The sequence below is a fragment of the Paraburkholderia fungorum genome, from assembly GCF_046026025.1.
Taxonomy (GTDB): Bacteria; Pseudomonadota; Gammaproteobacteria; order Burkholderiales; family Burkholderiaceae; genus Paraburkholderia; species Paraburkholderia fungorum_E.
In genome coordinates, this window is the sequence record NZ_JAQQFL010000002.1 from 57,672 (window position 1) to 115,342 (window position 57,671).

48 protein-coding genes (2 of these 48 cut by a window edge) are annotated in these 57,671 nt (G+C 62.6%); 23 read left to right on the forward strand and 25 right to left on the reverse strand.

Going from position 1 to position 57,671, the window contains the following annotated elements; translation table 11 throughout:
* The 7 genes from PQR67_RS02430 to PQR67_RS02460 all read right to left on the reverse strand — a co-directional run.
* A protein-coding gene (locus PQR67_RS02430) for a YhfC family intramembrane metalloprotease (RefSeq protein WP_408453953.1) crosses the window boundary here: on the reverse strand, positions 1–665 show its 5' portion. It extends 145 nt beyond the left edge of the window; only the first 665 of its 810 coding nucleotides appear in the window; it begins with the start codon at positions 663–665; its stop codon lies off the left edge, out of view.
* Between the two features lie 71 nt (positions 666–736).
* The gene (locus PQR67_RS02435) at positions 737–1,990 is read right to left on the reverse strand and encodes a LacI family DNA-binding transcriptional regulator (RefSeq protein ID WP_408453956.1); all 1,254 of its coding nucleotides are present in this window, start codon (positions 1,988–1,990) and stop codon (positions 737–739) included.
* The gene (locus PQR67_RS02440; protein ID WP_408453959.1) at positions 1,987–2,952 is read right to left on the reverse strand and encodes a 2-hydroxyacid dehydrogenase; all 966 of its coding nucleotides are present in this window, start codon (positions 2,950–2,952) and stop codon (positions 1,987–1,989) included. Before PQR67_RS02440 ends, PQR67_RS02435 begins: the two co-directional genes overlap by 4 nt.
* A 4-nt stretch (positions 2,953–2,956) precedes the next feature.
* On the reverse strand, positions 2,957–4,252 hold the full coding sequence (locus tag PQR67_RS02445; protein ID WP_408453962.1) for an MFS transporter: 1,296 nt from the start codon (positions 4,250–4,252) through the stop codon (positions 2,957–2,959).
* 293 nt (positions 4,253–4,545) lie between these two features.
* Positions 4,546–5,529, reverse strand: a complete 984-nt coding sequence (locus PQR67_RS02450; RefSeq protein ID WP_408453965.1) for a sugar kinase — start codon at positions 5,527–5,529, stop codon at positions 4,546–4,548.
* An 89-nt stretch (positions 5,530–5,618) separates the two neighbouring features.
* On the reverse strand, positions 5,619–6,392 hold the full coding sequence (locus PQR67_RS02455) for a sugar phosphate isomerase/epimerase family protein (protein WP_408453968.1): 774 nt from the start codon (positions 6,390–6,392) through the stop codon (positions 5,619–5,621).
* A gap of 159 nt (positions 6,393–6,551) precedes the next feature.
* Positions 6,552–7,472 carry a LysR family transcriptional regulator gene (locus PQR67_RS02460; RefSeq protein ID WP_408453970.1) on the reverse strand — a complete coding sequence of 307 codons (921 nt, stop codon included), beginning with the start codon at positions 7,470–7,472 and terminating at the stop codon, positions 6,552–6,554.
* Between the two features lie 120 nt (positions 7,473–7,592).
* Between PQR67_RS02460 and PQR67_RS02465 the strand changes: the two genes are divergently transcribed.
* From PQR67_RS02465 to PQR67_RS02500, 8 genes are all read left to right on the forward strand, one after another.
* On the forward strand, positions 7,593–8,687 hold the full coding sequence (locus PQR67_RS02465) for a YeiH family protein (protein ID WP_408453973.1): 1,095 nt from the start codon (positions 7,593–7,595) through the stop codon (positions 8,685–8,687).
* Positions 8,688–8,870: 183 nt separating this feature from the next.
* Positions 8,871–9,608: a glutathione S-transferase gene (locus PQR67_RS02470; protein WP_408453976.1), complete on the forward strand. Its 738-nt coding sequence runs from the start codon at positions 8,871–8,873 to the stop codon at positions 9,606–9,608.
* Between the two features lie 112 nt (positions 9,609–9,720).
* Positions 9,721–11,454: a ClcB-like voltage-gated chloride channel protein gene (locus PQR67_RS02475; RefSeq protein WP_408453978.1), complete on the forward strand. Its 1,734-nt coding sequence runs from the start codon at positions 9,721–9,723 to the stop codon at positions 11,452–11,454.
* 142 nt (positions 11,455–11,596) lie between these two features.
* Positions 11,597–12,934 (forward strand): C45 family autoproteolytic acyltransferase/hydrolase, encoded by a 1,338-nt coding sequence (locus tag PQR67_RS02480; RefSeq protein ID WP_408453980.1) that lies wholly within the window; start codon positions 11,597–11,599, stop codon positions 12,932–12,934.
* 306 nt (positions 12,935–13,240) lie between these two features.
* Positions 13,241–13,495 carry a hypothetical protein gene (locus tag PQR67_RS02485; protein WP_408453983.1) on the forward strand — a complete coding sequence of 85 codons (255 nt, stop codon included), beginning with the start codon at positions 13,241–13,243 and terminating at the stop codon, positions 13,493–13,495.
* A gap of 24 nt (positions 13,496–13,519) precedes the next feature.
* Complete coding sequence (locus PQR67_RS02490; protein ID WP_408453986.1) at positions 13,520–13,750, forward strand: DUF2795 domain-containing protein; 231 nt, start codon at positions 13,520–13,522, stop codon at positions 13,748–13,750.
* Positions 13,747–14,637 carry an AraC family transcriptional regulator gene (locus tag PQR67_RS02495; protein ID WP_408453989.1) on the forward strand — a complete coding sequence of 297 codons (891 nt, stop codon included), beginning with the start codon at positions 13,747–13,749 and terminating at the stop codon, positions 14,635–14,637. The genes PQR67_RS02490 and PQR67_RS02495 overlap by 4 nt, the downstream gene beginning before the upstream one ends.
* Positions 14,638–14,848: 211 nt before the next feature.
* Positions 14,849–15,238: a cupin domain-containing protein gene (locus PQR67_RS02500; RefSeq protein ID WP_408453992.1), complete on the forward strand. Its 390-nt coding sequence runs from the start codon at positions 14,849–14,851 to the stop codon at positions 15,236–15,238.
* Positions 15,239–15,305: 67 nt separating this feature from the next.
* Here PQR67_RS02500 and PQR67_RS02505 read toward each other — a convergent pair whose 3' ends face one another.
* Positions 15,306–16,355 (reverse strand): LysR family transcriptional regulator, encoded by a 1,050-nt coding sequence (locus tag PQR67_RS02505; RefSeq protein WP_408453995.1) that lies wholly within the window; start codon positions 16,353–16,355, stop codon positions 15,306–15,308.
* A gap of 255 nt (positions 16,356–16,610) precedes the next feature.
* On the opposite strand from PQR67_RS02505, the gene PQR67_RS02510 reads away from it, so the two are divergent.
* Positions 16,611–16,823, forward strand: a complete 213-nt coding sequence (locus PQR67_RS02510) for a hypothetical protein (RefSeq protein ID WP_120347811.1) — start codon at positions 16,611–16,613, stop codon at positions 16,821–16,823.
* A gap of 68 nt (positions 16,824–16,891) precedes the next feature.
* Here the strand turns inward: PQR67_RS02510 and PQR67_RS02515 are convergent, their stop codons facing one another.
* The gene (locus PQR67_RS02515) at positions 16,892–17,509 is read right to left on the reverse strand and encodes a TetR/AcrR family transcriptional regulator (RefSeq protein ID WP_408453998.1); all 618 of its coding nucleotides are present in this window, start codon (positions 17,507–17,509) and stop codon (positions 16,892–16,894) included.
* Positions 17,510–17,737: 228 nt separating this feature from the next.
* Between PQR67_RS02515 and PQR67_RS02520 the strand changes: the two genes are divergently transcribed.
* The 3 genes from PQR67_RS02520 to PQR67_RS02530 are packed head-to-tail and all read left to right on the forward strand — an operon-like array spanning position 17,738 to position 23,593.
* A complete protein-coding gene (locus tag PQR67_RS02520) occupies positions 17,738–18,955 on the forward strand; it encodes an efflux RND transporter periplasmic adaptor subunit (RefSeq protein ID WP_408454001.1) in 1,218 nt (405 codons plus the stop codon).
* Complete coding sequence (locus tag PQR67_RS02525; RefSeq protein ID WP_408454004.1) at positions 18,952–22,074, forward strand: efflux RND transporter permease subunit; 3,123 nt, start codon at positions 18,952–18,954, stop codon at positions 22,072–22,074. Before PQR67_RS02520 ends, PQR67_RS02525 begins: the two co-directional genes overlap by 4 nt.
* A 4-nt stretch (positions 22,075–22,078) precedes the next feature.
* Positions 22,079–23,593: an efflux transporter outer membrane subunit gene (locus PQR67_RS02530; RefSeq protein WP_408454007.1), complete on the forward strand. Its 1,515-nt coding sequence runs from the start codon at positions 22,079–22,081 to the stop codon at positions 23,591–23,593.
* Positions 23,594–24,365: 772 nt separating this feature from the next.
* Here the strand turns inward: PQR67_RS02530 and PQR67_RS02535 are convergent.
* Both PQR67_RS02535 and PQR67_RS02540 read right to left on the reverse strand, forming a co-directional pair.
* A complete protein-coding gene (locus PQR67_RS02535; RefSeq protein ID WP_459251976.1) occupies positions 24,366–25,244 on the reverse strand; it encodes a lipid A biosynthesis lauroyl acyltransferase in 879 nt (292 codons plus the stop codon).
* 426 nt (positions 25,245–25,670) lie between these two features.
* A complete protein-coding gene (locus PQR67_RS02540; RefSeq protein WP_408454010.1) occupies positions 25,671–28,166 on the reverse strand; it encodes a penicillin-binding protein 1A in 2,496 nt (831 codons plus the stop codon).
* Positions 28,167–28,629: 463 nt separating this feature from the next.
* Between PQR67_RS02540 and PQR67_RS02545 the strand changes: the two genes are divergently transcribed.
* The 3 genes from PQR67_RS02545 (at position 28,630) to PQR67_RS02555 (ending at position 31,694) form a co-directional block, all read left to right on the forward strand.
* Positions 28,630–29,244: a plasmid mobilization protein gene (locus PQR67_RS02545; RefSeq protein WP_408454013.1), complete on the forward strand. Its 615-nt coding sequence runs from the start codon at positions 28,630–28,632 to the stop codon at positions 29,242–29,244.
* A gap of 490 nt (positions 29,245–29,734) precedes the next feature.
* Positions 29,735–30,415, forward strand: coding sequence for a PspA/IM30 family protein (locus PQR67_RS02550; protein ID WP_408203755.1), 681 nt, complete (start codon positions 29,735–29,737; stop codon positions 30,413–30,415).
* Positions 30,416–30,515: 100 nt separating this feature from the next.
* Positions 30,516–31,694, forward strand: a complete 1,179-nt coding sequence (locus PQR67_RS02555) for a tetratricopeptide repeat protein (RefSeq protein WP_408454016.1) — start codon at positions 30,516–30,518, stop codon at positions 31,692–31,694.
* A 134-nt stretch (positions 31,695–31,828) separates the two neighbouring features.
* Here PQR67_RS02555 and PQR67_RS02560 read toward each other — a convergent pair whose 3' ends face one another.
* Positions 31,829–32,506 (reverse strand): TetR family transcriptional regulator, encoded by a 678-nt coding sequence (locus PQR67_RS02560; RefSeq protein WP_408454019.1) that lies wholly within the window; start codon positions 32,504–32,506, stop codon positions 31,829–31,831.
* 145 nt (positions 32,507–32,651) lie between these two features.
* Between PQR67_RS02560 and PQR67_RS02565 the strand changes: the two genes are divergently transcribed.
* The 3 genes from PQR67_RS02565 (at position 32,652) to PQR67_RS02575 (ending at position 37,012) form a co-directional block, all read left to right on the forward strand.
* Positions 32,652–34,142: a flavin-containing monooxygenase gene (locus PQR67_RS02565; protein WP_408454022.1), complete on the forward strand. Its 1,491-nt coding sequence runs from the start codon at positions 32,652–32,654 to the stop codon at positions 34,140–34,142.
* Between the two features lie 139 nt (positions 34,143–34,281).
* Positions 34,282–35,271 (forward strand): alpha/beta fold hydrolase, encoded by a 990-nt coding sequence (locus tag PQR67_RS02570; protein WP_408454025.1) that lies wholly within the window; start codon positions 34,282–34,284, stop codon positions 35,269–35,271.
* 337 nt (positions 35,272–35,608) lie between these two features.
* The gene (locus PQR67_RS02575; RefSeq protein WP_408454028.1) at positions 35,609–37,012 is read left to right on the forward strand and encodes a methyl-accepting chemotaxis protein; all 1,404 of its coding nucleotides are present in this window, start codon (positions 35,609–35,611) and stop codon (positions 37,010–37,012) included.
* A gap of 842 nt (positions 37,013–37,854) precedes the next feature.
* On the opposite strand, the gene PQR67_RS02580 is transcribed toward PQR67_RS02575, so the two are convergent.
* The 4 genes from PQR67_RS02580 to PQR67_RS02595 form a co-directional block, all read right to left on the reverse strand.
* The gene (locus PQR67_RS02580) at positions 37,855–38,673 is read right to left on the reverse strand and encodes an ABC transporter permease subunit (RefSeq protein ID WP_408454031.1); all 819 of its coding nucleotides are present in this window, start codon (positions 38,671–38,673) and stop codon (positions 37,855–37,857) included.
* Positions 38,673–39,602: an ABC transporter permease subunit gene (locus tag PQR67_RS02585; RefSeq protein WP_408454033.1), complete on the reverse strand. Its 930-nt coding sequence runs from the start codon at positions 39,600–39,602 to the stop codon at positions 38,673–38,675. The genes PQR67_RS02580 and PQR67_RS02585 overlap by 1 nt, the downstream gene beginning before the upstream one ends.
* Positions 39,599–40,765 (reverse strand): ABC transporter ATP-binding protein, encoded by a 1,167-nt coding sequence (locus PQR67_RS02590; RefSeq protein ID WP_408454036.1) that lies wholly within the window; start codon positions 40,763–40,765, stop codon positions 39,599–39,601. The genes PQR67_RS02585 and PQR67_RS02590 overlap by 4 nt, the downstream gene beginning before the upstream one ends.
* A 92-nt stretch (positions 40,766–40,857) precedes the next feature.
* Complete coding sequence (locus PQR67_RS02595; protein WP_408454038.1) at positions 40,858–41,958, reverse strand: polyamine ABC transporter substrate-binding protein; 1,101 nt, start codon at positions 41,956–41,958, stop codon at positions 40,858–40,860.
* A 754-nt stretch (positions 41,959–42,712) separates the two neighbouring features.
* Here PQR67_RS02595 and PQR67_RS02600 point away from each other — a divergent pair.
* Entirely contained in the window at positions 42,713–42,916 is a 204-nt protein-coding gene (locus tag PQR67_RS02600; protein WP_408454041.1) for a DUF1289 domain-containing protein, read from the forward strand.
* A gap of 137 nt (positions 42,917–43,053) precedes the next feature.
* Here PQR67_RS02600 and PQR67_RS02605 read toward each other — a convergent pair whose 3' ends face one another.
* From PQR67_RS02605 to PQR67_RS02620, 4 genes are all read right to left on the reverse strand, one after another.
* The gene (locus PQR67_RS02605) at positions 43,054–43,710 is read right to left on the reverse strand and encodes an OmpW/AlkL family protein (protein WP_408454044.1); all 657 of its coding nucleotides are present in this window, start codon (positions 43,708–43,710) and stop codon (positions 43,054–43,056) included.
* A 70-nt stretch (positions 43,711–43,780) separates the two neighbouring features.
* On the reverse strand, positions 43,781–44,971 hold the full coding sequence (locus PQR67_RS02610) for an NAD(P)H-dependent flavin oxidoreductase (protein WP_408454047.1): 1,191 nt from the start codon (positions 44,969–44,971) through the stop codon (positions 43,781–43,783).
* A 310-nt stretch (positions 44,972–45,281) separates the two neighbouring features.
* Positions 45,282–46,874, reverse strand: a complete 1,593-nt coding sequence (locus tag PQR67_RS02615) for an ABC-F family ATPase (RefSeq protein ID WP_408454050.1) — start codon at positions 46,872–46,874, stop codon at positions 45,282–45,284.
* 146 nt (positions 46,875–47,020) lie between these two features.
* Positions 47,021–48,064, reverse strand: a complete 1,044-nt coding sequence (locus tag PQR67_RS02620) for an NAD(P)-dependent oxidoreductase (protein WP_408454053.1) — start codon at positions 48,062–48,064, stop codon at positions 47,021–47,023.
* Positions 48,065–48,238: 174 nt separating this feature from the next.
* Here PQR67_RS02620 and PQR67_RS02625 point away from each other — a divergent pair, with 174 nt between their 5' ends.
* Positions 48,239–48,445, forward strand: coding sequence for a dodecin (locus PQR67_RS02625; RefSeq protein WP_120348223.1), 207 nt, complete (start codon positions 48,239–48,241; stop codon positions 48,443–48,445).
* A gap of 222 nt (positions 48,446–48,667) precedes the next feature.
* Here PQR67_RS02625 and PQR67_RS02630 read toward each other — a convergent pair whose 3' ends face one another.
* The 4 genes from PQR67_RS02630 to PQR67_RS02645 form a co-directional block, all read right to left on the reverse strand.
* Entirely contained in the window at positions 48,668–49,762 is a 1,095-nt protein-coding gene (locus tag PQR67_RS02630; protein WP_120348222.1) for a BMP family ABC transporter substrate-binding protein, read from the reverse strand.
* Between the two features lie 67 nt (positions 49,763–49,829).
* On the reverse strand, positions 49,830–50,759 hold the full coding sequence (locus PQR67_RS02635) for an ABC transporter permease (protein ID WP_408454057.1): 930 nt from the start codon (positions 50,757–50,759) through the stop codon (positions 49,830–49,832).
* Positions 50,760–50,777: 18 nt separating this feature from the next.
* Positions 50,778–51,884 carry an ABC transporter permease gene (locus PQR67_RS02640; protein ID WP_408454060.1) on the reverse strand — a complete coding sequence of 369 codons (1,107 nt, stop codon included), beginning with the start codon at positions 51,882–51,884 and terminating at the stop codon, positions 50,778–50,780.
* Positions 51,885–51,978: 94 nt separating this feature from the next.
* Positions 51,979–53,580: an ABC transporter ATP-binding protein gene (locus PQR67_RS02645; RefSeq protein WP_408454063.1), complete on the reverse strand. Its 1,602-nt coding sequence runs from the start codon at positions 53,578–53,580 to the stop codon at positions 51,979–51,981.
* Between the two features lie 251 nt (positions 53,581–53,831).
* On the opposite strand from PQR67_RS02645, the gene PQR67_RS02650 reads away from it, so the two are divergent.
* The gene (locus tag PQR67_RS02650; protein ID WP_172176057.1) at positions 53,832–54,764 is read left to right on the forward strand and encodes a LysR substrate-binding domain-containing protein; all 933 of its coding nucleotides are present in this window, start codon (positions 53,832–53,834) and stop codon (positions 54,762–54,764) included.
* Positions 54,765–54,837: 73 nt separating this feature from the next.
* On the opposite strand, the gene PQR67_RS02655 is transcribed toward PQR67_RS02650, so the two are convergent.
* Positions 54,838–56,235, reverse strand: coding sequence for an 8-oxoguanine deaminase (locus tag PQR67_RS02655; protein WP_408454066.1), 1,398 nt, complete (start codon positions 56,233–56,235; stop codon positions 54,838–54,840).
* Between the two features lie 528 nt (positions 56,236–56,763).
* Between PQR67_RS02655 and uraH the strand changes: the two genes are divergently transcribed.
* A complete protein-coding gene (gene uraH, locus PQR67_RS02660) occupies positions 56,764–57,117 on the forward strand; it encodes a hydroxyisourate hydrolase (protein WP_012433320.1) in 354 nt (117 codons plus the stop codon).
* Between the two features lie 345 nt (positions 57,118–57,462).
* A protein-coding gene (locus PQR67_RS02665) for a urate hydroxylase PuuD (protein WP_408454069.1) crosses the window boundary here: on the forward strand, positions 57,463–57,671 show its 5' portion. It continues 985 nt past the right edge of the window; only the first 209 of its 1,194 coding nucleotides appear in the window; the start codon lies at positions 57,463–57,465; its stop codon lies beyond the right edge, outside the window.

Consider the following 57,671-nt stretch of genomic DNA (forward strand, 5'->3'; position numbering starts at 1 on the left):
AGCGCAATCGCGAGCGGCAGGATGCCACGCCAGCCCGCCCGCACGCCGCGCCACATCAGCATCGACAACCCGATCTGGAACACCAGCGCGGCCACCCGTTCGAGCGCGAAAATGCCGGCCGTCTGCGGCGTCAGGCTCGCGAGGATCAGGTGGATGCGCATCACCGAGTCGGTCGGGAGATTGCTCAGATAGCCGTCCAGCTCGCCGCGGTTTTCGAAGACAGCGAACAGGATCCATTGAATCTGCACCAGCACGCCGACCAGCCAGGCCTCCGCGCCGCCGTGGCCGAGGCCATAGGTCAGCGCCGTGCCGTCACCGGTGCTCGCGGCGGATTTTGACCTCGCCGCCGCACGCTTCAGTAACAGACGCATCCCGATGAAGCGCCCCACTTCCTCGCAGACACCCGCCACCAGCGCGCCGTACACCACAAAGGCCAGCGGATTGGACAGGAAGGTCGCGGTCGCTTCGTTCCGATGCAGCACGTAGTCGTTCAGCGCGCGCTCGATCACCATCGCGAACAACGCGAACACGGCGATGCCGGTGATCGCGTCGCGGGGGTTCAGCGCGAGCGGCCGGCGCAGCCGGCGGTAGATCAGGAACGGTAAGGCAGCGACGAACAGGGTCGCGACAGCGAGGCTCGAGAGGGTAAGCGGTGCAACAACCATGAGTTTCCTTGCGATAACCGGCGCGCACCCGCTGCGCGCCGCAGCCCGAATGATCGCAGATCAGCGCGAAGTCAGCGCAAAGTCGAGGCGCGGACGATCAATTCGCCTGGCAGAAGACAGTCGCGCGCGGTGGTTTGAACCCCTTCGATACGCTCATGGAGGAACTCGACCGCGCGGTAGCCGATCTCGTAGGTCGGCTGGCGGATCGTGGTGATGCCGGCCAATTCGGCCCAGTCGGGATCGTCGATCGACAGCAGCGCGACGCGTGCCTGCCAATCGGCGCCGTAGCGCGCTTTCAGGTGAAGGGCGAGGCATAGCGCGACCGGCGCGTTGGCCGCGAACAAGGCGATGCGACCGGGTTTGCGCGTGGCGTTAAATGTGGCATTGCCGGCTGCGTTATCGACGGCAACGCCTGCCGCGCTATGTCCGGTATTCCCGGCCGAGTGATCTCCGGCATTGCCTGTCGAGACACCTGCGACGCCGCCATGGCCTCCGGCTGCATCGATTACGCGGTCCAGTTCTGCAAGGGCACGCTCGACGGCCGCCGGCTCCGCAAGGTTCAGCACCAGCGTATGCCCACGCGCGCCGCGCTTGCCACCCGCGTCATTGCCGCCTTCGCCTCGACCGCCAGCCCTGCCCTCATGGCCTTCGCTGCCCTCATTACGTTCATGGCCCGCGCCGCTCATCGCCTCGCGAAACGCCGCCTCGCGCAATTGCCGCGAACTGACCTGCTCGAACGGCTGCACGACAAACCAGATATCGTCGAAACCATTGTCGAGCAGATGCCGCGTGCCGAGCTTTGCGGCCTCCCGGTTGTCCAGCCCGACCATATCGGCGACAAGCCCTTCCACCGAACGGTCGACCAGCACCGCCGGGATTCCCCCGCCGCCCACCGGCCGCAGGGTTTCCTCGCGCACGCCGAGCGCGTTGACGATCACGCCTTCCACGCGATACGTGGTCAGCAGTTGCAGATAACGCCGCTCCATTTCGACTTCGTTGGCCGCGTGGCAGATCAACGGCATCAACCCGAGCGCATGGCAAGCGGCTTCCACGCCTTGCAGTACTTCGACGGTGTACGGGTTCGTCAAATCGGCGAGCAGCATGCCGATCAGGCGATTGCGGCCACGCTTGAGGCCGCGCGCCATCTGGTTCGGCTGATAGTCGAGACGCTCGATCGCTGCTTCGATGCGCGCGCGCAATTCCGGCGACAGCACGCTCATCTCGCCATTCAGGTAGCGCGAGATGCTGGTCTTGCCGGTGCCGGCTTCGCGCGCGACGTCGGTAATCGTCGCGCGTCGCGCGGCGGCAAGGGGCGTCGTGCTCATTGCTTTAACACTTCACGGTTGACGATATTGGTGGTGAGCGTCCCTTCGAGCGCGGCCACGAGATTTTCCGCCGCATTGCGCGCCATCGCATGGCGGGTCTCATGCGTCGCCGAACCGATATGTGGCAGCGCGACCACGTTCGCCATTTTCAGCAGCGGCGAATCGGCCGGCAACGGTTCGGTCTCGAACACGTCCAGACCCGCACCGTGAATCGTGCCGTTTTGCAAGGCTTCAATCAGCGCCTGCTCATCGACCGTGGCGCCGCGCGATGCATTGATCAGAATCGCGCTCTTCTTCATCGACTTGAATTCGGCCGCGCCGATCATGTGCTTCGTCTCGGGCGTCAGCGGCACCTGCAGACAAACGAAGTCGGCGGTGGCGAGCAACTCCGCCAATTCGACGCGACGCGCACCGTAAGCCTGTTCCGCCTGCGCGTTTGCGCTGCGATTCGTGTACAGCACCTTCATGTTGAAGCCGAGTGCCGCGCGCCGCGCGACCGCGCCGCCGATCCGTCCCAGTCCGACGATGCCGAGCGTCTTGCCCTGCACGTCGACGCCGAAATGCGCGGGTCCGATGCTGTGCTGCCACTGGCCCGCCTTCACCCACTCGGCGAGCTCGACCACGCGCCGCGCCGACGCGAGGATCAGCGAGAACACCGTATCCGCCGTGGACTCGGTCAGCACGTCCGGGGTGTGCGCGAGCACGATGCCGCGGCGCGTGAGGTCGGCAACCTCGAACTGGTCGAAGCCCACCGAGATGGTCGACAGCGCCTTCAGCCGGCTCGCGCCTTCGAGCATCGCCGGCGTGATTTTCACGCTTGAACCGATGCCGCCGTCCGCGTCCTTCAAGGCGGCGACAAACGTGTCGTGCTGTGCCGGGTCGACCTGCACGACTTGCGCGTGCTGTTGCAGATACGCGAGCACATCCTCGGGCAACGACTTCCAGGCGACGATCTTCTTCATCAGCTTATTTTCCTTGCAACGGTGTAGCGAGCTTGGCGGCCTTATTCAGCGGCTCTGCTTGTGGCTGTGGCTTGACGATCAGCGTCAGAATCACTGCGGCGACCAACGCCACGCTCATGAACGCATACGATGCCGCGGGCGTTCCGGTCGCGCCATTCAGATAGCCGACCACGTACGAGCCGACAAACGAACCGAGCGCACCCATGCTATTGATCAACGCCATCGCGCCGCCCGCGACGTTCCTCGGCAGCAGTTCCGGCACGATCGCGAAGAACGGGCCATAGGGCGCATACATCGCACCGCCGGCGATCACCAGCAGCGCGTACGAAATCCAGAAGTGCGTGGAGCCGAGCGCGTAGGAGGCCGCGAACGCGATCGCGCCGACCAGCAGGAACGGCCACACGAACACTTTGCGGCGGTTGAGTTTATCCGATGCCCATGAAGCCGCAAGCATCGCGATCGTCGCGGCCAGATAGGGCAGCGCCGAGAGCCAGCCGGTTTCGACCATGCCGAGCGTCGAACCGTTCTTCAGGATCGACGGCAGCCACAGCACGAAACCGTACACGCCGATGCTCCAGCAGAAATACTGCGCGCACAGCTTGATCACAGCAGGCGTGCGGAACGCTTCGCTGTAGTTGCGCATCGGCTTGATCGCGGCCTGTTCGGCGCGCAGCGTTTCAGCAAGATCGTCCTTCTGCTGCTGCGTGAGCCACGACACCTGCTGCGGTTTGTCCTGCACGATGAACCACCAGCACACCGCCCAGATGATCGCAGGCGCGCCTTCGGCGATGAACATATGGCGCCAGCCGAACGAGTGCACCAGATAGCCGGAGACCACCGACATCCACAGCACCGTCACCGGATTGCCGAGAATGAGGAAGGTGTTGGCCCGCGAGCGCTCGCTCCTGGTGAACCAGTTGCTGATGAAAATCAGCATCGCCGGCATCACCGCGGCTTCCACGACGCCGAGCACGAAGCGGATCACCATCAGCGAGGGAATATTGCTGACCATCCCGGTCAGCGCCGCGCAACCACCCCACAGGATCAGGCTCCAGAACACGAGCTTTTTCACGCTGCGGCGTTCCGCGTAAATCGCGCCGGGAATCTGGAAGAAGAAATAGCCGAGAAAGAACAACGCGCCGATCAACGACGAGAGCCCTTTGCTGATACCGAGATCCTGGTTGATGCCGGCGGCCGATGCGAAACCGAAGTTCGCGCGGTCGAGATAAGCGAGGCTGTAGGTGATGAATACGATCGGCATGATCGTCCACCAGCGGCGAATCGCAAGCGATGAAGTCATGAAAGTCTCCTTTGTGGACTGGAGTTAGCGCTTTAGCTGTCGACTAGAGTTGGCGCTTTAGCGCTTACTCCAGTCCCATGCAAAGCTCTTACTCGGGTCCCATGCAAAGCTGTCGACTGGAGTTGGCGCGTCAATGCCTACTCCGGTCCCATACAAGCTAGTTGCTAACAGTTTCCCGAAGCAATGATGGACGGTCTGGGGCGCTGTTCGAGCGCTCTTGCTGTTATCGAGCCAGCTAATACTGAATCGTGTTGAGCGCGCCACACGCCGCTCAGCGCGTGCCGAACCCGCGCTCAGACCACGGTCGCAACGCGCGGCGCATCGGCCAGTTCGAGCGCGTCGAGATCGGCGCGGCTCGGCAGACCTTCCGAATCGCCGATCACCTGGATCGCCAGGGCGCCGATGCGGTTGCCGCGCGCCACCGCTTGCGGCAATGTCTTGCCCTCGAGCAGCGCGCTGACCACGCCGACCGCGAAGCCATCGCCTGCGCCAACCGTGTCCACCACTTTCGCGACCGGCTGACCGGCGATCACGGCGGCATCGTCGGCGGTCCGAAAGTACGCACCTGCTGCGCCGAGCTTGATGATCACGCCGCGCGCGCCCTGGTCGAGATAAAACCTGGCGATGTCGTCCGGCTGCGTGTACCCGGTCAGGATTTCCCCTTCGCCGATGCCGGGCAGCACCCAATCAGCCAATGCGGCGAGTGCATTCAGGCCTTCGACCATTGCGGCGCGCGAGGGCCACAGCGTCGGGCGCAGATTCGGGTCGAACGAAATGGTCCTGCCCGCAGCACGCATTTCACGCGCCAGGTGGAAGGCAAGTTCGCACGAACTCGCCGAGATGGCCGGCGCCACGCCCGTCAGGTGAAGGTGACGCGCGGGCAGCACGTAATCGGCCGCGTAGTCGGCCAACGACAGATGGCTCGCCGCCGACCCCTTGCGGAAGTATTCGATGGCCGGATCGCTGCCGTCGTCGTTCTTCGACTTCAACTGGAAACCGGTCGGGTAGCGCTCGTCGGTGGTGACGCAGCGCTGGTCGATGCCCTCTTTCGTCAGCGTGTCGCGCACGTACTGGCCGAACGAATCGTGGCCGACCCGGCTCATCCAGCCCACCTTGAAACCGAGCCGCGAGAGGCCAATCGCCACATTCAGATCGGCGCCCGCGACCCGCTCGGTGAATTGCCCGACGCCGGCGAGTGCGCCGGTTTCGGCGGCCACGAACATGGCCATCGCTTCGCCGTAGGTGATGACGTCGAGTGCTGCGTTTGTGTTGCTCATGCTTCGCTCCTGCGGGTTCCTGCGGATTCCTGTGTTTTTCCGGTTTTGCGCCGTTTTTTGCTACTGCTCTCTCAGGTCCTACGCGCCGCTTATGCGGCGGCCAGCCACGCGACGTAATGCGCCGCGTCGGCTTCGATACGGCTTGCATCGAACGGAAATTCAATGCCGCGCGGCACATGGCGCGGCAGCGTGTCGAGCACCGCGGCGAACTGCGTGTCGCCCGCGGCCGGCGCGGCGGCGAAACGTCGTGCGCCCCCGCCCACTGCCGTCTTGCAATGGATGTACTCGACGTGCGCGGCCAGCGGCCCGGCGGCATCGAGCGGCGCGACATCGCGCCATGCCCAGTTGCCGATGTCGAAGGTCATGCCGAGGACACCCGCCTGGCCTTCACGCGCCAGCGCGTCGAACAGGCCAATGAATTGCGCGGGCGAGCCGCCTTCGGCCAACTGGCCGTTTTCGACAACGAGCCGCACGTTTGCACCGCGCAAATGCCCGGCAATCGCCGCGCCATGGGCCTCGGAAGCGAATCCACCGAGTTGCAGCTTCACGAAGCGCGCACCGAACGCGGTCGCTTCGTCGAGCGCGAGGCGCAGTGCGCCGGCGTCGAGTTGTCCGTCGGACAGGTAGAGCGAAGCGGGGGTCGAATACACCGACCACAAACCCAGTTCGGCGATCGATCTACCGAGCGCGCGCAGTGCCTGCGGCGCGGCGTCGGCATCATTCGCGAACAGTTCGCGGCGCACTTCGAAGGCCGCCGCGCCCGCCTGTTTGCTCGCACCGGCCCACTTCAGATGACCGTCCTTGCGGACCGCGTCCATCCCGAAAGCGCTTGCGACGATCACCACGTCCACTGTGTCAGTCATGTCGAATGTACTCAAACCTGTGCCAAATCAGCATCTGATCGACATTTGGAACCGGTTCCAAATGTATTTCGAAAAAAAGCGCCGAGGCGCTTGCGATGCCCGAATAGTGCGCCGAGCGCGACGTCATGCACCATAGTGGAAATCCCCAGGCCGTATTGCTCAGGCACCATCCGCAAGGCATAGCGCGAGGAACTGTTCAACCACTCGTGACGGGGCACTCGCATGCGGCACCAGAATCGAGAGCCGCCGCGTCAGCGGCTCGGGACCCAACGAGAACAGGCACAAGGCGCCGCCTTCATGCCGCATCGACATTGCCGAGACGAAACCGATGCCCATCCCCGCCCGCACCGCCTCCTTGACGCCTTCGACCCCGGCAATCTCCAGCGCCACGCGCATCGGCACGCCCGCCCGGGCAAACGCCCGCTCGACGATCTGCCGCACGCCCGACCCGGCTTCGCGCAACACCAACGGATGCGAGCCGAATGCCGCCAGTTCCACCCGCCCGTTGTCGAGGCCCAAGCCGTCCTCCTTGCCCGCGCCGACCGCCTGCGCCAGCGGATGCGTGCGTGGCATGATCGCGACGATCTCGTCCTCACGCCACGCATGGACCGCAGTGTCCGGCGGCAGATCCTCGCCGACCGGCCCCTCGATCATCGCGATATCCACCGACGCCAGTGCGCTGACGATTTCCGTTGTATTGCCGTCGGCGGTATGCAGCGTCACGTCGGGATAGCGGCGATGAAAGTCGGCGATCAGGTACGGCAGCAGATAGCTTGCCGGCGTGGTGCTTGCGCCGATCCGCAAGGTGCCCTGCTCGAGTCCGCGCAGCGCGTCGCGATAGGCATGCGCCTGGCGCCACGTATCGCGCAACCGGGTGGCATAGCTGGCAAGTTGCTCGCCGGCGGGCGTGAGGCGCACGCCGCGCCCATCGCGCAGGTAAAGCGGCTCACCGAATTCGTCCTGGAGCTGACGCAATTGTCCGGACACCGCCGGCTGCGATAAATGCAGCGCCACAGCCGCCCGGCTGATGTTGCGATGCTCGGCAACGGCGGCAAACGTTATAAGTTGGTCCGGGGTCATGATGGATGAAATATCTGCATAGCTGATACTTTACATTCTAAATCACGATTTTTCATATCGATATATCTAATTTAGGATTTGACCTATCGAATCAGAACAGTCATAGGAAGGCATTACGCCATGTCCACCGCTCATCTCACCGCTGCTGCCACACCCGCCGGGTCCTCATCCACCCGCGGCCAGCTCAACGGCATTCTCTTCGTCGCCCTGTTTGCCGCTGCCGTGACCCGCATCGCGGCGATCCCGGCGATCGCCGGGCTGGGCTTGAGCCCGCTGATCGTCGGCATCGTGGCGGGCGCCATTTACGGCAACGCGTTGCGCGACGGCATGCCCGAAAGCTGGGCGGCCGGCGTCAACTTCTCGGCGCGCAAACTCCTGCGCATCGCCGTGGCGTTTTTCGGCCTGCGCGTCAGCCTGCAGGAAATCGCTCAGGTCGGCTTGCCAGGTCTCGCCGAATCGGTGCTGATCGTCGTGAGCACGCTCGCGATCGGCACCTGGGCCGGCATGAAGATCATGAAACTCGACCGCGACACCGCACTTCTCACGGCTGCAGGCAGCGCGATCTGCGGCGCGGCCGCCGTGCTCGCGTTCGAGTCGACGCTGCAATCCAAGCCACATAAGAGCGCCATGGCGGTAGGCAGCGTGGTGCTGTTCGGCACCCTCTCGATGTTCCTGTACCCGGTGCTGTTCAAGGCGGGCTGGCTGCATCTCGACACGGTTGGCGCGGGTCTGTTCTTCGGCGGCACGATTCACGAAGTGGCGCAGGTGGTCGGCGCGGCCAGCAACGTGAGCCCGGAAGCGACCCACATCGCGACCATCGTCAAGATGACCCGTGTGATGCTGCTGGTGCCGGTGCTGCTGGTGATCGGCATGTGGGTGAACCGCCCGGCACGCAGCGCCGCTGCCACGGCAACGGCCGAGGACGGCAAGCAACACGCACCGCGCAAACTGGCGATTCCCTGGTTCGCAGTCGGCTTCCTCGCCTTCGTCGTGATCAACTCGCTGCACGTCCTGCCCGAAAACGCGACCAGCACGCTGAACATGCTCGACACCTTCGCGCTCACCATGGCCATGACCGCGCTCGGTATCGAAACCCGCATCGCGCAGATCCGTCAGGCCGGCCCTCGCGCATTGACCACCGGTTTCATCCTGTATGTGTGGTTGATTGTCGGTGGACTGGGTATCACATGGACCGTCCAGCACCTGCTCGGCTGAACCGCCCTCGCCTCCTGACCAACCCCGCCGCGTGCGGGGTTTTGTGCGTTCAGGAGAACCATCCGGCACGCATGCGCGGCATACTGGTTGCTGACGTTGTCAGCTTATGCAGCCCCTTATACAGACCCTTACGCAGCCCCGTTCACGCAAACCCGTTCATGCAACTGGAATGAGGACCGATCGATGAGCCTGGAACTTTACTATTGGGACGGCCTGCAAGGCCGTGGCGAATTCGTGCGTCTGGCGCTGGAAGAAGTCGGCGCGGACTATGTGGAGGTGGCGCGCGGCGAGGCCTCGGACGGCCTCGGCACGAACGCGATGATGGCGCTCATGAAAAGTAAGGACGAGCCCCATCCGCCGTTCGCGCCGCCGTTTCTGAAAGACGGCGATCTGGTGATCGCGCAGACCGCCAACATCCTGTTCTATCTTGGTCCGAGGCTCAATCTCGCGCCTTCGGTCGAAAGCCTGCGCTACGTCGCCAACGGACTGCAACTGACGATCGCCGATATGGTGACCGAAGCGCACGACACGCATCATCCGCTCGCCAGCGCCCTGTATTACGAAGACCAGAAAGACGCCGCCAAAGTGCGCGCGCACGACTTCATCGACAACCGGATTCCGAAGTTCATGAAGTACTTCGAGCGGGTGCTGAAGCAAAACCCGGCAGGCGACGCGTTCATGGTGGGCGATGCGCTCACTTACGTCGACCTGTCGATGTTCCAGTTGATCGACGGCTTGCTGTACGCTTTTCCGCGCGCGCTCAAGCGTTTCGGCGAACAGTATCCGCGCCTCGCGGCGTTGCACGACGCGGTGATCGAGCGGCCGAACATCGCCGCTTATCTCCAGTCCGAGCGGCGCATCGAGCACAACGAAGCCTGCATCTTCCGGCACTATCCGGAGCTCGACAAGGCGGCTGTTTGATCCGCGCCGCCCGTCTTCGCGAACCCCGCGCATCGCGCCCGCTTCCGCCAGCGGGCGCGATGCTGTTACCGTACGCACATTTCATCCACCCATCACGCCCTTTCCTGCCGACGTGCTTTCATTCCTGCTGAAGCTGCGCACCCGCGCCCAAACCCTGTTCCGTCTGTCCGACGCCCATACGATGCTGGTCTGGTCGGTGGTGGTCGGCGTGGCGGGCGCGTTCGCGACGATTGCCTTTCGCGAGGGCATCGCGCTGCTGCAACTGGCGGTGGTCGGCAAGTCCGGCAGTTTCGTCGAAATGGCGCGCGGCTTGCCGTGGACGGTGCGCGTGTGGCTGCCCGCCGCCGGCGGCCTGATCGCCGGCTTCTTTCTGTTGATCGCGCGGCGTCACCTCGACAAGGGCAATCACATCGACTACATGGAAGCCGTCGCGATCGGCGACGGCGTGGTGCCGGTCAAGCTGAGCTTCTGGCGCAGCGTGTCGTCGCTGTTCACGATTTCGAGCGGCGGCTCGATTGGCCGCGAAGGGCCGATGGTGCAACTGGCGGCGCTGGCCGCGTCGCTGATCGGCCGCTGGGTGCATTTCGATCCGCCGCGTCTGCGCCTGCTCGTCGCCTGCGGCGCGGCCGCCGGGATTACCGCCGCGTACAGCGCGCCGATTGCCGGCGCGTTCTTCGTCACGGAAATCGTGCTCGGCTCGATCGTGATGGAGAGCTTCGGCCCCGTGGTGGTCTCGGCGGTGGTCGCCAACATCACGATGCGCGAGTTCACCAGCTACAAGCCGCCGTACGAAATGCCGGTGTTTCCGCCTGTGGCGGGCGCCGAAGTTCTGTTGTTCGTCGGGCTCGGGCTGCTGTGCGGTGCAGCCGCGCCGCAGTTTCTGCGACTGATGGACTTTTCGAAAGCCAACTTTCGCAAACTGCCCCTGCCGCTGCCCATCCGGCTCGCGCTGGGCGGTCTGATCGTCGGCATTCTGTCGGTGTGGACGCCCGAGGTGTGGGGCAACGGCTACAGCGTCGTCAATTCCATTCTGCATTCGCCGTGGACGTGGTCCGCGCTCGTCCTCGTCCTGGTGTTCAAGATCGTCGCGACGTCGGCGACCGTGGGTTCAGGCGCGATCGGCGGGGTCTTCACGCCGACGCTGTTCGTCGGCGCGGTGGTCGGTTCGCTGTTCGGCCTCGGCATGCACGCGGTGTGGCCGCACGGCACCTCGGCGCCGTTCGCTTATGCGATGGTCGGCATGGGCGCGTTTCTCGCCGGCGCCACGCAGGCGCCGCTGATGGCGATCCTGATGATCTTCGAAATGACGCTCAGCTACCAGGTGGTGCTGCCGCTGATGCTGTCGTGCGTGGTCGCGTATTTCGTGTCGCGTGCGATCGGTAAAACGTCGATGTACGAAATCACGCTGCGCCGCAATCAGGAGGAACAGGAGCGCACCCGGCTGCGCGCCACGCAGATGCGCGAGCTGATCCGTCCCGCCGAAACCGTCGTGCCGCCCAACGCGACCGTGCAGGACATGACGCGCGTGTTCCTCGAATATCCGGTGAAGTATCTGTACGTCGCCAATGAGTCTGGCGCATTTCTCGGCGTGGTCGCGCTCAAGGACATCACCTCCGACCTGCTCGACAAACGCGACACCTCCGCGAAAACCGCCGCCGATTATCTGCAGCCGCATTTCGATGTGCTGACGCCGGATATGCCGCTCGGCGTCGCGCTGCAGCACTTCATGGCGTTTCAGGGCGAGCGGCTGCCGGTTGTCGAAAGCACCGCGGATCCGAAGCTGGCGGGCGTGGTCTACAAGACTTCTCTGCTCGATGCGTATTTCCGCATGAATCCGACGCGCTAGAGTTTGCGCGGCGCTCCGCGGCGGCGCGTCCATGCAAAGCACGGCAGATTCTCTACAATGGGAAAACCACTGCCGCGATTGCGAGCAGCGCGCGTTACGCCAGGACGGGTGCCGAGACGCCCGCCCTTCGATCGGAGCGAAGATGAGCGAACCGTCCCTCGACGCCGTACGCCGTGATCAGGCCGGCTGGATTTTTCTGCATATCGAAGGCGAGCCGTACGATCGCGGCGAGCAGCACGGTCAGTTGCTCGCCACTGAAATCCAGAACGCGATCCGCACCGCCCGCTACCTGGCGAAATGGGACACCGGCGAAGACTTCGATACCTTCGTCGACGCCGCCGTCTCCCAGTTCGCCAACAAACTCGACACTGAATTCACCGACGAAATCCAGGGCATCGCCGACGGCGCGAAACTGCCGTTCGGCGAAGTGCTGGCCTGGAACGGTTACATGGATCTGCTGCAAAGCTGGTGGCCAAGCCACGCGGCGGCCCAGCAACCGCAACTCGGCGTGAAACCGTGGCGCGGGCGTCGTGGCCATCACTGCAGCGCGTTCATCGCCACCGGCAATGCCACCCGCGACGGCCGCATCGTCATGGCGCACAACTCGTGGGACCGCTACGCCGCGGGCGATGCGTTCAACGTGGTATTCGACATCGTGCCGGATCGCGGCAACCGCATCCTGATGCAGGGCCTGCCGGGGTGCATCTCCAGCCTCACCGATTTCTGGGTCACCCAGGCCGGCCTGATGGTCACCGAAACGACCATTTCCAACTTCGTCGGCTACAACGCGGCCGGCGCACCGGAGTTCTATCGCTCGCGGCGCGCGTCGCAATATGCCAAAGACATCGGCGAATGGTGCGAGATGTTCGCGGTCGCCAATAACGGCGGCTATGCGAATAGCTGGCTGCTCGGCGACACCAAGACCGGCGAGATCGCGCGCTACGAACTGGGGCTGCACTATTCCGGTTTCGAGAGTACGAAAAATGGCTTCTACAGCGGTTACAACACCGCGACCGACCTGAAGATCCGCAATCAGGAATGCATCGGCGAAGGCGAGGACTATACGGACGTGCGCAAGAACGGCGCGCGCCGCTTGCGCTTCATGCAGCTCGAAGAAATGCATCACGGCAAGATCGACGCCGAACTCGCGAAAGAAATGATCGCCGACCATCACGACGTCTATCTCGACCGCAACGACAACCCCTGCTCGCGCACCATCTGCGGGCATCTGGAACTGGACGACGCGCGCTTCGGTGGATCCGACCAGGGGCCGTTCAATCCGTGGGGCGCCAACGACGGCAAAGTGGTCGACAGCGAGATGGCGCGCGCCATGGCCTTCAGCGCGCGTTGGGGACACCCGTGCGGCAGGCCGTTCGACGCCCAGGCGTTCATGAAGCGCCATCCGCAATGGAACTGGCTCAACGGCTACATGCGCGACCGGCCTTCGTGGCCGTGGACGCGGTTCGAGGTGCTGCGCTAGACGCAGCGCTTATTGCTTACCACGTGCTTACCGTCTGCTTACCGCATTCTTGCCATCTATCGCGGCGCAGCATAAGCGTAGTACGGCCGTTCGCGACTGCGTTGCCTTTTCCCTGCCATCATGTGGAATTTACAATTAGGTTTTGTCTCTTTTGCGCGCGCGCCGCGGCGGTTTGCCATCTAAGATGGTAGATGCACGCCGTCCGCATGATGCGGGGCCGTGTGTAGGTTGCGCCCTCCTTTCGACGCGGGGACGGCACAGCGTGTGCTTAACTGATAGCGCCGCATGAGCTTAGGAGGTCGGGCGATGAAAACCTCGACACTGTTGATCATGGTGACGCTGTCAGCCTCGTGTTTTGCCGCGCCGGTTCATACCGCGCCGGACAGCACGGCCGCCAATAGCCTTGCCGAACGCGCCAATGCCGCCCCCGTCGCCCCCCCGGCGCCGGACGTGGCCGTCACGGACGACAAACGCCCGCAACAATGGCAATACATCGCGCTGCCCAAGTCGCGGCATCTGGAGCGAAGCTTCGCGGGCCAGAATGAACATTTGCAAACCTGAAAACAGCCCCTTAGGAGCGCGTGCGTGACCGAATCGACTATTCCCGGCGAATCGATTGATCTGCAGATCACCGACGTTCTGCGCGAAGTCAGTTTTCCGACCTATAAAGACGCGCTGGTCGACGCCGCGCGCGAAGCCGGCGCGAGCAACGAAGTGTTGTCGATGCTCGACGGCTTGCCGGAGCAGGATTACGCCGACGTGACGTCGGTCACGCGCCTGATCGGCGGCAATTACGGACCGGGTCTGGGAGCATGAGCGGCAGGCAGGTCGCAATCTCCGGTCCAACAGGTTCGCCAGGTTCGCTTTCCTCAGATCCGAAACCCGCTGCCGACTGGATCTATCGCTCGCCGCATTCGGGCGGCACTAGCGGCATCGAGCGAATCGAAGCCTTCTTTCATCATGCCGGCTATGCCATGCATCGGCACGATACCTATGCGATTGGCCGCACGCTCGCGGGCGTGCAGAGCTTTCACTACCGCGGCAGCACCTGTAACAGCCTGCCCGGCGGCACGATGGTGCTGCATCCCGATGAGCCGCATGACGGCCAGGCCGGCACGCACGACGGTTTTCACTACCGGATGATCTATGTCGACCCGGCGCTGTTCCAGCAGGCGCTCGGCGGTAAGCCTCTGCCATTCGTCAAAGGCGGCTTGTCGAGCGACCCGCGTCTGTTTACGGCGACCGAAAGCCTCCTGCGCGCCATGGATTGCGCAATCGATTCACTCGAACAGGACGACGCGCTCTACGATCTGGCGATCGCACTCGATGCAGTGGGCGGTGCGGGACAACCGCGCCGGCCGGTGGACTATCGCGCGGCGGAACGGGCGCGCGAGTACATGCTGGGCTCGCTCGACAGCCCCGTGACGCTCGACGAACTGGCAGCCGCTGCCGGCCGTGACCGCTGGAGTTTGTCGCGGGATTTTCGTGCGCTGTTCGGCACGAGTCCGCACCGCTATCTGACCATGCGTCGCCTCGATCTCGTGCGCCGCCTCGCGGTTCAGGGCGTGTCGCTCGCCAGCGCATCCGCGGCGGCCGGCTTTACCGACCAGAGCCATATGACGCGGCACTTCAAGCGCGCGTGGGGGGTGGCGCCAGCGCATTGGCTCAAGATGCTGGGACCTTCGACGCAAGGAACGCGTTGAGGCGGAGTGAGGGTGGCTTTGAGGTGGCGTTGAGGTTGCGCTAAGGCGGCATTAAAGTGGCGTTGAGGCGCCTTTAAGCTAGTGCCAAGGCGTCAAGCGGCAACTCGACTATCCCACCGCATCGCAACCGCGCACACAAACGTACAAGACCCGCTGGCACCGCCCGCCCTACGCTCCTGTCTGACACCTACCGTTCAGGAGGAACACCCCGATGTCCAATCATGCAACGATTCAACCGTCTCACCGCGCGATCAATTTCGCTGAAAAACTGCAGCTCATCAACGACCAATGGCAACCGCGCGTCGTTGCGGAAATGAACGACTACCAGTTCAAGCTGGTGCGCATCGAAGGCGACTTTGTCTGGCACGAGCATGCCGACACGGATGAAACGTTTATCGTGGTCGAGGGGCAACTGCGCATCGACATGCGCGATGGGTTCGTGCTGCTCTCGGCAGGAGAAATGTTCGTGGTGCCCAAAGGCACCGAGCACAAACCGTACGCCGAACGCGAGGTCAAGCTGCTGCTGATCGAACCGCGCGGCGTGAAGAACACCGGCGAAGAAAGCAACGAACGCACGGCGGCGAACGACGTGTGGATCTAGGCAGGCCGGCGCCCCGCCGCGGGTTTTGAAGGCGTGCTTCGCCTCAAGCGCCGGCGTGTCGCGCGCGTCAAAGCGGCGACGATGCCACGATTCCCGAGCGCGAAACCTGACGCGTCGGTCGGGCCGTGTCGCCCGGCAAGGCCGACACCGGCAGGTCGTCGGCATACGCAGGCGAGCTGGCCACGACACGCCGCGGCATCGTGGCGCGTGGATCGCGCGTGTGCTCGTCGGTCTGCTGGAAATGCGCGACGAGGTGATCGATGAAGGTACGCACTTTCGCCGGCAAATGAAGGCGGCTTGGATAAGCAATCGTGATTTCGATTTGCGGCAGCCGGTAATCTCCGAGCAACGGCACAAGACGCCCGGACGCCAGATCCCGGTCGATCAGATAACTCGGCAAAATCGCCACGCCCATACCCAGCAGCGCGAACTGCCGCAGCATCTCGGTGTTGTTCGCCGCAATCGCATTGGTGGGCCTGACCCGCACTTCGCCCGCAGGCCCGGTGAATACCTTTTCGTCGCCGCCCTGCTCGGCAGGCCGGCTCAGACACGGATGCGTCAGCAGATCTTCCGGGCGCAGCGGAGTGCCGTGCTGCTCGAGATAAGCGGGCGTTGCGCACACCGTCATGTAACCGGTGGTCAAACGGCGCGTGACGATGCTCGCACTGCGCATCTGCCGCGCCACCATGATCCCGACATCAAAGCCCTCTTCCACCAGGTCGACGTTGCGATCCGCCAGCGTGACATCGGGCACCACATCGGGATAACGCTGGGCGTACGACTGCACCACCGGCGCGAGGCTATGCAGCCCGAACACCACCGGCGCGACAATGCGCAAGGTGCCGACCGGTTCGTGATTGCGCGCCACCACCATCTGCTCCACGCCTTCCAGGTCGTCGAGAATGTGGCGCACGCGTTCCAGATAGGTCCTGCCGGATTCGGTCAGCGACAGACGGCGTGTCGTGCGATTGAGCAGCCGCGTGCCGAGACGCGCTTCCAGATCCGCGACATGGCGCGTAACGACGGCGGTGGAAAGATCCAGCGCGCCAGCCGCGCCAACGAAACTGCCAAGGTCTGCCACCTTGACGAATACGCGCATCGACTGCAATTGATTCATGGGACGACTCCTGCCTCGGTAAAGCCGGGCCGGCGCAACGCTGCCGCCTGTGTCGACCCGCACGACAAGGCGCGCGCGGATTTGCCCAACGATTCGATTGTATCGATCCGATCATGTCCCAACCCTGACCCGAACATGACAATCCCGTCAGGTTGCTGATGCGCTCGCGACACTATCGCGAGGCTTATTATGAGGATAAGGTAGGTATAAACCCTTAGATGCTGGTAACATAGCGCCCGAAAGGAATTAATCGCTATGCCACATCGTTTCCAGCTTCTCGAAAAAATCGCGTTTTCACTGGTTTGCTGGTCGGCCGCGGCCTGTTCGGCGTTCATCGCTTACGAGCGGTGCCCGGAGATCAAGGTCGTCCTGCACGTCGGTGAAGAAGTCCTGCGCTACAGCGGGCAGTATTCGTTCGTCTGCGCGACGCCCGTTGCGGACGCCTGCGCACAGTTGCCGGCGAGCTGAATCGCCGGCATTGACGACATTGCCGGCCTTCCCGGGTCGGCATTCGTTACACCCATTCGTCACACCAATTACGCGTCGCGCCCGAACACCACGCGCGCGAAAAATCCCGCCAGCACCGTTTCAGCCATCTCCGACGGCACATTCTGCGGATCGACCGTGTAGAAGAACTGCACGCCGTCGCACAAGCCCATCAAGCCCATCGCCAACGTCTCCGCCGGCAGCGGCAACGGCGTGCCGACCCGCGTCGAAAATTCGCGGATGTATTCGCTCAGATGCTCGAGCTTCTCGTGCATGAACGCGTTAAAGCGTATCCGGAAGCGGCCGTCCCGCACGGCAAGCAGTTTCGCCTCCACCCACAGCAGGAAGCACTTGTTCTCGCGATGCAGATTGCTGTAGTAGCGCAGCACGCGCTCTTCCATCTCCTCACGCGAGGCCGCGTCTTCAAAGATGGCTTGCAAGCCTGCCTGCATGGTCTCGTGATCGCGCCGCAATAGCTCGAGGAACAACTCGTTCTTGCTACGGAAGTTCGAATAGAACGCGCCGCGTGTATAACCCGCCGCCCCGGCGAGGTCTTCGACACTCGCCGCGACAAAGCCTTTCTTCATAAAAATCGCTTGCCCAGCGTCGAGCAGACGCTGGCGCGTCTGGTCTTTGCTCTGCTCGCGTGTAAGTCGTTGCCGTTTCATGGGCGCAAGTCTAGCACCGAAAAGAATTCCAATTCATCTCGACATTCAAATACAGGTGTGTATTAGAATGCAACCATCCATTCGAAGTCAGACGCGTATGCCAATTGCATGTTTCACATGTTCCGGCTCACGCGTCTTCGCTGGCGGGCCGCTGCGGCTTGCCGTGTTCGTTCGCTGTCTCCAGTTGGGGTAATTGTGAAGCGTCCCGGTCTTCCCGCATCGCCTGCGATGCGCCAGCAGTTCCATCGGCATGCCCGGCCCGCGCGTTTGCGCCGTGCGGCATTCGCCTTCGCATTCGCCGGTATCGCCACGCTCGCCGCGTGCTCGAAGAAAGAAGCCGTTGCACCCGTACCGCGTCCGGTAGTCGCCGTCGCCGTCCATGCGGACGGCAGCGCGATGGCCGCGGCGTCGTTGCCAGGCGAAGTGCAGGCGCGCTACTCCACACCGCTATCGTTTCGCGTCGGCGGCAAAATCATCGAGCGTCGTGTCCGTTTGGGCGATGTGGTGAAGAACGGGCAGATCGTCGCGCGGCTCGATCCGGCGGATGCCCAGAAGAATGCCGCCAGCGCGCAGGCTCAACTGGAAGCCGCGCAACACAGTCTCGTGTATGCGAAGCAGCAACTCGATCGCGACCAGGCTCAGGCCAAAGAAAACCTGATCGCGCCCGCCCAGCTCGAACAGACCACCAACGCCTACGCGTCGGCCGCCGCGCAGCGCGACCAGGCCGCGCAACAGGCGGCGTTGTCGAAAGACCAGTTGCAGTACACCACGCTCATTGCCGATCACGCCGGGGTGGTCACCGCCGAACAGGCCGACACCGGCCAGAACGTGTCCGCGGGCCAGGCCGTCTACAACCTTGCATGGAGCGGCGATATCGACGTGGTCTGCGACGTGCCGGAAAGCGCGCTCGCCGCGCTCTCGATCGGGCAGACCGCAAAAATTACGCTGGCCGCGCTGCCGGGCCGCAGCTTTAGCGCGCGCGTGCGCGAACTGTCGCCCGCCGCCGATCCGCAAAGCCGTACCTACCGCGCCAGGCTCACGCTTGAGAATCCCGGCCCGGAGGTACGCCTCGGCATGACCGCCGACGTCGCGCTCGCCGCACCCGCGCCCTCCAGTTCATCCGCGAGCGAAAGCGGTACCTTCACCGTTGCCGCCACCGCCCTGTTCCATGACGGTACGCAACCGGCCGTGTGGGTCGTGCGGCCCGCGGATAACGCGCCCGGAGCCGGTACGCCCGGAGCCGGTATGCCCGCAGCCGGTACGCCGGGCGCCGGTACGCTGGAACTGCGCCGCGTGACGGTCACCCGCTACAACGAGCGCACGATCGTGATCGGTGGGGGGCTCAAGGACGGTGAACGCGTCGTACTGCAAGGCGTGCATACCGTGACCGCCGGCGAAAAAGTCCGCGCGATCCCGCCGCTGCATCCCGAGGACTTCGCTTCATGAGCACCACGCATGAAGAGGGACGCTTCAACCTGTCCGCATGGGCGCTGCGCCACCAGGCGCTGGTCGTCTTCCTGATCGCGCTCGCGACCGCCTTCGGCGTTCTCGCCTATACCCGTCTCGCTCAATCCGAAGATCCGCCGTTCACGTTCCGCGTGATGGTGATCCGCACCTTCTGGCCGGGCGCGACCGCGCGCCAGGTCCAGGAACAGGTCACCGACCGCATCGGCCGAAAATTGCAGGAAACACCCGCCATCGATTTCGTGCGCAGCTACTCGCGCCCCGGCGAATCGCTGATGTTCTTCTCGATGAAAGACTCGGCGCCGGTCAAGGACGTGCCCGAAACCTGGTATCAGGTGCGCAAGAAGGTCGGCGATATCGCGGCGACCTTGCCGCCCGGCATTCAAGGCCCGTTCTTCAACGACGAATTCGGCGACGTCTACACCAACATCTGGACGCTCGAAGGCGACGGCTTTTCCGCCGCGCAACTGCACGATTACGCGGACCAGTTGCGCACGGTGCTGCTGCGTGTGCCAGGCGTCGGCAAGGTCGACTATTTCGGCGATCCGGATCAGCACATCTACATCGAGATCGCCAACACGCAACTTACGCGTCTCGGCATCTCGCCGCAGCAACTGGGCCAGGCGATCAACTCGCAGAACAGCATCTCCCCCGCAGGCACGCTGACCACCACCGACGACCGTGTGTTCGTGCGCCCCACCGGCCAGTTCAAGGACGTCAATGCGCTCGCCGACACGCTGATCCGCATCAACAACCGCTCGTTCCGTCTCGGCGACATCGCGACCATCAAGCGCGGCTACGACGATCCGGTCGCCACGCAAATGCGCTCGGGCGGCAAGGCGGTGCTCGGTATCGGCGTCACGATGCAGCCGGGCGGCGACGTAATTCGTCTGGGCAAAGCGCTCGATCAGGAGACGGTCAAACTGCGGGGCTACCTGCCCGTCGGCCTGCGCCTGGTCGAAGTATCGAGCATGCCGAATGCGGTCGCGCATTCCGTCGACGATTTTCTCGAAGCCGTCGCCGAAGCGATTGCCATCGTGCTGGTCGTCAGCCTGCTGTCGTTAGGCGTGCGTACCGGCATGGTGGTCGTGATCTCGATACCGGTCGTGCTGGCCGTCACGGCGCTTTGCATGTATCTGTTCGACATCGGGCTGCACAAGGTGTCGTTGGGCACGCTGGTGCTGGCTTTGGGGCTATTGGTGGACGACGCGATCATCGCGGTCGAAATGATGTCGGTGAAGCTGGAGCAAGGCTGGACCCGCACGCGCGCCGCAGCCTTTGCGTACACCAGTACCGCCTTTCCGATGCTGACCGGGACGCTCGTGACCGTGTCCGGTTTCCTGCCGATCGCATTGGCGAAATCGAGCACGGGCGAATACACCCGTTCGATTTTCGAGGTGTCGGCCATCGCGCTGATCGCTTCGTGGTTCGCGGCCGTGGTGCTGATTCCGTTACTCGGCTATCACATGCTGCCGGAGCGCAAGCGTCAGGCACACGAAGCGGAAGATCACGAACACGACATCTACGACACACGCTTCTATACGCGGCTGCGTGGCTGGATCGGTTGGTGCATCGAGCGGCGCTTCGTGGTGCTCGCAATCACCGTTGTGCTGTTCATTCTGGCGATGGCAGGCTTCACGCTGGTGCCGCAGCAGTTCTTCCCGAGTTCGGACCGTCCCGAGTTGCTGGTGGACGTGCGCTTGCCTGAAGGTGCGTCTTTCGACGCAACGTTGCGGCAGGCACAGCGGTTGGAGAAGGCACTGGTGGGTCGTCCGGAAATCGATCATACGGTGGACTTCGTCGGCACCGGTGCACCGCGCTTTTATCTGCCGCTCGATCAGCAGTTGCCGCAACCGAATTTCGCGCAGTTCGTGATCACGGCGAAATCCGTGAAGGATCGCGAGAAGCTCGCGCAGTGGCTCGAACCGGAATTGCGCAACAACTTTCCGGCGATTCGCACTCGCCTGTCGCGCCTCGAAAATGGACCGCCGGTCGGCTATCCCGTGCAGTTCCGCGTAAGCGGCGACGATATCGCCACCGTGCGCTCGATCGCCGAACGCGTTGCCGCGACCCTGCGCGCCGACGGCGGCACGCGCAACGTCCAGTTCGACTGGGACGAACCCGCCGAACGCTCGGTGCGCTTCGAAGTCGATCAGAAAAAAGCCCGCGAACTCGGAGTGAGTTCGGACGACATTTCGAGCTTCCTCGCCATGACGCTCTCCGGCTACACCGTCACGCAGTATCGCGAGCGCGACAAGCTGATCAGCGTCGATCTGCGCGCGCCAAAAACGGAACGCGTCGATCCTTCGAAGCTCGTCACGCTGGCGATGCCGACGCCGAACGGCCCGGTGCCGCTCGGCACGCTCGGTCATTTGCGCAACGACCTCGAGTACGGCGTGATCTGGGAACGCGACCGCCAACCCACCATCACCGTGCAGTCCGACGTCGCCCCAGGCGCGCAAGGAATCGACGTCACGCATGTGGTCGATAAGGCGCTGAGCCCCCTTCGCGCCACGTTGCCGGTCGGCTACCGGATCGAAATTGGCGGCTCGGTCGAGGAAAGCGGCAAGGGGCAAACGTCGATCAACGCGCAGATGCCGATCATGATCATCGCCGTGCTGGTGCTCCTGATGGTCCAGTTGCAGAGTTTCGCGCGTGTGCTGATGGTGGTGCTGACCGCGCCACTCGGCCTGATCGGCGTGGTTGTCACGCTGCTGCTGTTCGGCCAGCCGTTCGGTTTCGTCGCGATGCTCGGGGTGATCGCGATGTTCGGCATCATCATGCGCAACTCGGTGATTCTGGTCGATCAGATCGAGCAGGACATCGCGGCCGGCCACAAGCGCTTCGACGCGATCGTCGGCGCGACCGTGCGGCGCTTCCGGCCGATCACGCTAACCGCCGCCGCCGCCGTACTCGCGCTGATTCCGCTGTTGCGCTCCAACTTCTTCGGCCCGATGGCCACCGCGCTGATGGGCGGCATTACGAGCGCGACTATCCTTACGCTGTTCTATCTGCCGGCCCTGTACGCGACGTCGTTCAGAGTGCGAAGCGACGAGCGCGAGCCACCGGCGCCGTCCGGCACGACGCATACGGGGAACTGAGATCATGGTTACTTTCGCCCTCCCTCGACACGCGCGCCTCACGCTTCTCAGCGGCGCCGCACTGACACTTGCCGCCTGCTCGTTCGGCCCGAACGGCGAGCCGCCCGCGATGCCGCAGCCGGCCCACTACGGCGCCGAAGCGCAGCCGACGCAAACCGTTCCCGCGCAGGGCATCACCCAGCAATTCGTGGTCGGCGCGAAGCCCGTGCCCGAATGGTGGAAGCTGTATCAATCGGAGGGGCTGAACGCCCTCGTCGACGAAGGCTTGCGCAACAGCCCGACGCTTGCCGCGACCGACAAGAGTCTCGCGGCCGCGCGCGAGCAACTGCGCGCGCAGATCGGCAGTTCGATGCTGCCGACCATCGACCTGGGCGGCCAGGCCACCCGCAATCGCGCGCTGGCGATCCCCGAGGCCGGTCCGAATACGTTCCTGTACAACATCTTCGTGGGTCAATTGCAGGCGCACTACACGTTCGACCTGTTCGGCGCCTCGCGTCTCGCCGATGCCGCGCTCGCTGCGCGCGTGAACGTGCAGGCCTACCAGTTCGACGCCGCGCGCCGCGCGCTGGCCGCCAACATCGTGACCGCGGCGATCACCAGTGCGGCGTTGCGTGCGCAGATCGACACGACCGAACGGCTCGTGACGCTAGCCAACGACCAGGCACGCGACACGCAACGGCGCTACGCACTGGGCGCGGTCTCGCACGCCGATCAGTTGAGCGCGCAACAAAGCGCGGCGAGCCTGTCGGCAAGTTTGCCGGGTTTGAAGCAGCAATGGCTGACGACGCGTCATGCCCTTGCGGTGCTGCTTGGCCGCACGCCGGACGCGGCGCCGGACGACCTCGACCTTGCGCAACTGCATGTGCCTGAACAGGTGCCGGTCGTGGTGCCATCTGAATTGCTGCGTACCCGGCCCGACATTCAGGCCGCGGACGCCGCCCTGAAGGCCGCAGCGGCCGATGTCGGCGTTGCGACGGCGCAGATGTTCCCGAGTCTCTCGCTGAGTGCGTCGATGGGCCAAGGCGGCTTTAGCTGGCCGGTGGCGTTGTCAGGCGCGGGGGCGATCTGGAGTATTGGCGCGTCGTTGTCGCAACCGCTGTTTCACGGCGGCGCCCTGTTCGCCCAGCGCCGCGCGGCGGTCGATACGTATGACGCTACCGTTTCGCAATACAAGCAGACCGTGCTGGCCGCGTTCCAGAACGTCGCCGATAGCCTCGCAGCGTTGCAGCACGACGCTCAGGCACTCGATGCCGCGAACGTCGCAGCGCGTTCGGCACAGGGAATTTTCGACGAGACATCGGGGCGTTACCGGCTGGGCGCGTTACCGATCGCATCTACGCGTTCAAGCGAGCAGCAGTTCCGCAACGCGCAGCTTGATGAGATCCGCTACACGAGCGCGCGTCTGACGGACACTGCGGCCTTATTCCAGGCGATGGGCAATCCACCGGTCGAATCGGCGCCATCTGCCGCGGCGCCGGTGCCGACGGTTCCCGCGACGAACGCAGGTGTTTCGGACTAAACCTGGGATTCCATACGGATGGCGGCGGACTTATCCCCAGTTTATGTTGATGAGGCTGTTGAAAACTTTCTGACAAGCGGGCTAACCCGTTGAGCGCGCGGGGCTTTCTGTTCGCGGTGCGGAATGAACCAGGGTGTGCTGACTAAGCCGTTTGTTGATGGCGAAGGCCATTGGGACGCCTCAACATGCTGCAACGTTATCCCCAGTTTATGTTGACAGGGTTGTTGATAACTATGGGGCTACGCGCTTAAGTGTTTGATGCAAATCGGTTTGTTGCGCGCGGCGTGACCAGATGCAACGTTGATCGACAACGCGCCTCACGAGGAAGGGTGTTTGTGAAAGGACGCCTTATCCACAGATTTTGTGGAGAGGCTTGTTGATAACACCTGGACATCTGGCGTAAGTGCTTGAGCGCGCAACGAAATGGGGGCTAGATACTTCGAGTGCTCACCCAACGGGGGGGTGGTTTCTGAAGCACCGCAACGGCGCGCGCAGCGCCGCCGGAAGTATGACTGCCTTGTCACCAAGGCTGAATATGCGAGAACACAGATTCCAGATGCACCACTACCGTGGCTGCGCGGGGGACCCGCTTATAGGCTGGCGGTGTGAAGCCGCTTTCTTTGCTTATCTTTCTTTGCGGCGGCAAAGAAAGTAAGTGCCGCCCCGCACAGGGGCAACGCAAATAGACCACTAAGAAAACAAGGAAAGGCCAAAAAGCCAGAACAAGGAAAGGCCAAAACCGCAGGCACACACCCAACCCAAGCGCCCCGCGCTAATAAACCCCTGCCTCCCCAACAGGCCGATTCTTAAACCTCTTATGCACCCAATAATATTGATCAGGAATCCGTCGCACTTGCGTTTCAAGAAACTCAGTAATCCGCCGTGCATCGACAGAAACATCATCCGAAGGAAAATCGCTTAGCGCATCAAAAATAGTGAGCTTATACCCACGATAATCCGGCAAAACCTCAGTCACAAACGGCACTACCCGCGCATTCCCGGCCCGCGCCATCCGCGACACGGAAGTCAGCGTACAAGCCGGCACGCCAAAAAACGGCACAAACACCGAATCCCGCAACCCAAAATCCATATCGGCGGCCAACATCACCGGCTTCCCCTCGCGCAGCACACGCAACGCGCGCCGCACACTATCGCTACGCGGAATCATCTCCGTGCCAAAGCGCCCACGCTGCCGCCTGGCCATCGCGTCGAGCAGGAGATTCGACATCGGGGTATACAGCGACGCAACCGGATGCCGCGTCGAATACATCATGCAGCCCGCCTCGATGCCGACAAAATGAAAGCCGACAAAAATCGTCGGCTGGCCTTGCATGTCGGTGAGGTCGATCGCACTCTCCACTTCGACAAGGCGCGCCAGCGACTGCGCATTGCCGAACCACTGCGGGCCGCGCTCGACATAACTACGGATCACATGACAGAAATGCGCACGCGCGAGACGTTCGCGCGCTTCGTCGCTCATGTCGGGGAAACACAGCCTCAGATTGGTATGCACAACGCGCCGGCGTGCGCTCGGAATCCGGTACAGCAACGCGCCGATGCCCGTGCCGATACGGGCGACGACACCGTACGGCAGGAGAGCGAACGCGCGCAGCAGACCTGTCATCAGGAAGATGAGTATTCGACTTTTCAAGAGGCAACAGCCTGGTGGATGCAAAGTGAGAAACACACCGGCCGCTGCAACCTGACGGCTGCCCACGGGCGAAGTGGCATGTGTGCGTGTCAAACGGGTCTGGCGCGGCGCGACTTTCGAGGACGGACGCCTCACTCGCGGCTAGGCGCAGCAGTGCTGGAGGCCGAAACCGCTTCGGAATCGGGTATCCGTACAGAGCCAGTCTGAAAACATCCGCAGGCGTGATTAAAACACACTGCGTAGGGGTGGGAACAAAATCTGCGGGCGGGGTTCACCCGAATAGCGCCCCGGATCCGCGCCGGGCCGCGCTGAGCCACAATTCCCCCGCCCTTTCAAAAACTTGCGCGTGCGGCCCCCGGGTAAGCCGCACCCATTCGCTACGCCCTTAGGCGCCCCCCGCAGGAAATCCCCGGGGATCGGGAGAAATCAAGGTTTGTTGGTCTCGAACAGATCCATGATCTGTTTTTTCTCATTCGACGAGACGCTCGGCACCGCCGGTGGCGTCATACCCGCCGGCCCCACGCCGCCGACCGCGTCGCTCGCGCCGGCAGTCGGATTCGCCGAATCGAGACCGATACTCGCCACGAACCCATTGCCCGGCGTCATGTCCGTATAGAACAACTCGCCGTCGACCGAAGTCACGCCGTCCGGCTGCGCCGGCTCGGCTTGCGGTACACCGCGCAGCGCGCGCTGCATGTACTCGACCCAGATCGGCAATGCGAGTTGCGCACCGAACTCGCGGCTGCCGAGGCTCTTCGGCTGGTCGTAACCCATCCACGCCACGGCCACCAGCGATTGCTGGTAACCCGCGAACCAGCCGTCCTTCGCGTCGTTGGTCGTCCCTGTCTTGCCCTGCAAGTCCGAACGATGCAGCACGTTGGTGCCCGCGCCCGTGCCGGCCGTAGCCACCGAATGCAGCAGGCTGTTCATGATGTACGCGTTACGCGGCTCGAGCGTGCGCGGCGCATCCCGGCCGGCGGTCAGCGGCTGCGCTTTCGAGAGCGGCTCGCCGCGCGCATCCGTCACCTCGCTGATCAGATACGGATTGATGCGGTAACCGCCGTTCGCGAACACCGAGTAGGCGCCCGCCGATTGCAGCGGCGTGACGAGGCCCGCGCCGAGCGCCATCGGCAAATACGGCGGGGTCTTGTCGGCGTCGAAACCAAAACGCTGCGTGACGAAATCCTGCGCGTACTTGGTGCCGATGAACGACAGAATGCGGATCGACACCAGATTCTTCGATTTCTGCAGGGCGAGGCGCAGCGGCATCGGACCATCCGGCTGGTCGTCGTCCTTCGGTTCCCACGCGTCGCCGCCCGGCGTGCTCGGCGGGAAGTACAGCGGCGCGTCATTGATGATCGTAGCCGGTCCAAGCCCCTTGTCGAGCGCCGCCGAATAGATGAACGGCTTGAAGCTCGAACCCGGCTGGCGCCACGCCTGCGTGACGTGGTTGAACTTGTTCTTGTTGAAGTCGAAGCCGCCCACCAGCGCGCGAATCGCGCCGTCTTGCGGCGTGAGCGAAACCAGCGCGCCTTCCACTTGCGGAAGCTGGGTGATTTGCCAGTTGCCCTTGTCGTCGGCGACGAGGCGCACGATCGAGCCCGCCCGGATCTTCGTGGCGGCCGTTGCTCGCGCGGAGAGCCCGCCCGCTGCAAAGCGCAAGCCGTCGCCGCTGATGGTCACTTCGGTGCCGTCGACCAGTTGCGCCTTCACCTGCTTCGGATTCGCATCCGTCACCACGGCGGCGATGATTTCACCGTTGTCGGGGTGATCGGTGAGCGCGTCGTCGATCGTCTGATCGCGGTCGTCGCCCGGCGCGGGCAATTGCACGAAACCTTCCGGCCCGCGATAGCCGTGGCGCCGTTCGTAATCCATCACGCCCTTGCGCACCGCGCGATAGGCGGCGTCCTGGTCGGCGGAATCGATCGTGGTGGTGACGTTCAGGCCGCGCGTATAAGTTTCGTCCTTGTACTGCGCATACATCATCTGGCGAACCATTTCGGAGATGTACTCGGCATGCACGCTGTATTCGTTGCCGGGATTGCGCGTGTGAATCTCTTCCTTGACCGCCTGGTCGTACTGATCCTGGCTGATGTATTTCAGCTCGAGCATGCGCTTCAGAATGTATTCCTGACGGATCTTCGCGCGTTTTGGATTGACCACCGGGTTATACGCGGACGGCGCTTTCGGCAAACCCGCCAGCATCGCGGCCTCGGCCAGCGTAATGTCTTTCAGATCCTTACCGAAGTACACACGCGCGGCCGCGGCAAAACCGTACGAGCGCTCGCCCAGATAAATCTGGTTCATGTAGACCTCGAGGATCTGATCCTTGGTCATCGCGCGCTCGATCTTGTACGCCAGCATCATTTCGTAGATCTTGCGTGTATACGTCTTCTCGCTCGAGAGGAAGAAGTTGCGCGCGACCTGCATCGTGATCGTGCTCGCCCCCTGCGAGGCGCCGCCATGCGTGATGTCGGAAATGCCCGCGCGCAGAATGCCCACGAAGTCGACGCCGCCGTGCTCGTAGAAGCGATAGTCTTCGATCGCGAGCACCGCTTTCTTCATCTGATCCGGAATGTCCTGGAAGCGCACGATGCTGCGCCGCTCCTCGCCGAATTCGCCGATCAGCACGTGGTCCGCGGTGTACACCCGCAACGGCACTTTCGGGCGATAGTCGGTCAGCGCGTCGAGCGACGGCAGTTGCGGCCCCATCACGACGAGCGCGTAACCGACGATCAGCGCACCCACCACGGCGATGGTCGCCAGCAGGCTGACCAACCAGATGGTGATACTCGCGCCGATCGAGCGCCGGCCGGCCTCGGCGTCGCGCGAAGCAGCGTTGCGTCCTGGCGTGCGGTGGTAGGTGTCCCGGTCTTCACCAGCCGGAGAATTGGAAGAATGCGGTCGTTTAATGATTGGCATGACTGGAATAGTGGGCGCGTAACCGAACGCCTCGCTGCATGAGGCGCAAAACACCGCGCGGCCCTATGCCCCCGGGCGGCCGCACGGTACGCCCAGGACATCGTTCGGCGCAACGTAACAGCGCATTTTAAAGAAATCAGGAGAAGTCCAAGACAGTTTTTTTGTAAGAATTCCCTTCGCGCGGCGTCACGGCGGTCGATCGCGGCAGCCGGAGAAGCGCGCGGACACGGGCACGGCGCGGGCCGCCGGGGTTATCAACAGAAATTGTTGAAAGGCCTGTGGACAAGCCCGCCGGAAACGCTACAACTCGTTGATGTCACGGGATTTTCATGTCGCGCCCGTTCCGCATCGGTGCAACTCGTCATATGATGGACTCGGCGCGCGGGTCGTCACCGATGCGCGCGGCGGCGTACGCCACATACACGCCTTGAATCGCCAATGCCAACAAGTATGCGAGCCGACCATGAACAAGCCCAGCGAACGCATCGTCGTATTCGTCACGCCCGCCCAGAAACGCGCGATCGCCGCCATCGCCGAAAACCTGGGCATTAGCGTCAGCGAACTGATGCGGCGCGCCGTGTTGAGCTTCGGCGCGACCAGCGAGCAGGTGAAAGCGGCCGGCATCGTCGACCGGCTGCGCGCACCGCGCGCGCCGGACGCGCTCGACGCGGCGCTGCAGCGCGTCGCGCACGGTACGCGCAACGCACGGGCGGCGCCAGGCGCCGCCCAGCCAAACCATCGCGACCACCAATCCGCTGCGCCGGCAGACGCCGCGGCCGCATCGCATGCCGATGACTTGCTGGGCACGCCCGCGGGCGGAAGCCCGGGACCGTTGCTGCCGGCCGGCGTATTGGCCGCGCTCACCGCCACCGCAGAGGAACTCGAAGCCGCCGCGGCAGCCGAAGCCGTGGCGCGTGTCACCGCGGCCAAAGCGGCGGCCGTTGCCGACTCCGCGCAGAAGCCGGACGATGCGCAAGCACAATTGCGCAACGTACTCAAGCGCCCACGCGTTAGTGCCGCGCGGGACGAAGACGGTCCGCCGGGTGATCCCAGCACGGAAGGCGGACGCTTCGCCTGAAAGGAAAGTTTCACGGTCGAACGACCTGCCCCATCGCACTTCGACGCGTTACCGCCGTCACGCGGCGCCTGTTCACATCCGCGACACTCGCCGTGCGGACACTCATTGCACGGATGCCCGCCGCCCGGGTGCCCGCCGCACGGATGCCCGTCGCGCGGATGCCCGCCGCGCGGATGCCCGCCGCGCGGATGCCCGCCGCGCACAAAGTCAGCGATTGTGTCATCGCGCCCTTTAAGGCGGATTTAAGAGAGCGCGTGGTGTAATATCCGCGAGCGGCTAAATGATCAGACGCGCGTTTTAACCGCTGTGGCTATTTGTAAATCCGTTTCAAAACGTAAATTTACTGCACCGCTATTGCAATCGGCGCGTGCGCCCCGAACTCCGGTCCGAACGTTGCGCAGCTTCTCGCGCAGCGGCGTAAAGTAGCATTGGAAAGCAGTTAAAGCGCGTGGGAATTATTCAGCGCCGATTTCATTCTTTGGAGGTTTTCATGTCGCTTTTTGACAGCATTTCACGCACGCTTAAAGGTCTCCTGAACGACGCAGCCGATTCCGTACAGGACCCGTCGCGCGATTCACGCCAGATCGTGCGCGAACTCGACGAGAGCATCGCTAAAGCCGAGAACTCGCTGATCGAGATTCAGGCGCAAGTCGCCACGCAACAAAGCAAGCGCGATGTTGCCGCCGACAAGGCGAAGAAGTACGAAGACGGTGCGAAACGCGCGCTGCAATCCGGCGACGAAGCGCTCGCGCGCGAAGCCCTCGGCGCACAAGCTACAGCCGAAGCCGAGCGCGATGCGCTGGCCAAGGAACTGACCACGCTGGAGCCGTCGGTTGCGCAGTTGAAGAGCCAGATCGACGACATGCGTGGCCGTCGTAACGACCTGAACGCGCGCTCGAACATTCTGCAAGCCAAGCAGCAGATCGCTCAGGCTAAAGATGTTGCCGCCACCGCGTTGGGCGGTATCGGTGGCAAGAATCTGTCTGAAGATTTCCAGAAGCTGGAAGACAAGGTTGCGTTGTCGAACGCCCGTTCGGACGCGCGCCTGAATTCGGCCGATGTGAAGAGCGGCAAGGCGCTCGACGACAAGCTCTCGGATCTGAACCGCGGGCCGTCCGTCGAAGATCGTCTCGAAGCGTTGAAGAAGCAGATCAACACGCCGGCTCAGTAATAGCATCTGCAGTAAATACCGGCTGCCGTCACACACGCAGCCGGTATGCCGGCCACCGGTATCGACTGAAGGAGACGGGTGCATCGCACCCGGTCCGCAAATGAAAAAATTTCTCGCAAGCGCGTTCGCCTCGCTGCTGTTCGTGTCGGCCGCGGCATTCGCCCTACCGACGGTTCAGCAGATCGAATCCGCCATGTCGCAAGGCAACTGGCAGCAAGCCGATGCCGGTTTGAGCGAAGTGTTGCAGGCGCATCCGAACAATGCGCGCGCGCACTACCTGTACAGCCAGGTGCTCGATCGCGAAGGCCGCTATGCCGACGCCCTCGCCCAGGTGCAGCAGGCCAAGACGCTCGACCCGCAAATCCGCTTCACCGACCCGACCCGTTTCGCGCAAACCGAAGCACGGATCCGCAAGGACGCGGAACGTGCCGGCGGTAACACCACGAGCCGCGCGACCAACCCGTTCGTGCAACAGAATTCGCCGGCCGTGCAGCAGTCCGCCATGGTGCCGCAAGCGCCGCAACGGCATGGCCCCGGCATCGGCATGTGGATCGGCATCATTCTGCTGATCGGCGTGATTGCGCTGGTGTTGCGCTGGACCTTGCGCCGCGCCCGCTCGCAAGACGATTCGCGCGCCGACGACGATCGTCGCGTGCAGCTCAAGCGCGCGACCGAAATGCTCAACGCCGTGCGCTCGTTGAAGCTCGACGTGAAGCTCTCCACCGTGCAAGGTCATGAGGCGCTGGAGAAGGAAGTCGAATCGACCGAAGAGCAATTGCGCGGTCTGGTCGAAACGCTGTCGAACAGCAAGAATCCGGTGCCGCCGTATCAGCTCGACGAACTGGAGCAGCGCATCGGCAGCATGCGCGCCCGCGCCGAGGGACGGCCCGATCCGTATGCCGCGCCGGCTGCCGGTACACAGCAGTCGCCCTATGCGCAGGAGGCCGATCGTTTCGGCAACCCGCCGCAAGCGCCCTATCCGCAGCAAGGACCTTATCAGCAACAGCCACAGGTCATCGTGCAACAAGGCGGTGGTGGATTCGGCGGCGGCATGGGCGGCCTGCTGACCGGCGTGCTGCTCGGCGAGGCTCTGAACTCCGGGCGTGAACGCGTGGTGGAGCGTGACGTGATTGTCGATGACGAAACACGCCGCCGCGGCGGCGACGGCAGCAATGGCGGTGGTCTCGACTTCGGCCAGGGCTCGAACGACTGGAACGACAACAGCGGCGGTGGCGTCGACCTCGGCAGTAACGACGATTCCAGCTGGAGCGATACCTGAGAAACTCGGCGCCGCTTGAGATGCCGTCAAGCAAGCGCTAATTGATCACGCCGCAATGAAAACGGGCTCCTGCATGGAGCCCGTTTTTTATGTCACTTCCATCTTCCGCAGCTTCAACCTCTTCAGACTCTCACTCACGCAGACGCCCTCGCCGGCTCATGCTGCGCCAGCAGCACCGAACCCGCGAACAACCGGACGATGAAACGCTCCGCATACGCGACCAGCGCTTCCCGGCGCGCGCTATTCCCCTCGATGTACTCCGCCGACAGATGAAACAACTGCAGCACGATCTGCGTGCAGACTTCGTCGACGGTGACGCGGGCGAGTGTTGGCATCAGCGCCAGTTGCACGACGTCGTCCGCCATTTCCACCGACACCTCGTGGAGGTTTGCACGTACCGCTTCGCGCAGCGCCCGCGAGGTGCCGTGATACTCGACCAGGGCGCTCAGAAACGCCTCGCGATTCTCCAGCGCAAACTCAAAGAACGCCACACACGCGCGACGCGGCACGCTTTGTGGCTCGTCATGCGCGGCCAGCCAGCGCTCGCGCCGCAGCATCGGCCGCAAGCGGCGGCTGACCGATTCGACCGCCTCGCGCGCCAGGTCGTCGAGTGTGTCGAAGTGGCGGTAGAACGTGTTGGGATTGAGCTCGGCCTCGCGCGCCAGTTCGCGCAGGCCCAGGCTCGCAAAGCTGCGCCCGCCCGCGGTCAGACGCAACGCGGCTTCGATCAGTTTGCGCTTGCCGGGCGCAAGGTCGTGCCCGGCAACAGCGCCGTGGTCGGCGGCGGAGGCCGCTTCGGGTACGGGTTTCATGAGCTTTCAGTCAGAGCGCGGCTCGCGCGTTTAATAGTCGTACTCTAAACGATCTTGACGCGAAGTGTACAGTTGTCTACCCTGCGCCTTATGCGGGTGTAGACATATGTAGACACCCCGAATTCGTCTACCCTGGAGACCCGCCGTGACGCCTGCCTCATCCGCCCAACCCGCCGCGCCGCGCATTGCCATTGTCGGCAGCGGATTTGCGGGCATCGGCATGGCGATCCGTCTCCTGCAGATGGGCATCACGTCGTTCACGATTTACGAGGCGGCCGGCGATATTGGCGGCACGTGGCGCGACAACACCTATCCCGGCGCGGCTTGCGATGTGCCATCGCATCTGTATTCGTTCTCGTTCGAGCCGAATCCGGCGTGGTCGCGTGCGTTTGGCGGCCAGGCGGAGATCTTCGCTTACCTCAAGCATTGCGTGCGCAAGTACGGCGTCGAGCGCTATGTGCGCTGCAATGCGAGCGTGGCCTCGGCCCGGTTCGACGAAGCGCGGCAAACATGGCAAGTCGAAATCGACTCGAACGGCACACGCGAAAACATCGAGGCCGATGTGGTGATCGCGGCGAGCGGTCCGTTGTCGCGACCGGCCATGCCGCAGATCGCGGGGCTCGAACGTTTCGAAGGCAAGCTGTTTCATTCCGCGCGCTGGGATCACCACTATCCGCTCGAAGGCAAACGCGTCGCGGTAATCGGCACCGGCGCCAGTGCAATCCAGTTCGTGCCGCAGATCCAGCCGCGTGTCGCGCAACTCGAACTGTTCCAGCGCACCGCGCCTTGGATCATGCCCAAGCCGGACAAACCCGTCGGCCCGCGCGCGCGTTGGTTATTCCGCCATCTGCCGTTCACGCAACGCTTCGTGCGCAACGCAATCTACTGGCAGCTCGAATCGCGCGCGATCGCGTTTGTGGTCAATCCGAAACTGATGAAATTGCCGATGAAGTTCGGCATGAGCTACCTGGAGCGGCGCGTCAAGGACCCCGCGCTGCGCGCCAAGGTGACGCCGAACTACCGGCTCGGCTGCAAGCGCGTGTTGCTCTCAAGCGATTACTACCCGGCGCTCGGTCAACCGAACGTCGACGTGGTGACGACCGGCATCCGCGAAATCATCGCTGACGGCATCGTGACCGACGACGGCGCGCACCACCCGGCCGACGCGATCATCTGCGGCACGGGCTTTCAGGTCAACGACGTGGGCGCGCCATTCGAGGTGAGCGGCCTCGACGGCGCGGATCTCGGCGCGATGTGGCTGCGCGATGGGCCGGAGGCCTACCTCGGCACCAGTGTCGCCAACTTTCCGAACTTCTTCATGATCGTTGGCCCGAACACCGGGCTCGGTCACAACTCGATGATCTACATGATCGAGTCGCAGGTGCAATACATCGCCGATTGCCTGCGCGTACTGCGCCGGCGCAAGGCTCGCACCATGAACCTGCGGCCGGACGTCCAGCGCGATTTCAATGAGCGTCTGCAGAAGCAGATGCAGCACTCCGTGTGGGTCAGCGGCTGCCATAGCTGGTATCAGACGAAGAGCGGCAAGGTCACCGCGCTGTGGCCCGGTTTCACCTTCAGCTTTCGCAAACGCACGCGGCGGGTGCGGCCGCACGAGTATCGCTTCGCGCCGTAGAGCGGCGCGCGGTAACTGAGGGCCTGCATCGCGGGCTGGTGCAGAGGCTGAGGAGGGGCCGCTCGCGATGCCCAGACGGATGCCAACACCGCAGCCGAGGCTGTGGCGATCTAATTCGAACTAAAGGGAGACAACAACCATGGCAAGTATCGAATCCGCGACGCCCGCATCGACAACACCGCTGCCGCCCCGCTCGCTCGCCGCGCGACTCGGCATTACCAGCGTGCCGCGCGCCGAGTTGCAGCGGCGTTATACCCAAAGCGGTTCGAAGTTCGTCAAGATCATGGGCGCCGACGTGCACTATGTCGATGAAGGCAGCGGCGACACGATCGTGATGATTCACGGTTTCGCCTCTTCGTTGCATACGTGGAATCGCGTTGCGGACGAACTCAAGCGCGAGTATCGCGTGATTCGCCTCGATCTGCCGCCGTTCGGCGTGAGCGGACCGCTACGCTCGAGCGCCGGCGAAATCGAAACGATGAACCTGCCCACCTACCGGCGTTTCATCGATACGTTCATGCAGGCACTGAACATCTCGCGCGCGACGCTGATCGGCAACTCGCTCGGCGGCCTGATTTCGTGGGATTACGCGGTGCGCCACCGCGAGGCCGTCGAACGACTCGTCCTGATCGACTCGGCCGGTTTTCCGATGAAGCTGCCGATTTACATCGGCCTCTTCAACAGCGCGCTAGTGCGGGTCAGTTCTCCGTGGTGGCTGCCCGAAGCGATTATCAAGAGCGCCGTGCGCAACGTGTACGGCGATCCACGCAAGCTCGATCCCGTGACGCTGCGGCGTTACGTCGAATTCTTCCACGGCGAGGGCACGCGTACGGCAATCGGCAAGATGGTGCCGACGCTCGACTTCAAGGACGTCGATACCGACGTGCTGAAAACGCTTAAGGTGCCGTCACTGGTGCTATGGGGGGCGAAGGATCGCTGGATCCCACCCGCGCACGCGGCCGAGTTCGCGAGCCGCATTCCCGGTGCGAAATCGGTGATGTACCCGGGACTCGGCCACATTCCGATGGAAGAAGCGCCCGAGCGCGTGATGGCCGATCTGCGCGCGTTTCTCGACCCGAGCGCCGCCGCTGCACCGCTCGCCGAAGCCACGCGCCGCGCGCCGGTCTGATTCTTCCTGCCTGCACGCTGCGCGCTCAACCGCCCCCGAGCAGGCGCAGCAGCCCCCAAAGCAGTTTGCAGAGCATCACAATCAGCTCCCACAGGTGATAGAACTGCTGCCAGCCTGAAACGCGTGCGAAGGAGTCGAGCATGGTTGGCGGGTAAGAAACGAATGGCGGTGTGAGTGGTGGCGGGTTTGCACGGCGAGTGCACATCATAACGACTGCGGGATACCCCGCATCAAGTCGACAGCAAGCGCGCCGTAAACACAGGGAGAAGACGCGGCATCCGCAATCGGCGACCGCGCTAATTGACCGCTACCCTACCGCGCCATCAAGGAGACCAGCATGACGCGTTTCAGCTTTCGCCGGGCCGGCCGTTCACAGACGGTCGTCGGCGATATTGCCGCGCAAGCGGGCAAACTGGGAATAGAGATCTGCGACGTATCGGGCCACGTCGAAGAAGTTGCTGCACGCGTACAGCATCAGGCGCAGGTATGCCGTGCCCTGCGCGAATCCGCCGCGCAGACGCTCGCGGGCAATCATCGCATTGCCACGGCCGCGCGCGCCATGCGCAGCGTGTCGGCCGGCGCGGCAACCGGTGTGCAGGAGTCCCAGCAGACGCTGGAGGCGTCGCTCGCCGACATCCACGGGCTGGTGGAAGGCGTGACGGTGATCGAAAGCCAGATTGGCGCACTGCGCAGCGCGTTGGCGCACGTGAGCCGCGTCTCCGAGGAGATTTCGCTGATCGCCCGCCAGACGCATTTGCTGGCGCTGAATGCCGCGATAGAGGCCGCGCGTGCCGGCGACTCCGGCAAGAGTTTCGCGGTGGTGGCAGCCGAGGTGAAGAACCTGTCGGCAAAGACCGCGCAAGCGACCGGCCAGATCGAAACGACGTTGGCGCAGCTCACTCAGCAGACCGAGCAGTTGATCAGCGAGGGCTCGGTGAACACGGCGCGCGCACACCGGGTCCGCGAAAGCACCCGCAGGATCGGCGACGTCGTGCATGCGACGGGCGATGCGATTACGCAGCTCAACGACGAGGCTGGGCAGATCGCCGCCTTGACCGGCGACATCGAGACGCAGTGCAACGGCCTTGAGGCGCAGGTGCTGGAGATAGCGAGCGGCGTCGAAGATTCGAGCGAGAACTTCGTGCAGGCGAAGGACAGGCTGGGGAATTTGCTTGGCGTATCCGAGACGTTGATCGAACTGACTGCGGCAACCGGTGTAGAGACGACGGATACGCCGTTTATCGACGCCGTGCAGCGGGCTGCGGCAGCGGTGAGCAAGGCGTTTGAGACGGCGGTTGCTCGTGGTGACGTGTCGATCGAGGATCTGTTCGATCAGCGCTATGTGCCCGTTGCAGGGAGCAATCCGGCTCAGTTCGTTACCCGGTTCACCGCTTTTACCGATCGGGTTTTGCCCGCTATTCAGGAGCCGTTGCTCGGGCTTGATCCACGCGTTGCGTTCTGTGCCGCAGTCGATGTGCGCGGTTATCTGCCTACGCATAATCTGAAGTTTTCTTTGGCGCAGCGTGAGGATGTGGTCTGGAATATGGCGAATTGCCGGAATCGGCGGATGTTCGACGATCGTACTGGGATTGCGGCTGCGTCGCATGTCAAGAAATTCTTGCTGCAGACGTATCGGCGCGATATGGGCGGTGGGGAGTTTGTTTTGATGAAGGATGCTTCGGCGCCGGTGTTTGTTGCCGGACGGCATTGGGGTGGGGTTCGGATTGGGTATAAGGTTTGATCAGGGTTTCTGCCTGCTCGGCGCTTTGTTGGTTGTGGTTTTGGGGTGTTGGGGTTTTGTTGGTTTTTTGGTCTTTTCTTGGTCTGGATTCTTTGGCCTCTCCTTGATTTGTTAGTGGTCTATTCGCGTTGCCCCTGTGCGGGGCGGCACCTACTTTTCTTTGCCTGCCGCAAAGCAAAGTAGGCAAAAGAAAGCGGCTCACACCGCCAGCTCATAAGCGGATCCCCCGCGCAGCCACGGTAGTGGTGCATCTGGAATCCGTGCCCCCGCACATTCGGCGTTATTGACAAAGCGCTCATCCGCTCCCACTCCGCACTGCGTGCGTCGCGGACGGGTCTGCCAGGGAAACCGGGGGGGGCGGTTGGGTTGGGTGGGGCCATCGGCTTCGCCTCGGCGGAGCGCCGAATGCGCGAACATCATTGGGATTCGGAAGTGCCGCCGCACCAAGTACAGCAGGACTGAAACACAGCGGGTGGTGCCATGAACTGCGCGTCGGCGCGCGCAGCGCCGCCGGAAGTATGACGGCCTTGTCACCAAGGCTGAATGTGCGAGGGCACGGATTCCAGATGCACCACTACCGTGGCTGCGCGGGGGACCCGCTTATGAGCTGGCGGTGTGAAGCCGCTTTCTTTGCTTATCTTTCTTTGCGGCGGCAAAGAAAGTAAGTGCCGCCCCGCACAGGGGCAACGCTAATAGACCACCAAGAAAACAAGGAAAGGCCAACACCGTAGGCGCGCAGACAAAAAAACAGACCACTAACAAAGCAAGGAAAGGCCAAAGAACCCACATCAAGCCCAACACCACAAAACAGACAACCAAGCGCCGCGCAGGCAAAAAAAAACCTACACCGCCATAACAGCCCTCTTCCTCTCAGCCCGCTGCATAAAATAGTTAGCCAGAACAACCCCAACCGTCACAACAGCAATAAACAACGTAGCCAACGCATTCATCTCCGGATTCAACCCAAGCCGAACACGGGAGAACACAACCAGCGGCAACGTCGTCGACCCAGGCCCCGACAAGAACGCCGACAAAACCAGATCGTCGATCGACAAGGTAAACGACAACAACCACCCAGAAACCAGAGCCTGCGAAATCAACGGCAAGGTAATGAAGAAAAACACCTTGATCGGCGTCGCTCCAAGATCAAGCGCGGCTTCTTCAAGAGAGGGATTCAACTCCTTCACACGCGACTGCACGATGATAGCCACATATGAAATACACAACATCACGTGCCCGATCCAGATCGTGAAAACACCGCGCCCGGCGGGCCATCCCAACCACTTGGCCATTTCGATGAACAGCAACAGCAGCGAGATCCCCTGAATCACCTCGGGAATCACGAGCGGCGCATTGATCATCCCGGTATAGAGCGTAAAACCACGAAACCGCCCCATGCGGGCCAAAACAAACCCGGCCCACGTGCCGATAATCACCGAAGCAAACGCCGTCAGCAACGCCACCCGCAACGACAACCACGCAGCCGCGATCAACTCGTCGTCCTGCAACAACGCCGCATACCAGCGCGTGGAAAACCGCGTCCATACCGTGACCAGTTGCGATTCGTTGAACGAATACACAATCAGACTCACGATCGGAATGTAGAGAAACAAAAACCCGATCCCCAAGGCAATGAACTGCAAAATCCGGTTCGGCTTCATCAGCGCCTTTCCTCCATCGCCTTCGCCTGCGCGTACTGGAAAAACGCCATCGGCACCAATAACAACAACACCATCGCGCACGTCACAGCAGACGCCATCGGCCAATCGGCATTGTCGAAGAATTCATTCCACATCACGCGGCCAATCATCAGCGTGTTCGCGCCACCCAGCAATTCTGGAATCACGTACTCGCCCACCGCCGGAATGAACACCAGCAAACAACCTGCAATGATGCCGTTCTTCGACAGCGGCAAGGTGATCTGCCAGAACGCCCGCCACGGTTTCGCGCCGAGATCATAGGCGGCTTCCAGCAACGTCATGTCCATCTTCACAAGGTGCGCGTAAAGCGGCATCACGAGGAACGGCAGGTACGAATACACCATGCCGATATAAACCGCGGTGTTCGTGTGATACAGCTCGATCGGCGTATGAATCAGCCCGACCGACATCAGGAAGTTGTTCAGCAAGCCATTATTCTTAAGGATTCCGATCCATGCATACACGCGAATCAGAAACGACGTCCAGAACGGCAACATCACCGCCATCATCAGCAGATTACGGCTCGCCGGACTCGATCGCGCAATGTAGTACGCCATGGGATAACCGATCAGCAAACACAGCAGCGTGGACACCGCCGCGACCACCACCGAATTCACATAGGTCGCGAAATAGAGGCTGTCGGTCAGCAGGAACGCATAGTGCGACAGGTCCAGTGCGACATGAACCACGCCATCCGTATACGTGGTGAGTTCCGTATAGGGCGGAATGCCGAGCTGCAAATCGGCAAAGCTGATCTTCACGACCAGCAGGAACGGCACAAGGAAAAACAGCAGCAGCCAGATGAACGGACCGGCCACCACCGCGGTACGGCCGGTCAGGTTGAAGCGGCGCACCGGCCATGATGCGAAGGAACTGATCGAGCGCTTCATGACGTCAGCACCACGCCGGCCGATGCGCTCCAGCGCACATACACTTCGTCACCCCAGGTGGGCGGATCGATCTCCGTCAAGGCAAGGCTCGTCACGTTGGCGATCACCGTTTTGCCGGCGTCGAGCTTCACGTGATACAGCGAGTAGCCGCCCATGTAGGCTACGTTCGTCACCACGCCCTTGCCCCAGTTGTACGTGCCTTCGGGCGGTTTGCGCGTGAGCGCGATACGCTCGGGCCGCACCGAGATCGTCACCGGCATGCCGAGCGGTCCGGTGATGCCGTGGCTCACGTACAGACGGACCGGCAGGTCGGGGGTTTCGATGAACACGTGATCGGGCTCATCTTCGACAACGTTGCCGTCGAACAGATTGGTCGAGCCGATGAACTCGGCCGAAAAGCGGCTGTTCGGATACTCGTACACTTCATGCGGCGTACCGAGCTGGATGATCTCGCCTTCACTCATCACGGCAAGACGGTCCGCCATCGTCATCGCCTCTTCCTGGTCGTGCGTCACCATCATGCAGGTCACGCCAACCTTGTCGAGAATATTGACCAGTTCGATCTGCGTGCGCTGACGGATCTGTTTGTCGAGCGCGGACATCGGTTCGTCGAGCAACAACAGCTTTGGCCGCTTGACGAGCGAACGCGCGAGCGCCACACGCTGCTGCTGGCCGCCGGAGAGCTGATGCGGCTTGCGCTTCGCAAAGCGGCCCATCTGCACGAGATCGAGCGCGTTCTGCACGCGGTCTTTCAGTTCGGATTTCGGCACACCCTCCTGCTTCAGGCCGAACGCCACGTTCGCCTCGACGTTCATGTGCGGAAACAGGGCGTACGACTGGAACATCATGTTGACCGGCCGGCGATAAGGCGGCAATTGGGCGAGGTCTTCGCCATCGATCAGGATCTTGCCCGACGTGATCGATTCGAGGCCCGCCAGCATGCGCAACAAGGTCGATTTGCCACAGCCGGAACTGCCGAGCAGCGCAAATAGCTCGCCCTTTTTCACCGACAGGTTGACCCCTTTCACCGCCGCCGTCTCGCCAAACTTCTTCACGATGTCGACGATCTGGACGAAATTCTCTGCCGCAGCGCCCACTTCGGCGTTCAGCCCCGGAACCGGCGCGGCGGTCCCTCTCAGCGCGCCCGACTGATCACTACTCATCACAATGCTTTACTCCGGCGTTTGACGAACAAAGCCCCCGGTGGACACCGAGGGCTTCTTGATAATACCGACCCGTTCACTCCGACTGCGAATCAGCGGCCGGACTTGAATTCAGTCCACAGCCGCGTTTGCAGGCGCTGGATTTCCGGCGGCAGCGGCTTCAACAGGAACAGCGTCTTGATGACTTCAGGCGACGGGTACACGGCCGGGTCGTTCGCCACGTCCTTATCCACGTACTTGCGCGCTTCGAGGTTGGCGCTCGGATAGTAGACGGCGTTGGTGATCGCGGCATGGACCTGCGGCGTTTCAATGTAGTTGATCCACTCGAGCGCGGCTTCCTTGTTCTTCGCGTCCTTCGGGATCGCCATCACGTCGAACCATACCGGGGCACCGCCCTTCGGAATGTAGTACTCGATCTTGTAGGGCTTCTTTGCCTCGAGCGCGCGATGCTTGGCGATCACGACGTCGCCCGACCAGCCATACGCGAAGCACACGTCGCCACCGACCAGGTCATTGATGTAGCCCGACGAGTTGAACTGCGTGATGTACGGACGGATCTTCTTCATCATCTCGAGCGCGGCGCGGTAGTCGGCCGGATTCGTACTCATCGGATCGCGGCCGATGTAGTGCAGCGCGGCGGCGAACATCTGGTCCGGTGCGTCGAGCACGGACACGCCGCAGGTCTTCAGCTTCGAAATGTTTTCCGGCTTGAAGAGGATGTCCCAGTTGTCGAGCGGCACATTCTTGCCGAGGATCTGCTGTGCCTTGGTGACGTTGTAAGCGAGGCCGGTCGTGCCGTACGCCCAGGGTACCGTGTACTTGTTGCCCGGATCGGCGCCGGCCACGAGGGCCATCAGCGACGGGTCGAGGTATTTGAGGTTCGGCAGCTTCGATTTGTCGAGCGGCGCGAAGATGCCGGCGGCAATCTGCTTGCCGGCGTAATTGCTGGTCGGCACGACGATGTCGTAGCCCGAATTGCCGGTGAGGAGCTTGGCTTGCAGCGTGTCGTCGCTGTCGTAGTTGTCGTATTGGACCTGAACGCCAGTCTGCTTGGTGAAGTTCGGAACGGTGTCCTTGGCAATGTAATCGGACCAGTTATACACGTTCAGCCGCGTATCTTTCGCAGCGGCCGTCAACCACGGCGTCGCGCACAAGACCAGCGCCGCCACCTGCACCACTACCCGTCTTTTCATCCCGTTCTCCGATCCTGACCGGCCTGAGCCGGCCGTCTTCACCCACGCCGCGGCACACCGCACACGGCTCCCCTGAAAAACCCGAAAACTACCATTAATTATTGCGCGCACCCTAAAAAAAACTGAGATGTCGCGCAAACGGTACAGCGCAAGCCGTACCGCTACAAAATGGGCGCAATTTTAGCGGGTTATCGGCGCGTGTCTACCCGAAAAAAACACCAGTGACAGCCTCGGCGTTACCGCATTGTCACGTCGTGGCGCCTTCGCCGCACCCGGCTTGCATTTGAGTTTCCGTCGGCGGCCGCTTTTCGCGAATTTTATGCCGCACGGCTAACCTCGACAAAAGCGTAAGCCGCCCGACGCGCCACGACGCCCAATAGGCGCGGAGAGACTCGCCCACTGACCCCGCTGGCCCAGACGGCGGGCGGTGTTCATCACCGCGCTCAACGGCGCGCTGGTCTGGCGTTTGGCAAATAGACCGGATTTTGTTCGATCAATTTGCAGATGCAGTCATTTTGTAAGCATTCTCCGAACATCTCATCGTGCCCTGCTCGACTACAACAACCGCCGGCACTGGATGGCGCGGATCCGGTACAGCATTGCGCGCTGAAGGGCGTGATTCGAATCCGGACGAACACGGCGGCAAATGCGGCCAACCGTGCGTGCATCTGTGCCACGGCGAGCGCGGCGCCGGAGCGCGTTCCCTGCATCGGTTAACATAGCGGAACTTCGCTTCTCCGCCCTAAGGTTTCCGATGGTTTCGAATCTTCACGATCTTCCCGACAGCCCGTGCATCGGCGTCTGTTCCACGCTTTTTGACGAAGTCTGCAAAGGCTGCGGGCGCACTGCCGCCGAGGTGTCCAATTGGGTGTTCCTGAGTGACGAGGAAAAGCACGCCGTATGGGTACGGATCAAGCAGGACGGCACCGCGATGCGTTTCAAGAACGACAGGTTATAGGCCACTAACGAGGCGGTTGCCCGCATCGGCCTGCCTATCGGTGAATCCGTCTCTCGGTTGAGATCGGAATTGCAATAAAAAAACGCCGGAGATTCCGGCGTTTTTGCATGACGAGCGTGACTTCTCAAGCGAGGCAATCAGAATCGCATACCGACGCCCAAACCCACCACCAGTGGATCGACATTCAGCCGGCCGAGTGACTGTCCGCCAAGCGAAGCGTCAGTGTGCATCCAGATCTTCTTGATGTCCGCGTTGACAAACAGCGACTTGGTCACCTGCACGTCCACACCGGCCTGCAATGCAGGACCGAAGCTGTGGTTGTTGATCGAGATCGGCTGACCGCCCGCGTTGAGGCCGTTGTTATAGAACAACGTGTAGTTCATCCCCGCACCGACGTACGGACGGATACGCCCCGCGTGGTTGAAGTGGTATTGCAGCAGCAGCGTGGGCGGCAAGACGTTCACGCCGCCGAGATTGCCGAGGCTCGACGTCAGTTGATGGCGCGACGTGCCGAGAATCAGTTCGACGCCCAGGTAATCGCGGATCATGTAGGTCAGATCCAGCTCCGGCACGATGGCATTGTTGACGCCCACGTTGAGCGCCGACAACGACTGGTTGGTGCCCACGTCAGGCATGATGCTGATTGCGCGCAAACGCACCAGCACGTCGCCGGCGTGGATGCCGCTCATTTGATCGTCGCCGGCGGCCTGCGCCTGCTGCGCCAGTGCGCCTGCGCCTAACAGGCACGACGCGACGGCGGCGGCCTTGATTCTGTTCCTGAGTGAGTGCTTCATGAGCTTCCCCGCGTGTTTGTTTGCTTGCGGGGATTGTCGAAGGTCCCGTCAGGTTTCACGTTGACCCGCATCAACCCAGCGAGAACGCCCATCGCCCTGCGACCGCAGGTCGCGTCGCACCGGTCAGCAACAGTTCGATCAGGTCGTGGACACTGCGAATCGCCGTGCCGAACGGCAAGGCTTCGCGGCCGCGAAAGAACAGGCCATTGGCCACGTCGCCGCGCAATGCCGCGGCGAGTCGCGTGTCAATGCAGAAGTGGCCGAACTTCTCGACACCGTCGCGCCAACCGCAGACGCTGAGGCATTCAAGCGCGGTTGGACAAACATGTTTGAGCGCACCGATCCTGTCGCGGATTTTCGTTTCGTGGCGCAGATAGCGCATCAGCCAAGGCGTTTTCACGGCACGCGCGGGCAGCCCGGTCACGCTGACAAATTCGACGATGTCGTCAGGCGTCGCCTCGGCCAGCACACGCTTGAAGTTTGGATGCGCATCGCCTTCCTCGGTAACGGCGAATGGCGTGCCGAGCTGTACGCCGCTGGCGCCCGCGCCCAGTAGCTCGCGCACGGCTTCATGACTATTGATGCCGCCCGCAACGATCAAAGGCACGTCCTGGCGATTCAGGCCGAGCGAGACGAATACCGCATCGAGTTCCTCGAGTACGCGCAAGAAATCGAAGCGCGGGTCTTGCAGGTCGGCGAGATTGGCCACGCCGAGATGGCCGCCCGCGTGAGCCGGATGCTCGATCACGACCGCGTCGGGCAAACGGCCCTTTTTCATCCACTTCTTCAGTACCAGCGAGACGCCGCGGCTGTCCGACAGAATCGGGATCAGCGCGATGTCATGGCTTTGAGTCATGTCCGGCAAGTCGAGCGGCAGACCCGCGCCCATGACGATTGCGTCGGCGCCATTCTCACAGGCGACGCGCACATAGTCTGCTTGCGCGTTGACGGCCTTCATCACGTTGACGGCGACCATGCCTCGGCCTTCGGCGAGGGTTTTGGCAGCGTGGATTTCGCGGGCCAGCGCGGTGAGGTTCGCCTGTTCGAGTGTGGCCCGGTCAGGGGATTGCCGACAAAGTTCGACCAGGTCGGGATGGTGATGGCGCAGATCGATGCTTGCGATGGTGCAGAGTGCGCCCTCACGGGCGACGCTGCCTGCCAGCCGGTGGGCTGAAATGCCGACGCCCATGCCGCCCTGTACGATCGGAAGCAGCGAGCGGCCGCGGATAACAAGCGGTGGGAACGAGTGAGAAGTGAGCATTGGCGACCCGATGGGTGGACGATCGAAACGCAGATAATCCGTGGTCGGGCGGAGCATGCGTTGTGCCGGATCAATGAACCTGTTTTCCGGTCTGGTTTTGTGTCCAGTTGCTTGATGCTGCTCAGTTCACCGTGAAGTCTATGACTCTTCCGTTGCAACGCCTGCGAATCTGTGGGTCAACAGGTCAACGGCCTCAATGGCCCGTCACGCGTGGACGAACCGCAGTCGGAACGTAAGTCGCGCGCCATGAAAAAAGCCCGCTTCGAAGAAGCGGGCTTTGCTTGACGCTACACGTCGAAGCGAGGAGCGCTTACTGCACGCCCTGGCTCGTCAGGAACTCTTCATAGTTGCCGCCGAAGTCGTTCAGCGTGCCGTTGGTCTTCACTTCGATGATCCGGTTTGCCAACCCGCTCACAAACTCACGGTCGTGCGACACGAAAATCAACGTGCCTTCGAACTTGTCGAGCGCGATCTGCAGCGATTCGATCGACTCCATGTCCATGTGATTGGTCGGCTCGTCCATCAGCATCACGTTGTGGCGGCCCAGCATCAGCTTGCCCCAGATCATGCGGCCCTTCTCACCACCGGAGAGCACCTTGACCGACTTGCGGATATCGTCGGCGTTGAACAGCAGGCGGCCGAGCGTGCCGCGCACCATCTGCTCGTCGTCGCCTTCCTGGCGATAGCCGTCGATCCAGTCCATCAGCGTGACGTCGTCCGGAAATTCTTCGTACGTATCCTGCGGCATGTAACCGATGTTCGCGTTTTCGGCCCACTTCACGGTGCCGTGATCCAGCGTGAGCTTGCCGAGCAGCGAGCGCAGCAGCGTGGTCTTGCCCGCGCCGTTCTCGCCGATGATCGCGATACGCTCGCCCGGCTGCACGCTAATGCTGAAATCGTTGAAGATCGAGCGTTCGTACTTCTTCGAGATCTTCTCCGCCACCACGGCAATGTTGTGCAGCTTCTTCTCGTACTCGAAGCGGATGAACGGGTTCTGCCGCGACGACGGCTTGAATTCCTCGATCTTGATCTTGTCGATCATCTTCAGACGGCTGGTCGCCTGACGCGCCTTCGACTTGTTCGCCGAGAAGCGGCGCACGAAGTCCTGCAGGTCGGCGACACGTTCCTTCGCCTTGGTGTTGGCGTTCTGCTGACGCTCGCGCGCCTGCGTGCTGGCCAGCATGTAGTCGTCGTAATTGCCCGGATAGACCTTCAGCGTGCCGAAGTCCATGTCGGCCATGTGCGTGCAGACCTGGTTCAAAAAGTGACGATCGTGCGAGATGATGATCATCGTCGAGTTGTACTGGTTGAGCACGTCTTCCAGCCAACGGATCGAGTTGATGTCCAGGTTGTTGGTCGGTTCGTCCAGCAGCAGCACGTCCGGCTTCGAGAACAGCGCCTGCGCGAGCAGCACGCGCAGCTTCCAGCCCGGCGCGACATTGCTCATCGGGCCGTTGTGGTCTTCAATCGCGATGCCGATGCCGAGCAGCAGTTCGCCCGCGCGCGCTTCGGCCGTGTAGCCGTCGTACTCGGCGAACTTCGCTTCGAGTTCGGCCGCGTGCATGTAGTCGTCGTCAGTGGCGTCCGGGTTCGCGTAGATCGCGTCGCGCTCGGTCATCGCGGCCCACATTTCGGCGTGGCCCATCATCACGACGTCGAGCACGCGCACCTCTTCGTACGCGAACTGATCCTGACGCAGCTTGCCGAGACGGATGTTCGGCTCGAGCATCACGTTGCCGGAGCTCGGTTCCAGATCGCTACCCAGGATCTTCATGAAGGTGGACTTGCCGCAGCCATTCGCACCGATCAGGCCATAGCGGTTCCCTCCCCCGAATTTGACCGAGATATTCTCGAAGAGGGGCTTTGGCCCGAATTGCATGGTGATATTGGCGGTAGACAGCACGACACGTCCTTTGAATGTGATATCGGCGAACAACCTAATATTTTAGCAGGTTATCGCGAAATCGACCCACACACGCGCCGTGCCCGCGTGTTTTGACGCCACGTTCATCGCACGTTCACGCTATGTTCACACTGCCGGCCTTCCTTCTAGCCGCCGCGCGGCGTCTGCAAAACGTCGATGAAGGCCGACAGATCGGCCTCGGCAAGCCCCATCGCGGCGCCGAGCCGCAGCAATTGCTGGACCGTCGACGAAACCGGCATCGGCGTGCCGGTTTCATAGGCCGTCGCGGCAACCGTGTCGACGTCCTTCTGGAACGTGCGGAATGCGCCGATCGGCGCGAGGCCGCTCTGCGTCATGCGCGGCACGAAAATCTGCAGCAACACCGAGTCGGCCCAGCCGCCTGCCAGGCCCTGCGTGAGCCTGGAGGCATCGATGCCGCTGCGTTGCGCGAGACTTACCGCCTCGGCGATCGCCGCAACAGTTGCCGTGACGATAGCCTGATTGCAGAGCTTGGTGGTTTGCCCCGCACCAACGTCGCCCATGTGCGTGACGCGCGATGAGTAAGCGCGGAGGAGCGGCGTCACCGCCTCGACATCCGCTACCGCGCCGCCCGCCATGATCGCCAGCGTGCCCGCTGTCGCACCCGCAACACCGCCGGATACGGGCGCGTCGATCCAGCCGACGCCCGGTGTGCCTGTGCCTGTGCCTGTGCCTGTGCCTGTGCCTGTGCCTGTGCCTGTGCCTGTGCCTGTGCCTGTGCCTGTGCCTGTGCCTGTGCCTTCAGGCTGTCGCTCTCCCCCACGCTCGCCCATAGCTGCAATCGCGGCTTCTCCCGCAACTGTAGCCACCGCCGCGGCGCGTTGCGCGAACGTGCGTGTCGCGGCAGGCGGAATGCTCGAGTGATCGACGATCCAGCGCACGCGTCTCAGCGCGGTGGCGTCCACGCTCAGCAGCCCCCCTGCCCCGAACACCGTTTCCTCCACCGCCGCCGCATCCGCCACGCACAACAGCACGGTCTCGCAACGCGAAGCCAACTCACGTGGCGTATCGACCACCCTGGCGCCGTCCACGAGCAGCGCTTCCGCCTTGGCCCGCGTGCGATTCCAGACATGCACGGTATGCCCCGCGCGCAGCAGATGCCGGATCATCGGCGCGCCCATCAGACCGGGACCGCAAAAACCAATTTCCACTTTCAAGCCTCGTCAGATGTCGGATTGAGTTGCGCGAACATCATAACGGGCTCGCCTCGCCGCGGCATATCGGGTACGCGATGTGCGAGATGAGTCGCTGATACGAGGGACGTCAGCGGCGATCCATTGCCTATACTTTTTTTGCACACCAACGAAGGTCAAAGGAGGAAGTTCATGTCGGAACACGTCTACAAACAAATCGAACTGACCGGCTCATCGACCAAATCGATCGACGACGCAATCAGCACCGCGATTACAAAAGCGTCGAAAACGCTGCGCAATTTGCACTGGTTCGAAGTGACGTCAACGCGGGGCCAGATCGAAAACGACAAAGTCGCCTACTGGCAGGTGACCATCAAGGTCGGCCTGCGGATCGACTAGCGCTTTGCCCGAAACATCGTCAACACATAATCAGCAGCAAAAAAAAGCTGCGTCCGTACTGGACGCAGCGCCTTAAAGCAGCGGTTGCTGAGACCGCAGCCTGGTCGATGGTTAATCGGTCTTTCGCGACCCCGTCGAAGGCGCCCCGGTCAATGGCGACCCCGTCGATCGCGACCCGGTCGAGCGTTACGCGATTCGCCTACGATGAGCGCGCAAGCCGGCTTACTTCGGCAGCGAGCCGTCCACGCCTTCCACGTACCAGTTCAGGCGTTGCAATTCCGGATCGGTCAGCGTCTTGCCTGCCGGCACCTTCACCGCGCCGGACTGGTCTTTGATCGGGCCCGTGAACACGTCCCACTTGCCGCCGGCCAGTTCATCGCGCTTCGCCGCGACCTGCTTCTGCGCATCGGCGGAAATCGCCGACGTATTCAGGTCCTCGAGGTTGACGGCCTTCTGCGGAATGCCCCACCACACCGGGTCGTTCTTCCACTTGCCATCCAGCACCTGCTGAATCGCCGCGTTGTAATACACGCCCCAGTGCGCCACCACCGAGCCGAGGTGCGCCTCGGGACCGAACTTCTTCATGTCCGAGTCCCAACCAAACGCATGCACGTGCTTTTCCGACGCGGTCGCCAGCGTTGCGCTCGAATCGGTGTTTTGCAGCAGCACGTCGGCACCCTGGCCGATCAGCGTTTCAGCGGCCTGCTTTTCCTTGCCCGGATCGAACCAGCTGTTGATCCAGATGACCTTGGTGTGAATCTTCGGATTCACCGAGCGCGCGCCGAGCGTGTACGCGTTGATATTGCGGACCACTTCAGGAATCGGCACCGAGGCGACAAAGCCGAGCGTGTTGGTCTTCGTCACATAGCCAGCGGCGACGCCCGCGAGGTACGCGCCCTGGTACATCCGCACGTCATAGGTTCCGAAGTTCGGCGCCTTCTTGTAGCCGGTTGCGTGCAGGAACACCGTATCGGGAAAATCTTTCGCGACTTTCAGTTCGAAGTCCTGATAGCCGAAGCTCGAACCGATGATGATCTTGTTGCCCTTGTTCGCCAGATCGCGGAACACACGTTCCGAGTCGGCGGATTCCGGCACGTTCTCGATGCGGGTGATCTTGATCTTGTTGCCGAACTTCGCTTCCACTTCCTTCGAACCCTGATCGTGCGCGAAAGTCCAGCCGGCATCGCCAGGATTGCCGAGGTAGACGAACGCGACGCCCGGCGCGTCGGCGGCCTGCGCGGTTTGCGCGAGCGGCGCGGCAAGCGCCAGCGAGGCAGCACCCCAGGCGAATGCGGTCAGCAGATTTCTTCTCTTCATGTTCTCTCCTGTCGTGTTTGTCGATTGATTTGAAACGTGTGGTCGGTCATACGAAATGACAACCTTGTCAGCTCGCCGAGAAAAACGGCTTGCCGAGCGATGCGGGTGCATTCAGACGAATGGTGTTCGGGTTGCGCGAAATCAGCACCAGCACGACGACTGTCGCGACGTACGGCAGCATCGCGAGAAACTGCGTCGGCACCGGCACGCCGATGGCCTGGGCGTAAAACTGCAGGCCGGTCACGGCGCCGAACAGCAGCGCGCCGATCAGCAAGCGCCCCGGGCGCCATGTCGCGAACACCACCAGCGCAAGCGCGATCCAGCCGCGGCCCGACGTAAGCTGTTCCTGCCACAGGTGCAGATTGACGATCGAGTAGTAGCCGCCGGCGAGACCCGCCATGCCGCCGCCGAAGGCCACCGCACCGTAACGCACGCCCACCACCGGAAAGCCGACCGAGTGCGCCACTTGCGGCGATTCGCCGACCGAGCGCAGCACGAGGCCCGCACGCGTGCGATACAGGAACCACCCGATCACCGCGAACATCAGGAACGCGAGGTAATCGAGCGGCGTGAGGCTGAAGAGCGCGGGTCCGAGCACCGGAATCTTCGAGAGAACCGGAATGGTCCACGTGTCGATCGTGGCGCGCACCGCTGCCGACGTGTACGGCTTGCCGACATAGGCCGACAAACCAATGCCGAAGATGGTCAGCGACAAGCCGGTGGCAACCTGGTTGGCCAGCATGGTGAGCGTGAGGAACGCGAACAGCAGCGACATCGCAAGCCCCGCGCCAATCGCGGCGACCACGCCGAGCCATGGGTTGCCGGTGATGGCGGTGACCGCGTAGCCGGTCACGGCGCCCATCAGCATCATGCCTTCGACGCCGAGATTGAGAACGCCCGACTTCTCGGCGACGAGTTCGCCCGCGCCCGCGAACATCAGCGGGATCGCGGCGGTGACGGCGCTCGAGGTGAGCGCACTGGCTTGTTGAATATCCATGGAGATCCGGCGGGAAAATCAGTGGGCTTGCGCGGCGACAGAGCGCCGGCGCACGCGATAGTTCACGAACAGGTCAGCACCCAGCAGGCAGAACAGCAGCAGCCCCTGAAACACGCCGGAGAGCGCCTGCGGCAATTGCATCGAGGTCTGCACCGCTTCGCCGCCGAGGTAAAGCAGCGCCATCAGCAGGCTCGCGAGCACGATGCCGAGCGGATGCAATCGTCCGACGAACACGACGATGATCGCGGTGAAGCCGTATCCCGGCGACCATGTGGCCTGCAACTGGCCGATCGGACCGGCGATCTCGCCCATGCCGGCCAGGCCCGCCAGTCCGCCGCTGATCAGGAGCGAGGTCCAGATGGTTTTCTTGTCGGAGAAACCGGCATAGCGCGCGGCGAGCGGCGCGAGACCGCCTACATTCATCCGGTAACCCGCGAAGCTCTTGCGCATGAAGAGCCACACGCACGGAATCGCGATCAGCGTGACGAACACGGAGGCGTTCAGGCGCGTGCCGCGCAGCCATTTCCAGTGCCAGTCGCCGGAAAACGTCGGGTACAGCGCGTCGCCGCCGAACATCTCCGAGAGCGGGAAGTTCATGCCCTGCGGATCGCGCCACGGACCGCTCACCAGATAGATCAGCAACTGCGTGGCCACATACGTGAGCATCAGACTGACGAGAATCTCGTTGGTGTTGAAGCGGCTTTTCAGGAGCGCGGGAATCGCGGCCCACGCCATGCCGCCGAGCACGCCGGCGATCATCATGGTCGGCAAGATCCACCAGCCGGTGGCCTGATCGAAATAGATCGCGACGCCGCTCGCCGCAATGCCGCCGAGCAGCATCTGCCCTTCGGCGCCGATGTTCCAGACGTTGGCGCGATAGCCGATCGCAAGGCCGAGGCCGATCAGGCACAACGGCGAAGCCTTCAGCAGCAGTTCGGACCAGCCGTTCACGCTGGAGAGCGGTTCGATAAAAAACGCGTGCATGGCTTCGAGCGGATCGCGGCCGACCAGGCTGAAGATCAGGAAGCCGATCGCGAGCGTGAGCAACGCGGCAATCAGCGGCACGGCAAGCTGCATCGTGCGCGAGGGCGTCGTGCGTGCTTCGAGTCGATACGGAAGAATCATGGGAGCGTGTGCTTATGTAAGTGCTTCTATCTGGTTCTGGTGCTTACAGTGCTTATGGTGCTTTAGCGTCGACGCTATCCGGTCGGGCATCTGATCAGGCATGCGCCGGCTGTTCCGCCGACGGCGGCGCGCCCTCGCGCTCCCCGAACAGGCCCGCCATCCAGCGGCCGATTTCCTCGGCGTTGGTCGCCCCCGTGGCACGCACCGGCGAGAGTCTGCCGCCTGCAAGCACCGCAATGCGATCGCAGATATCGAACAACTCCTCCAGTTCTTCGGAGATCACCAGAATCGCCACGCCGCGCGCCGACAGGTCGAGCAACTGCTGACGAATAAACGCTGCCGCGCCGACGTCGACACCCCAGGTTGGCTGCGCGACGACCAACACCTTGGGTGCCTGGAGAATCTCGCGTCCCATGATGTACTTCTGCAGATTGCCGCCCGAGAGACTTTGCGCCAGCGCTTCCGAGCCGCCGCACCGCACGTCGAAGGCTTCGATGCAGCGTCTCGCGAAGGCGCGCATCGCGCCGGCCTTGATCCAGCCGGCATTGACCATCTGCTGACGATGCGCGGTAAGCAGCGCGTTTTCCGACAGGCTCATCGCCGGCACCGCACCGCGGCCGAGACGCTCTTCCGGCACGAAGCCGAACCCGAGCGCGCGTCGTCCACCTGCGCCGAGGCGTCCCGCCGCCTTGCCGCAGATCGTGACCGCATCGGCGCGCGTGCCGCGCTTCTCACCCGAGAGCGCCGACAGCAATTCGGCCTGGCCATTGCCAGACACACCCGCGATGCCGAAGATTTCGCCGGCATGCACGCCGAACGACACGTTGTCGAGCGAGGTGCCGAATGGATCGTCGCTCTCCACCGACAACTGTTTCACATCCAGCAGCACGGCGCCCGGCTTATGCTCGCGCCGCGTGTAATCGGGCAGCGAATGGCCGACCATCAACTGCGCGAGCGACGCATGCGTCTCTTCTTTCGGCGTCACGTGGCCGGTCACCCGGCCACCGCGCATGACCGTGGCGGTGTCGCACAGCGCCTGGATTTCGTCGAGCTTGTGGCTGATGTAGAGGATGCTGCAACCTTCCGCCGCGAGACGCCGGAGCGTCTCGAAGAGCTTGCGGACCGCTTGCGGCGTGAGCACCGAAGTCGGTTCGTCCATGATCAGGAGACGTGGGTTCTGGAGCAGACAACGCACGATTTCGACGCGTTGCCGCTCGCCAACGGTCAAGCTATGCACGTGACGCTGCGGGTCGATGTCGAGACCGTAGTCGGCGGAGACTTCACGAATGCGCTTCGCCAGTGTCTTCAGATCGAACGGTTCATCGAGCGCGAGCGCGATGTTTTCGCCGACCGTGAGCGTCTCGAACAGCGAAAAGTGCTGGAACACCATGCCGATGCCGAGCTTGCGCGCCGCCGCCGGACTGGTGATCTCGACTGGCTGACCTTCCCAGCGGATCTCGCCGGCGTCGGGACGCACCGCGCCATAGATAATTTTCATCAGCGTGCTTTTGCCGGCGCCGTTTTCGCCGAGCACAGCATGGATTTCACCCGGCGCGACGATCAACGTGACGTCGTCGTTGGCGCGCACGGCGGGGTATTGTTTGGTGATGCCCTGAAGCATCAACCGGGGCGCCGCCTGTTCCGGCCTGTTTGCCGGCTGCGCGGCGGCGCCGTCGCTATAAGAAGAGTCGCTCATGTGATTCCGTAGTACGTCAGAGACTGCCGGTTACAGCGCGTGCGGCCACCCCTTCAGCGGGCGATCCGTCACCACAACCGGATGACAATACCTAATTCGACCCGCTCAGTCGAGCCGTCAAAATTCCCCGCAAACCCCCGCCGCAGCGCGCTCTGCGGGTATCCCACTCTTGACGTGGCTTTGTGTTCATATTAAAAGCCATATACACCCACGCCCGTTCGATCAGCCAGAACATATATTTCGGAGAAGTCATGAGCCAGCAACGCGAGGCGATCGATACGTATCTATTACGCGTCTTGCACACCTTATTGATGGAACGCAGCGTCACACGCGCGGCCGTCAAACTGAATCAATCGCAACCCGCCATTAGCGCGGCACTGCGCCGTTTGCGCGACATCACCGGCGACCCGCTGCTGGTGCGCGGCAAATCCGGCATGGTGCCGACCGAGTACGGCCTGCGCCTGCTCGAACCGGTGCAAAACGCGCTGCGCGAGATCGAGCGCATCAAGTTCCAGCAGCACAACTTCGACCCGGCCACGTCGATCCGTTGCTATCGGATCGGCTGCCCGGACTACCTGAACGTGCTGTTCGTGCCGACCGTGGTCGAACGCTTTCGTCAGGCCGCGCCGAACGCGACGCTCGAATTTCACTCGCTCGGGCCGGCGTTCGACTACGAACTCGCGCTCGAGGACGGCAAGCTCGACACCGTGGTCGGCAACTGGCCCGAGCCGCCGGAGCAATTGCACCTGTCGAATCTGTTCGTCGATCAGATCGTCTGTCTGATGAGCAACGCGCATCCGTTCGCCAAACGCGGCGGGCTGACGCTCGACCAGTACCTGAATGCGCCGCATCTTGCGCCTACTCCTTACTCGGTGGGCCAACGGGGCGCGATCGACGTGCATCTCGCGCGTGAACGGTTAAAACGTCACGTGGTCGTCACGTTGCCGTACTTCAATCTTGCGCCTTACGTGCTGATCAAGTCCGATCTGATCTTCACGACCACGCGCCTGTTTGCCGATTACTACGCCAAATTCCTGCCGCTGACGGTGGTGCCCGCGCCGCTCGATTTCCCGCCGATGCAGTACTACCAGTTGTGGCACGAACGCGTGCATTACTCCGACGAAGTGCGCTGGCTGCGCAGTCTGGTCGCCGAAGCAACCAAGACGCTGATCGACAAGCCCTGATCCTTGCGTTGCGGTCTGTCGGCATCCCGTTTCCGTGGATGCCGACAGACCTACCTTGCCGCTGCCGCTGCCGTTACGCCGCCGCTTCGTAAAGCGTTTTAGCCAGGCGGTTGTGCTGCTCGATGACCGTTCCGAGTTCCAGCGTCGTCAACTGACCATTCCTCACCACCACCTTGCCGCCGATCACGCTATGGCTCACCTGCGAGGGGGCGCAGAACACCAGGGCCGCCACCGGATCGTGCAACGCGCCCGCAAACAGCGGCTGACGCAGATCGAAGGACACGAAATCCGCCGCCATGCCCGGCGCGAGAGCGCCGATGTCGTCGCGGTTCAATACCTTCGCGCCACCTAGCGTCGCAATCTCCAGCGCTTCACGCGCGGTCATCGCGTCCGGCCCAAACCCGACCCGTTGCAGCAGCAACGCCTGACGCACTTCCGCGACCATTTGCGCGCCGTCGTTCGACGCCGAGCCGTCGACGCCCAAACCAACCGGCACACCGGCGAGACGCATCCGCTTGACCGGCGCAATCCCCGACGCGAGCCGCATGTTCGAACACGGGCAATGCGCGACGCCGGTGCCCGTGCGGGCAAACAGTTCGATGCCCGCGTCGTCGAGTTGCACACAGTGCGCATGCCATACATCGTGACCGACCCAGCCGAGATCTTCCGCGTACTCGGCCGGGGTCATACCAAACTTCTCACGGCTGTACGCGATGTCGTTGACGTTCTCCGCCAGGTGCGTGTGCAGCGACACGCCGTAATGCCGCGCCATCACCGCCGATTCGCGCATCAGATCGCGGCTCACCGAGAACGGCGAGCACGGCGCCACCACGACGCGCAACATCGCGTAACGCCCTTCGTCGTTATACGTCTCGATCAGACGCTGCGTGTCCTTCAGAATGTCCGCTTCACGCTCGACCACCGAATCCGGCGGCAAACCGCCGTCTTTCTGCCCCACGCTCATGCTGCCGCGCGCCGCATGAAAACGCATGCCGATCCGCTGCGCCGCGACGATGCTGTCGTCGAGGCGGCTGCCGTTCGGGTAGATATACAAATGGTCACTTGAAGTCGTGCAACCGGACAGCAACAGCTCGGCCATCGCCGTCAACGTCGAGACTTCGATCATCTCCGGTGTGAGATTCGCCCACACCTTGTAGAGGTTGGTCAGCCAGCCGAACAACTCGGCGTTCTGCGCCGCCGGAATCGCCCGCGTCAGGCTCTGATACATATGGTGGTGCGTGTTCACCAGCCCTGGAATCACCAGGTGGCCGCGCATGTCCAGCACTTCGTCCGCTGTTTGCGGCAGTTCCGCCGTCGGTCCGACCGCGACGATGCGGTTGTCCTCGATATAGAGGCCGCCGTCGCGCAGTTCGCGCCGGGCGCCGTCCATGGTGACCAGCACGTCCGCGTGCTTCACCAGCATCGTTTTCTTCGGCTTGTTTGGCATCATCGCCGCCTGCTCCATCGTCATTCGTTTCTCCGCTTCATTGCTTCCGTGCAAAGTCGTTCGAACGCGATGTGACGGCACGCCAACCGTGCCGCCGCGTCCCGTCGAACGCCGTTGGCCCGGTTACCCGGCGTAGGTCCGCCGTCTTCGGGGTGTGCCGCGCTTCACTTGTGTTTGCTGCGGCGCACAGGTGTAACCTTCGACGGTCAAAATAATGCTGACAACTCGCACCCGTGCGATACCCAACCTCACGCTGCCAATATAGTGGGCCTTTTTTGGCGCCGGTACGATCCGCGGATACGACTAAATGCACCGCAATAGTCGAACCAATGGACTCGATGCGGCTTTCAGCAAGCTGTCTGTCATGCGCCAGGTATTATCTTTCCTATCTCGCGTGCGCTGACGTGAACATCCTTTTTACAATGGCTGCCACGGCGCTCGCTTCAATTCGCCGACGGGTATGTAGCCACTGACGTGGAGCCTCGATCCGCCGCAACGTATTCTGGATCGGGCCGCCGCCGAAACCTCGCATTCACATAAGGAAAATTGCGAATGGGAAAGCTCACTACCCATGTGCTCGACACCGCGAACGGCCGTCCTGGCGCGGGCATTAAGGTCGAACTCTTTGCGCTCTCCGGCGACACCCGCCGCGCGCTCAAAACCACCACCACCAATGACGACGGCCGCTGCGACCAGCCGCTGCTCGAAGGCGACGCACTGGTTGCAGGCGAATACGAACTCGTGTTCGGCGCCGGCGATTACTTTGCATCGATCGGCACGAAGGTGCCGGAGCCGCGTTTCGTCGACCGCGTTGTGTTGCGTTTCGGCGTGGCCGATGCCGGTGCGCACTATCACGTGCCACTACTGGTATCGCCGTGGTCGTACAGCACCTACCGGGGCAGCTAGGCGCACGGAGCGTCTATCGATAGGTGCTGGAGGAAGACAAGGTTGAAGTCGCGCTGTATTTGCGAGCGCGCCCGATTGCACTGTGCGGATCCTTGGAGACGCCCGCGAAGCGCAATCGAACGCGAGCGACTCGACCCGAAGTTCCAATAAAAAACGGCGCGGCGCGAACTGAGCGCACCGCATCTTTCGCCCTGAAGGGGCGAAGCCCAAAAGAAGTCCCCTTAGGGGACACCCCGCAGTCTGCGCAGCAACACCGTGCATGCCGGCAACCCGACTACCGGGTCGCCAAACGCGCAATCAAGGCACCGTCGCTGCGCGTACAACGAATCAGAAGTGGAGGAGTTCATGGAAGGCTTTATCACTGACTGGCTGAATCTGGCATTGCGCTGGTTTCACGTCATCGTCGCCATCGCCTGGATCGGCGAATCGTTCTATTTCGTCGCGCTCGACAACAGCCTGAAACCGCCTACGGACCCGAACCAGCGCAAGCGCGGTGTATTCGGCGAGTTGTGGCACGTGCACGGCGGCGGCTTCTACAACATGCAGAAGTACAC

Bases quoted from the DNA above. Each gene is read 5' to 3' on its own strand.
- PQR67_RS02435 (WP_408453956.1), bottom strand. From the start codon at position 1,990: ATGAGCACGACGCCCCTTGCCGCCGCGCGACGCGCGACGATTACCGAC.
- PQR67_RS02440 (WP_408453959.1), bottom strand. From the start codon at position 2,952: ATGAAGAAGATCGTCGCCTGGAAGTCGTTGCCCGAGGATGTGCTCGCG.
- PQR67_RS02445 (WP_408453962.1), bottom strand. From the start codon at position 4,252: ATGACTTCATCGCTTGCGATTCGCCGCTGGTGGACGATCATGCCGATC.
- PQR67_RS02450 (WP_408453965.1), bottom strand. From the start codon at position 5,529: ATGAGCAACACAAACGCAGCACTCGACGTCATCACCTACGGCGAAGCG.
- PQR67_RS02455 (WP_408453968.1), bottom strand. From the start codon at position 6,392: ATGACTGACACAGTGGACGTGGTGATCGTCGCAAGCGCTTTCGGGATG.
- PQR67_RS02460 (WP_408453970.1), bottom strand. From the start codon at position 7,472: ATGACCCCGGACCAACTTATAACGTTTGCCGCCGTTGCCGAGCATCGC.
- PQR67_RS02465 (WP_408453973.1), top strand. From the start codon at position 7,593: ATGTCCACCGCTCATCTCACCGCTGCTGCCACACCCGCCGGGTCCTCA.
- PQR67_RS02470 (WP_408453976.1), top strand. From the start codon at position 8,871: ATGAGCCTGGAACTTTACTATTGGGACGGCCTGCAAGGCCGTGGCGAA.
- PQR67_RS02480 (WP_408453980.1), top strand. From the start codon at position 11,597: ATGAGCGAACCGTCCCTCGACGCCGTACGCCGTGATCAGGCCGGCTGG.
- PQR67_RS02485 (WP_408453983.1), top strand. From the start codon at position 13,241: ATGAAAACCTCGACACTGTTGATCATGGTGACGCTGTCAGCCTCGTGT.
- PQR67_RS02495 (WP_408453989.1), top strand. From the start codon at position 13,747: ATGAGCGGCAGGCAGGTCGCAATCTCCGGTCCAACAGGTTCGCCAGGT.
- PQR67_RS02500 (WP_408453992.1), top strand. From the start codon at position 14,849: ATGTCCAATCATGCAACGATTCAACCGTCTCACCGCGCGATCAATTTC.
- PQR67_RS02505 (WP_408453995.1), bottom strand. From the start codon at position 16,355: ATGAATCAATTGCAGTCGATGCGCGTATTCGTCAAGGTGGCAGACCTT.
- PQR67_RS02510 (WP_120347811.1), top strand. From the start codon at position 16,611: ATGCCACATCGTTTCCAGCTTCTCGAAAAAATCGCGTTTTCACTGGTT.
- PQR67_RS02515 (WP_408453998.1), bottom strand. From the start codon at position 17,509: ATGAAACGGCAACGACTTACACGCGAGCAGAGCAAAGACCAGACGCGC.
- PQR67_RS02520 (WP_408454001.1), top strand. From the start codon at position 17,738: ATGCGCCAGCAGTTCCATCGGCATGCCCGGCCCGCGCGTTTGCGCCGT.
- PQR67_RS02525 (WP_408454004.1), top strand. From the start codon at position 18,952: ATGAGCACCACGCATGAAGAGGGACGCTTCAACCTGTCCGCATGGGCG.
- PQR67_RS02530 (WP_408454007.1), top strand. From the start codon at position 22,079: ATGGTTACTTTCGCCCTCCCTCGACACGCGCGCCTCACGCTTCTCAGC.
- PQR67_RS02540 (WP_408454010.1), bottom strand. From the start codon at position 28,166: ATGCCAATCATTAAACGACCGCATTCTTCCAATTCTCCGGCTGGTGAA.
- PQR67_RS02545 (WP_408454013.1), top strand. From the start codon at position 28,630: ATGAACAAGCCCAGCGAACGCATCGTCGTATTCGTCACGCCCGCCCAG.
- PQR67_RS02550 (WP_408203755.1), top strand. From the start codon at position 29,735: ATGTCGCTTTTTGACAGCATTTCACGCACGCTTAAAGGTCTCCTGAAC.
- PQR67_RS02555 (WP_408454016.1), top strand. From the start codon at position 30,516: ATGAAAAAATTTCTCGCAAGCGCGTTCGCCTCGCTGCTGTTCGTGTCG.
- PQR67_RS02560 (WP_408454019.1), bottom strand. From the start codon at position 32,506: ATGAAACCCGTACCCGAAGCGGCCTCCGCCGCCGACCACGGCGCTGTT.
- PQR67_RS02570 (WP_408454025.1), top strand. From the start codon at position 34,282: ATGGCAAGTATCGAATCCGCGACGCCCGCATCGACAACACCGCTGCCG.
- PQR67_RS02575 (WP_408454028.1), top strand. From the start codon at position 35,609: ATGACGCGTTTCAGCTTTCGCCGGGCCGGCCGTTCACAGACGGTCGTC.
- PQR67_RS02580 (WP_408454031.1), bottom strand. From the start codon at position 38,673: ATGAAGCCGAACCGGATTTTGCAGTTCATTGCCTTGGGGATCGGGTTT.
- PQR67_RS02585 (WP_408454033.1), bottom strand. From the start codon at position 39,602: ATGAAGCGCTCGATCAGTTCCTTCGCATCATGGCCGGTGCGCCGCTTC.
- PQR67_RS02590 (WP_408454036.1), bottom strand. From the start codon at position 40,765: ATGAGTAGTGATCAGTCGGGCGCGCTGAGAGGGACCGCCGCGCCGGTT.
- PQR67_RS02595 (WP_408454038.1), bottom strand. From the start codon at position 41,958: ATGAAAAGACGGGTAGTGGTGCAGGTGGCGGCGCTGGTCTTGTGCGCG.
- PQR67_RS02600 (WP_408454041.1), top strand. From the start codon at position 42,713: ATGGTTTCGAATCTTCACGATCTTCCCGACAGCCCGTGCATCGGCGTC.
- PQR67_RS02605 (WP_408454044.1), bottom strand. From the start codon at position 43,710: ATGAAGCACTCACTCAGGAACAGAATCAAGGCCGCCGCCGTCGCGTCG.
- PQR67_RS02610 (WP_408454047.1), bottom strand. From the start codon at position 44,971: ATGCTCACTTCTCACTCGTTCCCACCGCTTGTTATCCGCGGCCGCTCG.
- PQR67_RS02625 (WP_120348223.1), top strand. From the start codon at position 48,239: ATGTCGGAACACGTCTACAAACAAATCGAACTGACCGGCTCATCGACC.
- PQR67_RS02630 (WP_120348222.1), bottom strand. From the start codon at position 49,762: ATGAAGAGAAGAAATCTGCTGACCGCATTCGCCTGGGGTGCTGCCTCG.
- PQR67_RS02635 (WP_408454057.1), bottom strand. From the start codon at position 50,759: ATGGATATTCAACAAGCCAGTGCGCTCACCTCGAGCGCCGTCACCGCC.
- PQR67_RS02640 (WP_408454060.1), bottom strand. From the start codon at position 51,884: ATGATTCTTCCGTATCGACTCGAAGCACGCACGACGCCCTCGCGCACG.
- PQR67_RS02645 (WP_408454063.1), bottom strand. From the start codon at position 53,580: ATGAGCGACTCTTCTTATAGCGACGGCGCCGCCGCGCAGCCGGCAAAC.
- PQR67_RS02650 (WP_172176057.1), top strand. From the start codon at position 53,832: ATGAGCCAGCAACGCGAGGCGATCGATACGTATCTATTACGCGTCTTG.
- PQR67_RS02655 (WP_408454066.1), bottom strand. From the start codon at position 56,235: ATGACGATGGAGCAGGCGGCGATGATGCCAAACAAGCCGAAGAAAACG.
- uraH (WP_012433320.1), top strand. From the start codon at position 56,764: ATGGGAAAGCTCACTACCCATGTGCTCGACACCGCGAACGGCCGTCCT.